Genomic DNA, 57671 nt, shown 5'->3' on the forward strand with positions numbered 1-57671 from the left:
GCACTTTGTTCTTCAAATGCTCGCGCAAGATCTCAACCTTTTTCTCGGGACTGATTCGCTGCCGTTTGCCTTCCATTTCGCTCCTTCCTAACCACCTTATTCAGCTAGGCCCGATTGTCAAGTTCCATCTGAAGCAGGACACCGCGGCTGAGACTGATACAAGAGTAAGCCTTGATCTTGAGGGTGTGGATATTGTGTATGTGATCACGAAGATATCTGAGCAGCTCGGCGGCAGATACGACATTGTGTGCAGCAATGAAGTGAAGGGCTATGTCACTGTTAAAGTAAATAATATCTCCTGGCGCGATGCATTATCAGCAGTCCTGCAAAATACCGGCTACGGATACAAACAATATGGGCATGTGTTGTTCGTCGACACACAAGAAAAAATTACTGAAGACGAGGAGGGTGGCGCGAAGCATATAGTCCTATATAATGTCTGGCCAAACGATGTCAACGAGATGTGTCGGCAGATCGAACCGTTACTCTCTTCTAAGGGGCACGTTTTCCCTGATGAACGGACCGGGCAGGTGGTGGTCATTGATCATGCCGCAAAACAAAAGCAGGTCAAATTTTTAATCGCTAAGCTCAAGAAGCCCGAGCGGCAGATACTTATCCAGGTTAGGATCATCAGCACAACAAATGTCATCAACGAGGCGATCGAACAGCGCTGGAACCTGCCGCTGTTGCGCCTGCCGGTTATCGGCATTGTATATCAGCAAGAGCCGGCCATTCAAGGTTACGCTCATGTCACGGCGGGCGTCATCCCTTATTTTGACAGCTTGCTGGATATGCAGATCCTGTCCGAACATACGCGAGGATATGAAAGCGTCACAGGAAGGCTATTGATCCTGGAAAACAGCGAAGGCACGCTCGCGACCGGTCAGAAATTCAGTGTCCTGATACGGGACCAAGCCGGTAATGCGGTCAGCCAATTCTACTCCGCGGGGTTCAAGGTTTCGGCAAGGATCAACGCGCTTGAAGGTATAACGGACGGCCTTCCTTTGATGTTGAAAATAAAACTTAAGATCGAGATGAGCAGCTTTGACCGAGCATCGGTGCTTGCCGGCAGGCCGATCATTCCGAGTTATGAGTCAGAACTTGAAACTTACGTGAGGGACGGCGAGACCGCGGTCATATGCAGGCGGATCGAAGGGCTGTTAGGCCAGCATGAAAAAGAACCGGGCTGTCTGCTGATCGCCAGGTTTCCCTTTATAAACCGTCTTTTCAGACCCTGGACACGTGTTGGCGACCTGACCCACCAGTACATTCTGATAACACCAAGGATCGTGAATTGATCATACAAGGTACTTCTCCCGTTATACGGGATACTCGGTTTTGCATCCAAATCACAGATTTGGGCAAAAACGGTATCGATGCTCCCTCGATAAACTCGGGATTAATCGAAAGATAAATTACTCATTACTGTTCGAGTGTAGTCGAGCGAAGTCGAGAACTACCTTACAAGGAATTTCTCGATGCGCGACACTTACTCGAAGAGTATTATTTTACGATAAACCGCTTTCGGAAAAGCTTGCGATTTGCATTGAACGAACAGTGAAATCGTGTCAGCGAATCGATCATAAATAATATCGGCAGGCGCTTGAAATACAATCGCGCCCGGTCCATCATGTGTTCGTCTTTTTTACCTTTGTATAATCGGAAAACTTTTTCGGCAAAACGCGGACCATATTCAAATAACCCGGTAAAATCACCGGCCGGATCGCCAAGAACACGGTCGCTGAAATCAATAATATTGATGCGCTTTTTCTGGTTGTCCCACAGGATATGGATATAGGTCAGATCGCGGTGGATCAGTACTTTCCGTTTATTTTTTTCATATATTTCAAGGGCCGATCTCAGTTCATTGAGAAAGCGCTTTATGATCTGCTTGTCATTTTTTGTCAGATCGCGCGAGGGGAAAAGTAAAGTTTTAACATTACGCACAAACCGGTCATAATATAACCGTACGTTTTCGCTCCGGATGCGACAGCGTTTGATCATATTTTGTGGTGTACTATGCAGGGTAGAGATGAATTCTGCCAATTGTTTGGCAATGGTTTGCCGGTCCTGGTCGGACAGTTTTTGAAATCGTGCGTTGGTCAATTCTTTCCCGGCAAGCATTTCATAGCCGGCAAATGATCTGTCTCTGGATACATAAGTGTATATAGGAATGCCAACATGCACTCTTTTTTTAAGATAATTCAGCAATGCAATTTCATTGCCAAGCTCGCGCAGGTAATAGCCATCCCGCGATCTTATATTGGGAAAGCGAAAAACGATATTATTTTTGCCGTGATCTCTCTCAAGGATCACTACGTGGTGGTCCCAGCCATGGGTAATAAAGCGGTATCTTTTCCACCGCAATCGCGGAAACTCGTTGTTTATTTTGTTAAGAAAGCGTTTACTATCCATGAGCGTAAATCGAGTTTTTGAGCTGCTGAATTTTTTTACTCACCTTTAATTTTATCGTTTATTGCTGCTTTCAGAATCTTGAAATTCTCTGCAATGTAATATTTCCGCTGGTCGCGTTCCAGGATCGAGCCCAGCTTGACCGTATAATCTTTTTTTGTAAATCCTTCGATTAGCTTTAGTGACTCCGATAGAGTAGATGGTTCATCGGGCAAGGCGATGCCCTTTTTGACAAGAAATTCAATGTCGAAGACATCCCGTATCTCTTTTCTGGTCATAAAACATTCGATCTTATTTAGCATCATATCCTTCAGCGAAAGTGCGGTTAAAAGCACCTGAATAGTGGTATGCTTGCTGTAGGCGATCACTTTTTCAGTTTCGATCTTCCGACGGATTTCTTTTCTGATCTCGATCTTGAGACTGCGGGGATATATCTTTGATCTTAACTCAAAAAGCAGCGTGTGATATTTATTGGCCGCATCGCTCAGCGCGTAAAAGGCGCTGAGCGAAGTCCTTATACCCTTGAAGAGCTTGGCAATATCAAGCGGTTTCTTGACTATCCAGAAGTCCAGATCAACCGAATGGCGGTTCAAGCCATGGCAAAGCCGCAGCATAGTACCGCCACAGAAGACAAGGGATCTAAGATAGCCCAGACTATTGAGCTTATCCAGCACTTCGATCTCGAACTGCTCTTGTTTGATTAGATCCTGCATAAACTCTTTACGATTTTTTGGGTACGATTCGGGTAGATCCGGATAATCTTTCTGATCGCCCCGGAGTCGAGTTTGGCAAGGTCGAGCGCGTCGATGTCAATCTTGTATTTTCCGAATGAATAAAGATATAGGGCATCAACCAATGCTTTTTCTTTTGAGCTGATAAAGACATCGCTATTGCTAAGGCGGGAAAACCCAAAATAATACTGTTTTTTCAGCTTATAGTAATTGAAAACCGTTCCTTTTATGTCGTAGATCACCGTTCTTTTTTGTGCCACGCATTCGATGACATTTCTTTGCACCTGGGTGGTCACGCCGTAATAACTCAGCGCGGTCACCAGGGAGACATGCGAAGGCACCTGAATAATGTTGGCAAGCCGCATAAACTGCTCCAGCGTGTACGCGCGCCAGTTCGAAGCCAATACATAGACATCTTTCTTTATGCGCAGGAAAACATCCGCGCTTGCGTAGCGAGATGCCATGACCCGCGCCGATTCCGGTTTGATGTCAAAAACACGGGCGAGGTCCGCGACCGTGAAATACAATCCGGATCCCAGTTCTTCAAATAGTCGAGCATTTCTTCTGAGCATAGTTAATTATCACTTTTGTTAATTATATATATTTAATAAATTTTGTCAATAAGTCATTTCGAATCTTGACAATCGGCAAGGCGGTATTATAATATTGTATGTATAAAAGGAAGGAAAGATGGAGATGAAAAAAATCTCTTTGATAGCACCTGTATTATGCCTGGTGCTACTTTCCTGCCATCATGTATCCCTTCGATGCGAGCCGGATGTGGTGGTAACTAATATTGATTATACATCTGACCCGTGTTCTGTGCCGTATGGAGATGCGCATCAGAAATTTGCTGATAACTACTACGGTACTGACTTGTCCTTTGATCTAAAAAACGCCCTGGTCGACCGGATGGCGGAGATCGCGGATTCCCTGGGTGAGGATGGTGATGTTCTGAAGGAGTGCGTTATCGCTGCGTACGGTGATTCGTGGGATAGCCAGCCCATGCGAATCCCATGCTATGCGGAAAAATGCGTTTATGATAGCAGTGAAGTCTGGGCGATCGTCTTTAACCGTGAAAACGACTACAACTCCAATATCGTTCATTTTGACCTTTTTTTCATATCGCTAGATACAAAGGCAGTTTTGTATACGGATGGATGTTATTGAATGCCTTTAAAACGATATCATACAAATCCAGACTGTCTTGTTTTATATGGTTTTTACATGGCAAACGGGATAATCCCGAAAAAAAAGGATGAATTATGAAGATAGCAAGAATAAATATATCACTTACACTTGTATTTCTTTTTTCTTTAGTAAGGAGTATAAATTCACAAGGACTGACAGTAACATCAGCCGAAAATCGACCAGGGGTGAGTTATCCTGATGGTTACGTGAATTCGATACGACTTAAACTCCATTTGCCATCCATGCCACGAGTCGGGGAAGTTTTCGAAGCGGAATTCACGGTTTTTTGTATTAATGATTTAGAAAATATCAAATTTGGACCAAATTATACAGTTACTTTTTCTAGTAATGCAGCTACGATAACAACTGGGAAAGAACATAATTTCTCTGGTTTTATGAAAAAGGGTGATTTTAAACAATTTAAAGTAAAAATGAAAATTAATAAAGCTGTGCCTACGGTTAGTATAGGTAGTGCTATTACTTCCAAAAAATGGCCAGCTCGAGAACTCGTATTAGTTATTTTTCTGATTGATTCACTAACTGGTCGGTATGGGACAAAGGAAGAGTATGAGAGGAAGTTGCCAGTTGAATACCGTTATGATTTTATTGACGGATCATTTATTGGTGCATACGACCAGACTCGTGTGTCATTGGAAGAGAACAGACAAATCATTAAAATGATGAAGCTGTTAGAGCCTGCATTGAGTGATTCAGAAGCCCTGCTTCTTCATTCAGATATGTATCGGATTGGAATTCCCAAAGGTGCAGCAATATGGGATGAAGTGAATAAACGGTGGATTGAAAAAGGAATATTTGAATATTATCTGAAAGATGGGTGGTACAAAGCGTTGCAACAGGGAATGCTCGAACAATGGCGGGAGGATGAAAAAAGAAAGATCGAAAACGAAGGAAAGGAAGGCAGTATTAATTTTTTTCATAGCGGTGATAGTAATAATGAAACAAAACTGACCTGCCCTGCTTCTAATAAATACATGGTAATAGGATTATTCAATATTATGGAGTTAAGCCGTAAGGCTTTTATTAAACTCTCACGAGTTAATTCCCAGCCTTTTGTCTTCCCGGATTCGTCCTTTTTGGTAAGTGCCTTCGCACCATTCGGCGACCGCCAACCCGTGTTCTTATCTTAAGAGTATCACTTTTTCGGTCTGTTGATAATCTCCCGCCTCTTGGTGCACGAAATAGATCCCGGCGGGAAGCCGACGGCCATGGGCGTCATCGCCGGACCAACATAGATTTGATTCATGATACATGATGCATGATTCAAAATTATTAGTTAAATCGTTAACAATTCGGCCTGAGATATCGTAAATCTTTAACGAGAAGTTTTTTATCCCGTAGCCTGCATCGTGCATCATAGATCTGATTTCTGTCTTTTCACTGAACGGATTTGGATGAACCTGTAAATTGTTACTTTCGGCGTTTGGATATAGTATTACCTTTTCATTTAATCCAACAAGAGGCGCTTTATATTTGTATTTTATAGTACAGTATTGCCAGAAGATGGATGTGGGATCATTACTCTGTCCCGTTACATAAATATAAACTGTATCATCCGTGCCGTGACTGCAGGCAACATCATAAGCCCGGTCATAATCTCCTACGCCCTGGTCATAATATATTGTCCAGATCGTATCACCATCTTTGGTGTAAGCTGTGGTTAGATAATCGTCATAATAAGGAGGTGTACTGCTACCCATGCCGGATATATAAATATTACCGTAATTATCCACTGCTACGCCATAGGCTTCGTCATAACCACCGTCATCATAAGCTCGAGCCCAACATTCATTCCCATTAATGTCGTATTTTATAGTGACATAATCAACCGCAGCCGAGTTCCAGTTCCCCTCGCCGGTAATAATGATATTATTCCATTGGTCAATCGCCATATCCCGAGGGACATCAGAGGCGCCTTGATAATCATGCCAGCGTATCCATTGCTCGTTTCCCAATGAGTCATATTTGATCGTCAAAAAATCCCAGCCGGTTCCACTGCCAAAGCCAATACCTGTTACATAGATATTCTGTAGATTATCAGTTCTGATCACCATTGCCTCATCCTGAGAGCTGGTATCATACCGACGGACCCAGAGTGTATCTCCATCAGGGTTGTATTTAATTGTTGCATAATCTTCGTCAGAAGAACCTCCTCCAATGAGATGGTCACTATATCCCGTCACTAATATATTTCCCGTTGCATCAAGAGCGATGCTGACAGCAACATCAGAATCAATGCTATCTGTGCAGCAATATTCCCGCACCCAAAGTTCATTGCCACCAGGAGAATATTTGATCGTTGCATAGTCAAGACCTGTTACAGTATTTTTTGCAAAACCGGCAACATAAACATTTCCTAATTCATCAGCGATCACTGCTTGTCCTCTGTCAGAACCAGCATTGAATGTGCCGGTATGTCTTCTTACCCACAGTTCAGTACCATTGGTGTTATATTTTATCGTGGCAATATCCTGAGAAGTAGTGAACCCTCCGTTACTTTCTCCTGTTACATAAACATTACCCGCAGAATCTACGTATAAAGCGAACGGCTCATCATTATTGTTTCCTGGACCGTTATAGACCTTTTTCCATATCTGATTCCCTTGAGCATTATACTTAAAAGTTACATAGTCTCTTGAGGTGGAAGAGGATTCAATACTCCAGCCGGTTATATAAATGTTGCCGGCGGCATCCACACCGACACATTTGGCACCAGCGCTGCCATTTGCAGGGCCATATCTCTTTACCCATTCGGTCTGGACTTGAGCAAACGATATGACAAAGAGACAAACCTCTAAATATATTAAACCTCTAATCATTTTTTCCTCCTTTTAATATAGTATATTATATTCTAAATTGTTGACAAATCTGTTGACAGAATTTCAGAGCTGTTCAGGAAAGTAACCGGCGGTATTCCAACTCGATTTCCTGTGACGGTGTTAATTCCAATTCTTCTCTGAGCAATGTCTTCAGCTTCTTGTATTGCGAGACAACTGCATTTTTATTCTTTAATGCGCTAAAACATTTTATCAACAGCAGATGTATGTTTTCAAGGAACGGATTGATGCTCAAGATCTTCTGAGATATGTCGATAGCCCCGGCATAATCCTTGTGCTCGAAATTTTTCAAGGCGATCGCTGACAATGCTCTTAAATGGCCTTCTTGATGGTATCTCCTTAGTTCTTCGATCCAATCTTCATAGAATTCTTCAAGAAACGGCGCCCGGTAGCGATTTATCGCTTTCGTATACTGTGAGATCGACTCTTCACTTTTTCCCTGAGATTCCAAGACTTTTGCTTCTTTTATTCTTTCATCAAATTCCACCGCATCGATCCAGATCTTGAATTCCTGGTTTAAAAAATATTTTTGATCCTTAAAGATAATAACTTTCAAAGGCGGTATTCCCGACATCTCGGCTATGGTTGCACGAATGTGATATAAGGCTGAACGGAGGTTCATTGATGCGCTTCGGGGACCGAGTTTAGGCCAAAACTTATCGAATAATTCGTCTTTGGTGAATTTTTTGGACTGGTTTATCAGGAAAAAAATAAATATTGCCTGCAGTGATCTTGTTCGCCAGTTTTTTTCCTGAACAGCGTTCCCTTTGTGAAATAGATCGAATTTTCCAAAGAGCAAGGCGGCTAAGTCGGCCTCCCTTGCTTCTGAGGGCAGTTTGATAAGTTCTTCTTGCGGCTGTTTTAACTGATCGTAGAGTTTTTTTACATAATCCATGGGTCCAACCTGCTTCTCCAAAGCAAATGATAAAAGATGTGAGCTTTCCGACTGATCTACAATAAATCTATCATACTTTTTTTCACACGCTAAGATCAGGACGCTGCTAAAATTTTCTTTGAATTTCTTAATATTTTTCGATCTTAAAAAGCAGTCGGCAAGATAAAAATATGCCTGTATTGTTTCATACTGAGCTTTGAATTTAATGTAAATCTTCAGGGCTTCATTAATGGCACGGATCGCAGAACGGATCCTTTTCGTATCCCTTGCAACAAGTCCTTTTGAGACCAGGAAGTTGGCATAGGCGATGTCTTTTTCTCGTGTCGGGATGCTTACGGATAGTTCACTCAGACACTCTTCTGCTTTAAGATAATTTTTTATCGAGCGGTAATCGTCGGCAAGGGCGGTCAAGATCTCGAAACACAGATTATCTTGCGCCATTTTTTGGCATAATTCCAGGGCTTCACGGCGGAGTTCAATTGCTCTGCTTTTTTTATTTAATTGAGATAACAATTCTGCTTGGATCAATTTGACGCTGAGCAGTTCTTTCTCATCATTGAAGTCATGTGCCAGTTTATACGCTTCCTGTAAATAACTCTCGGCCTTTTTGTAATCGCCCATCTCCACCATAATGCTCGCCACATTTCGATAGGATGTACATACACCCTGTATTTTACGATACTGATAGATTTTTATCGCCTTGCCGTACAGTTCAAGCGCCTTCGAGAAATCTCCAATGAGGTCATAGAGTGAACCCAGGTTATTCATTAATGTCATTTCAAGTCTCAGGTCGTCGGTTCCTGCGACCAGCCTTAATGCCTGATTAAAGCTGGTTATTCCATTTTCGTAGTTACCTGTATATTCGTAGAAGATACCTGTGAGATTGAGGATCCTGGTTTTTAACTTATTCAAATGAGAACCGGAGATCAATTTGTATGCAGATCTCGCGGCTCGCAAACCCAGACTGTGTTTGCCTCGATTTAAACTGATCAAACACCTGCCATAGAGCGATGTTGCCAATCCTTTTTTGTCCTTTTTGCGTCTAAAAAATCTACCAGCCTTAAGGTAAATAGCATCAGCCACGTCCAAACGACCTTGCCACCGCGCTATCTCGCCTTTAATAAAAAGCAGGTTGGGTTGTTTTTCGATCAGCGTATCGGGCAGCATTGAAAGCCAATTTTTCACAGTATCATATTTGCCTTTTTCGATTACATCCTCGCCGATTTTCTCTACAATCTGCGCTACCTTGCGGTATTCATTAATATCTTTATAGTGTCTGATCGCAGACTCGTAATTTCCGGTTTTCAAGAAATAATCACCAGCGCGTAAATGCATTGCATTGATTTGATGCTCATCAGTTTCTTTTTTGCATTTTTGGCTAAGAAAATCTTTGAAAAGCGGGTGATATTGATAACTGCTTTCTTGAAAATACGATAGAAAAATATGCTCGTTTTTTAAAAAGGATAGCATTTCATCCGAGTTCTCTATATCCAAAGTATGATCACATATTTCCGGATTCAGGTATTCCAGGATTGAAGTTTTAATTAAGAATTTTTGGATGTCTTGCGACTGGTTCTCAAAAACCTCTCCGGCAAAGTAGTTGAAGATCTCTTCGCCGGATGCGATATAGCCATTCAGGGTATCTTTCGCTTTATCTTCGCCAGAAGTACTGATTTTCTGCAAAATCAACTGAATTGCGGTTATCCAACCCTCAGAATGCTCTTCAATGCGCCCAATCTCGGGATCAGAAATCTTTAGTGCATAAACCTCTTTCAAGAGGTCCTGGATTTCTTTAAGATCGAATTGCAGTTGGTCTTTTTCGAGTTTAAATAGTTCCTGCTTGGCAAAATAATACGGCAGGTTCAAAGGCGGGGTAGAACGGGATGAAATGATCAAATGCAGATTTGCGGGCAGATGGCGCAATAAATAATCCAGGGCATTGCTAATTTCTCGGTTCTGCTGCAAATGCTGATAGTCGTCAAGGATAAGATAAAACTCATGCTCTCCCTTTATTCCTATTCCCTTTAGGGAGAGGGTAGAGCGGGAGGAATGTTCCCCAAATTCATTAATGAATGTGCCCACTAAGATCTCGATGTTTCTGGTCTGGAGAATGATGCTTTTTGTCCTCTGTCCAAAATCCCGAAAATACCTCTGAATGCCGCTGACCAGATAATTAAAGAATACCGCAATGTCATTATCCGATGCATCCAGGCTATAAAACACAAATGGTTTATCGAATTTAGCGCAACACAGGGCTAAGAGCGTGGTCTTGCCATAACCGGCATCCGCACAGATGAGAATGAGTTTTTTGTCTAAATTCCCATTGAGTAAATGTAAAAGCCGGTCGCGGTGCAGAATCTTCCCTTTTATCTGCGGCGGCTGGAGTTTGGTCTGAAGAATCATATCTTCCATAGACATGGTCTCTCAATTGAATCTTAACTAAAAATCAAGCAAAATCAAGGAATTTAAGATGCTTTAACAGGGCTTGGCGTGCGGATTACCGCCTACGGTCCATGGGTATTATTATCACTGCGCTGTCGTTTGCGTCTCGCTTCCTAAAACGATGTATTTATATAGGAAAATAAAAACGAGGAAATCGAATAAGCTATATACCTATAGTTTATTCCAGACATCCTTATCCAGACTCCGGTACTGTATCGCCTCGGCGATGTGCTGGATCTTGATACTGGAACTGGACTCCAGGTCCGCGATGGTCCGGCCGACTTTGAGGATCTTGTCGTAAGCCCGGGCCGAAAGCCCGAATTTTTCGATCGCGGTCTTTAAAAGATTCTGGGATTCGTCGTCGATCGGGCAGTATTTCCGGATCGCTTTTGCTTCCATATGGGCGTTGCAGTAGATCTTCCTGCCTTTTTCTTTTTCCGAAAACCTCTCGAGCTGAGTTTCCCGCGCCTTGTTCACGCGGGCGCGGATCGTTTCGGACGGCTCGCCCGGCGTGGCGGTCTTCAATTCGTCGTATTTCAAACCCGGAACTTCGATGTGAATATCAATGCGGTCAAGCAGGGGACCTGAGATCCTGGCGCGGTAGTGCTGGATCTGGTAAGGCGTGCACCGGCATTCATGATAGGGATCGGTAAAATATCCGCAGGGGCAGGGGTTCATGGCTGCAGCCAGCATAAATCGTGCAGGATATGTCAGGGTTATTTTTGCCCTGCCAATGGTGACTGAACCATCCTCAAGAGGCTGCCGTAAAACTTCAAGAACATTTTTATGGAATTCAGGCAATTCATCCAGGAACAAGACGCCATTGTGCGCCAATGATACTTCCCCTGGTTTTGGAACATGCCCGCCGCCGATTATGCCCGCGTCTGAAATTGTATGATGAGGCGAGCGGAATGGACGTGTGCCAACCAGCGGGTCGCCCGTCTGTAATGTTCCCGCGACTGAATGAATCTTTGTCGTTTCCAAAGCTTCATCAAGGGTCATCCTGGGGAGTATTGTAACAAGCCGCCTTGCGAGCATTGTTTTGCCAGTGCCGGGAGGCCCGATCATAAGGATATTGTGACCGCCGGCCGCGGCGATCTCCAGCGCCCGCTTGGCGTGGTACTGACCTTTGACCTCGGCAAAGTCGATCGAATACTGCGACGCGGCATTAAATATTTCGTTGCGGTCAACCTGGGTCGGGTTAACCGCGATCTCGCCGTTTAAAAAAGCGACGACCTCGATCAAATTTTCAAAAGCGAAAACATCAATGCCTTCGACGATCGCCGCTTCTTTGCCGTTCTGTTTGGGAACAATTACGCCGGAAAGCTTGTTTTGCTTGGCGGCAAGCGCGATCGAGATCGCGCCTTTTATCGGACGCAGTGAACCATCCAGCGAAAGCTCGCCCAGGATAGCGTATTTCTTCATGGACGTTTCGCGGATCGTCGCTGACGCGGCTAAAATACCGATTGCGATCGGCAGGTCAAAACTTGAACCTTCTTTCTTAATGTCAGCTGGCGCCAGATTGACGGTTATTTTCTTGGTTGGAAACCTGAAACCCGCATTCTTTATCGCCGCGAAAACCCGATCCTTTGATTCCTTGACCGCGTTATCGGGCAGACCGACCGTGGTGAAGGCGGGCAGGCCGCCGGACAGGTCAACTTCCACATCCACGAGATATCCCTCGATCCCGTACGTCGCACAAGATAGGATTTTTGATAACATGGGGGTAAATATAATCAGAACGCTATCGATGTCAATATCATTGTGATCGATCACCTCGGTAGGTATTAAAAAATGAAGTTATGAGGATGAGAGGTTATGAGGATATGATTATATGAGGATATGAAGATAGGAAGTTATGAGGTTATGATATCTTATAAACTAAAAAGACGAAAAAGACAAAATAGACCATTGAAACAATGATGTATTAACCCTTGACACTGCGTAGTATGTTATTAAAATAAAGAAGCAGGATGTGTGCATATTAAAACAGGATGGCAAAAAATGAAGACCTTTGTTTTTGCGCTTCTAATCGTAAGCATAAGTTTAGGTCATGCTCAAACAGAAACAACAGCAGATACGGTGATAAATAGCGGCTGGGTGATAGCGTATGGGCGTTTACTGAATAAACCGTATAAATTAACAATGCTAAATGACACAACATATGTTAATGGTATAGAAATGGAGCCTCCGCATGATTATTACCCTCTTCAGCCAAGAACACAACCAATGGGTTTAATAAATACAGATACCGGAGAAATAGTCATTCCCAAAATGCACGCTTTTCATTTAAAGCTTAGGGATTTATGTGAAAAATGGAAAAAGAATTATAATAATGACAGCATAGTAAAAAAAATGTTGTCTGCGTATATCGATACACAGCATCTGGTTAGGATAAAAGAATATGTTTTTTATGGCAGCGGCGTAAAAATAACGTATGATTATAAGTGGAAGGATCTCTACCTAAATCTTGAAAGCGACGAAAGGCAATTAGATACTTTGTACATGGGAATCTATGCGGATCTTCCCATAGATATAAAGTCCGATTATGAGCAATACCAGGCAAAGCATGCATCCGATTTTGAGCAATTCAAAGCAAAGTATGCAATGGAAAAGGAAAATCGTGATAAGAGAAAACAAACTCAGCGTAAACTTATGTTTAATATGATAAAGGGTATTTTAAATCAAAGGGGACTATTTTTTGTTGATAACTGGGATATGATGACGATGTCAGCTGAAGTCGCGGACAGCGTTGTATTAGCCATAAGAAAAATAATTAATACACAAATACCTGATTCTCTGAAAGTAATTGAGATCCAGCGTTTTGTACATATGCCGGATGAAGGTGCAATGGAAATCCTAAATAACAGCGATTCGTGGAAAGAGGATAATGATAAATAATCAATGGAAGATGGCAAGGTGCATTGTATTATATCAATTTCTTTGTTATGATATGATATATTCATGGAGAAATCATGTCTATCTATAAATCATGGGAAGAATATTTTAACCGATTGCTGCGCGACATAGCCGCAAAATACCAAGGTAAGGTAAACGAACCGAAAAAAGTGAGATTGGACGAGATTTTTCATTATTCCGACTATTCGGGTACAATCAATGCTCATTATGTTATTATAGTGATCAATCAGTTCGTATCTTTAGACCAGGGCATCACGCAAATATCAGGCAGCGATGATATTGAATATCTTCATTTGAAAATCAAAACGAATAGCAGATTAAATTTTCAATTGACTAAAGAAGATCTATCCACCAAAGTGGCTAAATTCATGCATCTTGAAAGTGAATTCAAGACCGGTAATACAAAATTTGATACCAAGTTTTTAGTTAAAATAAGATCAGAAGAAGATAAAACAATAATTTCAGATTCTCGTCTGCAGGAACTAGTGTATAAATTGGAACCGTTTGTTCTCCTTGAGTTAAAGGACGGCATTCTACATTGGGCGCAAACGATCATAAGGGGAGAACAGCTTAGATTTAGTGAGGTCGACAAATATCTGGGATATTTATTAACACTTGCCGATATGTTTACACAACATCTGCGGGGGAATAGTGATTAGAGAATATAAGAATAGTGGACCGGTGGAAGACGGGAAGTGGAGTAACCATAATAACTGAAGAAGTAAGAAGTAGGAAGTGAAAGGAATAAAAGAAGAAGATGAAGATTAAAGGAAATTTGGATGAAGACGAGAAAGTATGTTGTATTTTATCGGGGGATGTGGAAGGGACGATAAAGGCGATGGAAGTAGTTGTTGATATAAACTAGTCGTTTGTTTTTTTGTTGATATTCTCCATCAATTTTGATATTAACTGTTTTACGAGCGATCCAAGCCGTAAAGATAATCTATGCAGTCGTTCTCTCTCAATGCCTTTATGGGTAAATTTACCTCGAGCCCTTATGATTTCACGGATACTTATCTCACTGTCATTATCCGGAATCTTATATTTTTCTAAAGTTCTTATAATATTATTTGCATTACTCTCAGTCTTCAAGGCACCAATTCGACTACATATTGTTGTGATACTATCTGGTGCGATTTGTTTATCATTGCAAATACGCCTGGCATTTTCTATTATTTCATCGATAAGTGTAGGATCATATGGGACTGAAAATTCTTCGGTAAGGCTTTCTAATGCTATGAAGAGTAAAATAAATCGTAAACCTTCTTTTTCTTGAAAATGGGATATACGATATAAAGATAAAGCATTTTCAATTTTGTTATACAATTCGATGTTGTCATATTTTTTAACTGTATCTTTTAATGCTTCCTCTATTTTATATTTGATATCCGGGTCATAAAATTGACCGCCTGCTATTCTAACTAATGGAATAAGCCTTTTTTCATATATTAAATCCCCGTGTTTATTTTTGTCATACGGATAGATGTAGTAGGATATTTCATCGAAAGCGTGATTACATCTTATGGTCAAAAAATTCAAAAATCTTCTGAAGTTTTCAAGGCTGTTATAAAAGAAACCATCATCATCATCGGTTTGATCTTCAAGTATATACGCAAAAATTCCTTGAGCTAAATCGCCAGAAATACCCTTGCTTAATGGAATTATTGTGATATTTTTCCAAGTCAGCTCTTCCATCGGTCTAAAATCAAAAATCCTATAAATTTCACCAGGAAAGTATATTGGAAAAATGGAGGTTGCGTATAAACATATGGCTTGATTTTTCATATTTATTCCATGTTTTATCTGCTAGATAATATAACAATATAATCCTAAGTCAATACTTCCGTTATTTCAAACGGCACCTTTAATATTTCCCCTGCTGTTTGTCCCGTTAGAGAAAATTGCCTATCTAAATCGGTGGTTGTTTTCCAACAAAGCAGACAGAGGTTCAATATTACCATTGCGCATTCATGTTAGATCGTAGAGTTCTCTAACGGGATTTGTTGTCTATGACACCAGGATGTTGTGCCCGCCGGCCGTTCAACTTGGGGAGGATGATGCCGTCCAGGCCGTTCTCCCGGCTGGCCAAGTCCACCTCAACCTCGACGAGATAGCCGTCGATGCCGAACGTCGCGCAGGAAAGGACTTTGGCTAAATGGATTTACAGACCGAGCAAGATTACAACACCGGTCGCGATGGCCAAGATCGCCATTATCAAATACAGACCTGCAATGTTCACATGGAATAATGAGAACAGACCGGTCAGAATAAGCCAGATGCTCAGCAAGATCATGCCCACGCTTTTTGTTAGTTTAATATTACTCATTGTGTTACCTCCTTTTGTTGTTTTCAATTGAAAATCAACTCTTTTTAATTATTCGGTATCATTAACAAAATCAGGAAATTATAATTCTATTTTATGATTTGTCAATCCCCAAGGCAACGTTTCGGCATGATCTTTATAGCTCAAACAAGTTGTAAAAGAAACGAATTGAATCGATATTAATCCGATAAATAGGTGCCACGTTGCTGATTACCCGGGGTTGGTGGGGTAGATTGACGCCCTGATTCGACAGTCGGCAATTTTCTCTCCATTATCCAAATTTACTTGTAACTTCAAACGGAATTCTGAAACATTTACTGCCTGTTTGTCCCGTTAGAGAAAATCACTGGTTTCAATCGGTGGTTGTTTTCGAACCAATAGATAGTGATTTAATACCAAAGCCGCGCATTGCCGTGAAAGGGCAGAGTTCTCTAACGGGATTTGTTGTCTATAACGCCAGGATGTTGTGGCATGATATATAAGGGGTTGGTTAGTGACAGTGAAGAGAAGGTCGAAAATAAGAAGCTGGTGATCGTGTAATCCCGTCCACATTGACTTCAGTAATAAATTATATATAATTTTCAGGAGGATATTATGACCAAAAGAATGCTTATGTCCCTTGTATTGAAGATTTTAGCTGTGATGGCTATAATGTACGGTATTACACTTGTTCCATTAATATTTTTTGCATTAACAGTTCAATTTTCTCCACTGCATGTTGATGCCATGAGTTGGTATGCATGGCATTGGTATTTAGTAATGGCAATAGCACAACCGCTTGTTTTCTTCGTATTGGCATTTATATTATTACGATGGTGCGATTTCTTCGCCAGGAAATTAATAACTGATGATAGCTTAATCACAAGTGCCATAGGAGATGAGTGGGAAAAACAATTCTTTACGCTTGCATTACGCATAATAGGTGTTGTATGCGTGGTATATGGAATCCCGCTATTAGTAGAGAATGCATGTCAACTTAAATTTATGTCATGGTGGGGTAATCCCTTTGAATGGGCAAAAATAGTAAGTGGTTTTGTTTTGATCTTCACTGGCATATATTTATTATCAGGTGGTAAACGAGTTGTCGCATATGCTTTTAGGGTGCCACATCATAAAGATGAATCCTCAAACAATGGTAATACCAATCAATAACAACTAAGATTCTTATTGAGCCGTATAAAAATATCTATTTTTTATACAGGCATTTAATAATTGACTAGTCGACAAATGATCCAAGGATTGATTCATTGAGTAATATCCTTATTTTTAACCAACCTCACTTGTAACTTCAAACGGAATTCTGATATATTTACTGCCTATTTGTCCCGTTAGAGAAAATCACTGGTTTCAATCGGTGGTTGTTTTCGAATTAACAGACAGTGATCTAATGCCAGCGTCGCGCATTGCCGCGAATGGGCAGAGTTCTCTAACGGGATTTGTTGTCGATAACACCAGGATGATAGCGCCTACCTGTAAAAAATACGCGCACCCTGAAGGGTGCGGCTACATTTTCAGGAAATCACGACTGGATTCCCGATTGCTCGGGAATGACACCCCTCACCCTTACCCTCTCCCACAAGGGGCGAGGGAATGAAATATTGGAACATAAGATTGCTTCATCGCTTGACTGAGGATAAAATAATCATATACTATTGCGAAGAGTGGAGATGATAGAAACGGGAAATTGGGGATGATTGGGTTGATGTGTCGCTATACATCACATTCAGTCAGGTTCTGACAGGGGCATTAAGCCAATAGGAGGTTAAAGTGTTTGATAGAAAAATGTACTTGCTGGTAGGCTTCATCCTGGTGAGTTTGATCTATGCTCTGCCAGTGGAACAGAGTACCGCAGAAGCAGTAGCGAATTCCAGATTGGTTCATGATGGTCGGCAGGAAGATCATTCGATCGCCTCCCTCACTGTCATCAAGGACGATGAGACCGCTTCTGCACTGGCCTATGTATTTGAACTGGACCCGACTGGTTACGTGATAGTGGGAGCGGATAATCAGCTCCCGCCGGTCATTGCATATTCCTATACGAATCTCTGCCGGGATGACCGGTATGACAGGAACATCCTTTTCGACATTGTAAAGAGAGATATCATCGCCCGGCTCGCCAACGCCGGCAGCATTCCGAAGGGGATCAAGACCAAGTACGAAAAACAATGGCATGAGTATATCACGAGGGATTTTGTCACTCTGGCACCGGCTCTGTTTGAACAATGGCCTCCTGCCGGTTCGACGCCCACCGGAGGATGGCTCATGGAAAACTGGAGCCAGGGTGCTCCGTACAATTCCTACTGTCCCATGGATAATAATGCCGGGCAGAGGAGTGTCGCGGGATGTCCCGCAGTAGCCATGGCAGCCATCGTGAACTTTCAGGAGAAGATAAACGGAACGCGATTCGATGATAGTGATGACTACTACCACAACTTCTATGAGCAATACTGGATCGACGATGATCATGTGGCTCATGATTTCCCATCCTGGCCGGAGTTGGACGTGTACCTGGATACGCTGGAAAACCACTACGCCCAGTCGATCCCACCTACTTCATCTGACAAGGCGGCTCTGGTGTTCGCCAGCGGGGTTGCATGTCATCAGGTATATTCGGCCTCGATTTCCGGTACCTACGGCATCACCCAAGCAGCAATCGCATATCAAAGATTCAACTTTGTTGAATCTGAACTCCTGTATGATTCATCTGCATACCTGTTCGAGAGATTGTCTCAGAATATGATGGACGCCATGCCGGCACATATGGGCATAGTGGATGAGGGGCCGACCTACGGCCACAATATAGTTGTTGATGGTTACAATACCGATTCTTTCTACCACTTCAATTTTGGCTGGAGTGGCAGCTACAATGGATGGTATCAGTTCCCGCTGACCGGTATGCCATACGGCATGAACATCATAGAAGGGATCATTCTCGATATCGGTGACAGTAGTCAGTACCGGGTAAAAGACGCAGATGACCTACAATCGGGCGGAATATTCCTGACCATGGCATGCTCAGGCAATCCGGTCAGATCAGATCTTGGCATCCGCATTACTCTGCGGCAAACTTGCCATGTGAATCTGGCGATTTACAGCATAACCGGCAGGCTTGTTGCAATACTGGCTGACCGGGAATTCAGCCGCGGCTCGCATAGACTCAACTGGAATGCGGATGGATTAGCCTCAGGTGTATACATAGTCAGTGCAATGAGCCCTCAGGGAAGGGTTTCGGAGAAGATCATAGTACTGAAGTGATTCCCTGTAGACCATGAGGAGCAGTATTGGCATCGACGAGCTCATACGAAAGATACTATTTACGCGCACCCTGAAGGGTGCGGCTACAATTGTGACAATCAAGACTGGATTCCCGCTTGCGCGGGAATGACATATTGGAACATGAGATTGCTTCGCACAGAGATCACTCGCAATGACACCCCTCACCCTTACCCTCTCTCCCATAGGGACTCCAGCATCAAACTTTCTATAATGTTGCCTCAAGGGGCGAGGGAAACAAGTGTGACTACATTTTCAGGAAATCAAGACTGGATTCCCGCTTGCGCGGGAATGACATATTAGAACATGAGATTGCTTCACCCTGCCACGCAGGGTTCGCAATGACAAATTAACTTAACAGATAGTAAGCGTATCAGATTATCAGACAATCAGGTAGTGGATATCAGGTTATCAGGAGACCAGATTAACAAGAAAAGCAAAAAAGGATATTACTTAATTGCAATGATTTTCTTGTTAAGGCGTTTATCCGTGGATTCCAGCGATACAATATAAACGCCGCTTGGTGCTTTTTTGCCTTGATCGTCGGTCCGATCCCAATAAATCTTGAATTGTCCGGTGCCTTTGATCTTAAAAAGATTCTTCACAACCCTGCCCGCGGCATCATATATAGCTATTTTTGTATTGCCATACCCATATGTGCTGATATCCATCCAGACGCGATCGGAAAATTGCGTCGGGTAGACATTAAGTTCGCTAATTTGTGCCAACGGTTGTGCCTTTTGCTCATCGACCGCAACCAGTGGCAGGATCGTGAAATTCATATGAGTCACGGCTATTGCCGTATCCGAACTTGTGGTTGCAGTGTAGCGGATATAGCAGTTGGTCGAGGTCGGAGAACCTGCCGGAATGAGCCATTGATACCGGCCATTGTTAGGTACGCTCGCCACTATCTGGGTCCAGGGACCCGCAGAGCCATTGGTCGAAAGTTCAAGCCTGACCGACGCGGTATTGCCCGCGGGAACACCGCAGGTCCAGTTGATGAAATGCACCGAGTTCCGATAAAGCTTCTCGCCGCCCCTGGGAAACACGGGAAAAATAAACAGGCTTTCCGGAACCGAGCTTTCCTTATAGAAGCGCAGCCGGTTTACCGGGTTCATGCCGGTGCCTTCTCTGCTGACCAGGGCAATGTCGGGGTAGCCGTTATGATCTGCATCCGCTGCCACGCGGAAAGCCGCCATGTAGCCGGGATAGGTCGTTTTGAAGGTTGTATCGAGGGTCCAGTTCCCGCTGCCGTTTCCCAGCCAGACCGAGACAACGCTGTCGCCGAACGCGCTCAAATCCATAAAACCGTCAATGTTCATATCGCAGAGCTGGGTATTGTAGTAAGGCCCGGATGTCGGCAGGGTCCCGGAGAAATTAGCCCAGGTATTGCCGCCCAGCCATTGCCACACTTCCACGCCGCCGCTGGCATTGCGAAAGGCAAAATCCTGGTCGCCGTCATTGTCAACGTCGCCAATAGAAGGACCGCGCCTGCCCGAAGTGCCGCCGGGCGGCAGGTTTCCGTCGGCCAGGGTAAATCCTCCGCTGCCGTTGCCCAGATAAACGCTGCCGTACTGGTGACCGGCGCAGTAGTCTGCGTAACCGTCGGCGTTGACGTCACAAAACAAAAAATCCATCGAGGAATTGCCGCCCAGGAATCCGAAACACTGATGCCAGGTTCCGTCAAGGTGATTGATGAAAATATGGTTGCCGTCATCGGCACCGAACGCGTTGCCGCCCAGATCAAGGTCGCCATCGTTATCAATATCGGCGAAATCCGTGCAAAACATCCCCCATGCGTTAGGATCGCCGATCGAAATGCCGTCGTCCCACGGCGTCCAGTTCTGGCCCGTGCCGTCGCCCAGCGCGGCTTCGATCACTGAATCGCCGAAATCAACGCCGGAATAGTTGTGGTGCATGCCGTAACCAATATCCATGAAGCCGTCGTTATTAATGTCGCCGATCGCGATGCCGCCGTAGCCGAATTCACCGTTCTGGTAAACGCTCCATGAACCCAGGCCATTGCCGAACCAGACCATGACCCCGTGCTCCTGGGTGTTGACATAGGGACTGCCATGGTCGCCGATCGACAGGATGTCGATATTACCGTCAGCGTTGATGTCCGCCATTTCAAGTTCGGTCCTGCCTGCTTCCATCTGAGGGGTACTGAGGCCCTGCGATGATTCCACGTAGCTCAGCGCATGAACCGTCAGCGGTATAAAACAGAGAAACAATATATTGACTAGTTTTGTGTTGTTCTTCATATAAACCTCCATTTTTATCAAAAGTTGTACATTTATTAATTATTACTACTATATTATATGAAATAATCACGCAAAAACAAGGGGAGAGGTTGAGATCAAATCCGTATACCGTAGGCTGTAATCCGTAATCGGCATACGACAGCGCAGTGATGCAGTGTAGCAAAAAAGGGAGTCAACTCGTAAGAGTTTTATATAAAAGCCTCACGGCTTAACTCCCCGGCTTAAATCCACCTCTTAAGGTTGTTCTCCCGCTTATGGAGCGCGGGATGCTCATTGTTGTAGTCACATCAAAGATGTGAACAAAATTGGCATCGACAAGCTCATACGAAAGATACTATTTACGCGCACCCTGAAGGGTGCGGCTACATTTTCAGGAAATCAAGACTGGATTCCCGATTGCTCGGGAATGACAGAAAAAACATGAGATTGCTTCGTCCCGCTGTGCGGGGCTCGCAATGACGACGGGGGTTGAAACGACAATAAGGCACAAAAGCGTTCCTCGAACCATATTTCCAAAAATGTCAAGTAGTAGTAGACATATTTAGCCCAATTTTGTCTACCAATCCCAGCTGCTTTTTTCAGTTGGTCAGTATTTCCCCTACTGTTTGTCCCGTTAGAGAAAATCACCGATTTCAATTAGTGGTTGTTTTCGAATAAAACAGATAGAGGTTCAATATTGCCCTCGCGCATTCCCGCAATGGGGAGAGTTCCGGTGCTCTAACGGGATTTGTCGTCCATAACACCAGGATATTGTACATATTGACTTCACCCAAAAACCTCATATAATAGACAAACGATAAAGTAAGATATGGATGGTAGTATCAAAATGAATTGTAAGATTTGGAAGGAGGCTAATATGAAGAATATGATGTATGGTTTTATAAGGGTCGCCGGTTCATTCTTTTTAATGCTGATCATCTTCTGCATTATTATATCCTGTAAAACTAAAAATAAAGATGCCGGAGCAGATAAGAACAAATCGGTTCCTGGTAGTGTTAGTGCAGTCGTAGATGCCAGCAACCAGTTCGCCTTTGAACTTTATCGAAAATTCAATGAAAGATCAAAGGACGAAAATATATTTTATTCACCATTCAGCATCACAGTCGCTTTAACCATGGCTTATGAGGGTGCGAGAGGACAGACCGCAAAAGAAATGCAAAAAGTCCTTCATATCCCCGAAACCGCTGATTTAAGAAGAATAATTTTTGCAAAAATAATAAATGAGATAAATAAGAAGGACAGAAAATACAAACTTTCCACAGCTAACGCTTTATGGGCGCAGATGGATTACAAGTTCCTTGCTGAATATTTATATACTATTGATAAATATTACGGCGGGAAGGCAGCTAATCTTGATTTCGAAAGGCATTGCGAAGAATCCCGCGATACGATCAATTCTTGGGTTGAAGACCAGACTAATGGTAAGATCAAAGACCTAATTCCACCGGGAAAAATTGACGCTTCTACCAAGCTGGTTTTAACCAATGCTATCTATTTCAAAGGAACGTGGGTTATGCAATTCGATAAAAAACGCACAAGGGAAGGGGATTTTGAAACAAGTCCAGTTCAAAAGGTAATGGTTCCCATGATGCGTCTTACCGGCGGAAATACAGAATTAAAATATGCCGAAACAGAAGATGTACAGATACTGGAAATGCCATATGAAGGCAAAGACCTATCGATGGTGATAATTCTTCCCAGAGGAAAAAGATTGGATGAAATAGAAAAATCCATCACTTTAAAAAAATGGTCAGAATGGCGGAGCATGCTCAGGGAAAAAAGCGTGGATGTTTACATCCCGAAGTTCAAATTTGATGCGAAGTATTATATGAACGAGTTTTTGAAAAAAATGGGTATGCGGTCGTCATTTGGCGAACATGCTGACTTTTCGGGAATGGACGGTACACAAATGCTTTATATTGAAAATGTGATCCATCAGGCATTCGTTGAAGTAAACGAAGAGGGGACTGAAGCCGCAGCCGCAACTGAGGTGACCATGGATTATATAAGTGATGAAATATTTGAAGAATTCAATGCCAACCATCCTTTTATCTTTGCCATACAAGAGCGGAATACGGGAAATATACTATTCTTAGGAAGAGTCAGCGATCCCAGTAAATCCCTTTAAAGATTAAGGACAATACAATTCTCCAGCAGGATTTGTTGTCTATAACACCAGGATGTTGTGCACGTTCGCAAAATCATTCGCACCCTTAAGGGTGCGGCTACATTGTTTTCGTTAGCAAAAAGGGTTGGTTTTCACCAACCCCTTTTTGTGTGCTGTTTTTGTGTGGAGCATTTGCCAAAACTGAAATGAAGATACGGAAAAAGCATCTTGCCTTTGTTAATTATTCGGACTAATAATCCTTTTAGGCACTTTTGGCTTCAAACCAGCGTTTGGTTGACCCTTTCATTTTTCTGGCGGGTCACACTTTCTGAAAAACCTTGCTGAGGTATATTCTCTTGCGGTTCTCCAGCGATTTATATACTCTTGTTCCTTTTACTGCCGCGAATTCGCGCATCATCTTGTGCATGAACTTTGGCGCCAGGTATTTTATTGTGTTTAGTTTTCCGTCGTGATCAAGTTTAAGTGCGCGGAGAACCGATGAGGTGATATCCCATTCCCTTATCGCGCGGAGCCCGGAATCCCGGAAATGCCGGTTAGTTCTATCTGAGCAGCGTTTCCAGAGTATGTCGGTCCAGGAAAAGAAACCGCCCGGCCTCAAGACCCGTACTGCTTCACGGATAAAATCGTTCATGGATTGATAACAATGTGAAGATTCAACGTTGATAACGGCATCAAATGATCGGTCGGGAAATGGTATTTTCATGGCATCGCCGACCCGGAACGAAAGATTGGGTTGCGAATATATACGGTTGCACAGATCTACTGCGTTCTTGGAAAAATCTATACCGACAATGGATTTTGGCTTAAGATACCGGGCCAAATAAAAACAACCGCCACCCCGGCCCGATCCGACCTCCAGAACATCTTTGTTCATTATGTTTGCGGGAGCGGCCACGTGATGATAGAGTTGAATGCAATACCGATCAGCCTCGTCACTGGTAAGCAAAGCCAATTTTTCCTCACCGTTCAAATGGGCATAGCCATAATTCATAAATGTCCATTCACGTTGGGTATACCGGGCAGTAAGATGTTGATACCAGCAGTTTATTAAACGGCTTCTTATTCCTGGGGTAAGAAATAAAATGGATTCAATGAATTGATTTAGCATTGCAAACGGCGATTTCCATCCATTAAAGGGCATATTAACCATAATTTTGAAAAAGTCAAGGAAATTATTAGAGAACTCTGAAGAAATATTCATCGCTCTCATGATTGAATAAAAATTTTGGGGTCACCTATGAAAAAATTGCTGTGCACAAATTTATCCAGTATTCTTCACGATTTCAAATGGAACCTTCAGCATTTCCCTGCTGTTTGTCCCATTAGAGAAAATCACCGACTTCAATCGGTGGTTGGTTCCTAACAAAGCAGACAGAGGTTCAATAATACTGTTGCGCATTCCTATGTAATAGTAGAGTTCTCTAACGGGATTTGTTGTCTATAACACCAGGATGATAGCGCCTACCTGCATAAGATACGCGCACTCTGAAGGGTGCGGCTGCATTTTAAAAAACCAAAACCGGATTCCCGATTGCTCGGGAATGACCCCGATTGGAAATGCTATTGCTGACGGGGCGGACAGAAAACAGATGAGATTGCTTCCCCTCGTTCCTCGGGACACCAGCATTTTAATTTTCCTAATGTAGCGCACAAAGATCGCTCGCAATGACAAAAAAGGGACTGCGAAATCTAATGGTGATATATTTCTTTAAATAGATGGCAGCCTTAAACCAAATAGACTAAAAAAACCAAATAGACCAAAAAGACTATTTCCGTTTTTTTATTTCTTCCACCACTTCCGGCGGTACCGGGAAGCCCAGGGAGCGGGCTTTAAGCACATCCTCGAGCGCCTTCTCAGACATCCCCAGCTGGTATTCGGCCATGCCGCGGTAGTAATAGGCGGTGGTGTACATTGTATCCAGTTCCAAGGCTTTGTTATAATCTGCCAGCGCCAGCCCGAACTCCGCCGCGTTCAAATAGATATTGCCGCGGTTGTGGTATGCCGCGGCCTTTTTGGGATCCAGGATCAGCGCGCGGTCGTAATCAGCTATCGCCCGGTCATACTGCCCGGTCCTGCCATACGCCACGCCCCGGTTATAATAGGCATCGCTGTATCTATCGTTTAACTTAATACTCCGGGAATAGTCATCGATCGCGTCAAAATACCTTTTTTGCACAAACCGCAGGTCACCGCGGTTCATGTACGCCATGGGTAATTTAGGGTTTATCTTCAATGCCTGATTATAGTCGGCTAGAGCTTTTCCCAGATCGCCGGAGTTGAAATAAATAATGCCGCGGTCATTGTACACCTGTGCATATGTTGGGTCGAGCTCGAGCGCGCGGTTGTAGTCAGCCAGCGCTTCATCGAACTTATGAGTTTTTTGATACAAAAAGCCGCGCTGCTCGTGGAAGTAAGCAATGTTTGGTTCGATGGCGATCGCACGGTTAAAATCTGCCAGTGCTTTGCTGTAATAATCGGTCCTGTCCAAACCCGGGACGGTCGAGTCAGCTATTTGAAAATATGCTAAGCCGCGGTTATTCAATGCCACAGGGTTATCAGGGAATTGCGTGAGCACATTATTCCAAAGCGTAATGCTGTCTTTCCAGGCATAGCAGCGGTTGAAACTCAGGACCGCAAGCGCGACAATGACCCCGGCCAGGATAAAAGATACCGCATTCAGCCAGAACAGCCGATAATTCCGCTTTAGATAATTATACAGCCATAAAAATCCCAGAACAAGCAGGAAAAGAACTCCCAGCGATGGCGCATACATGTACCGTTCTGCCGCGATGGCAAAACCAACCAGAGGCACGAGCTGGATGACCGGGAAAACAGTGATGATAAAGAACAGGCTGGCGAATACGGCTCTTTTAGTTGTTTTCCGCACATACAGGAGCCACAGTATTACGCCAAACCCGATGACCGCAAGCGGCGCCAGGAGATAATCAAGGGGCAGGGACAGGATCCGATTGATGTTATTTGGGTAAGGGTAGAATGCAGATAGGTTAAAGGGCGCAAAGAGCTTGCTTAGATAAAATATTATATTGCGGCATGCCACAAAGATATTTGCGGGTACTTTCAACTGCGCGCTGTGAAGCGTCTGTTGCGCCAGAATGTTGATTACGAGAAAGAGGATGGAGATACAGAACAGCGGGATCTTTTCCAATAGTATTTTTATGGTCAGCCGGCGTTGGTGAAGATAATCAAACAGTACCAAAACGAGCGGTAGCGTCATTGCCATGGGCTTTGCGAAGATCGATAAAACAAACAGGAAAATAGTTAACAGATAATATGTAAGTTTACGACGGTTTAGAAAAATTATATAAATGATCAAGGCGCTTAAGAAAAACATCGAATAGAGCATATCCTTACGTTCGGTCGCCCATGCGACAGATTCCACGTGGAGAGGGTGGAGAGCGAACAAGATAGATACAATAAAAGCTGTCGTCAGGTTTTGAGAGAGAAGATAAAATAGATAAAATACGAGCAGGGTATTGAATAGATGTAAAACAAGATTAGTAGTGTGAGAGACTCGCGGGTTGAACATTTGACCTGAACACCGATACTCCAGCGCGAATGAAAGCATGGTCAGGGGGATATACGTGCCGACATACGATGAAGATAAAATCGTCGCAATGTTTGACCATGACAATGTCTGAATATCGGAGTTTTCTAGGATCAGAGTGGAATCATCCCAGTTGGTATACCCGTTGTTAAGTGACGGCAAGAAAGTGAGGAAGGTGATAACAACAAGGACTACCATCAGAATAATGATGAGATTTTTTCTGGATCTGGTTTCCATGCGCATAAATATGGTATTCAGACTGGATTCCGTGTCAACAGTTAAGGATACCCCTCACCCTTACCCTCTCCCCATAAAGGGATATCAGTTATTATTGAAAGTTGATGTTTTGATGTTGCCACAAGGGGAGAGGAATTTTAAGAGTTGGGAAGAGCTTAGTCTTCGCCCGTCACTCCTGCGAACGCAGGAGTCCAGATGAAAAGAACTGAATTCCGTGTTAAACACGGAATGACAAATACGGACTGGGTTCCCGCTGGAGTTTACCCCGTACTTGATACGGGGCGGGAATGACATAGAAAAAGTAGGGCAAGGTCATGATCCCGCAATACGGGGCTTGCCTCCAGAACCAATGGTTCTTACGGAACCATTGGTTAGTTTTGCTTAAAACATCATAATCCGCAAACCTGAAGGTTTGTCCCACATTTTTAAATAGTTAGACACGCCAATTCATGCTTGTATTCTGTGACATAATGTATAAAATATGACCATAATCGAAGGGAGTATCGGCATGCGGCCAAAACTGAAGTTTTTAGATGATGAACTGATAAAGAAAATAATCTCTGAAGCCCGCGTAATTTTGTGCCAACTGGGCATGACTATCCATAACAAGACAGTGCTTGACCTGCTGGCTGAAAATGGGGCAGAGGTCAAGGGAGAAGATTATCATGTTAAATTCACCAATGATTTGATCGACCGGTCGCTTAAAACAGTTCCGCGTTCGTTCAAACTGTACGATGTTACGGGAAATCAAACCCATGACTTCTCAGGCTATAATGTCTATTTCACGCCCGGTTCAGCCGCGCTCAATATCCTGGACCAATCAGGCAGGATTAGGCGGCCTGTGACCGCGGATTATGTCATGTACGCAAAGCTGGTGAGCCGCCTGAAAAATATCGCGTCCCAGGCGACCGCGTTCATTCCTTCGGACGTGCACGAAAAAATATCTGACAGTTATAGGTTATTTTTAAGTCTGCTTTACTGCGAAAAGCCCGTGGTCACGGGCGCATTCACGATCGATTCGTTCAATGTGATGAAAGACATGCAGATCGCAGTGCGCGGCAGTGAAAAGTCGCTCGCGGAAAAACCCTTAACAGTATTTTCCTGCTGTCCGTCCGCGCCTTTGAAATGGAGCGACGCGACGAGCCAGAACCTTTTGGACTGCGCGCGCTACGGCATCCCCGTGGAGATAATTTCCATGCCATTGGCCGGTTTCATGGCGCCCGTGACCCTGGTGGGAACATTGATCCAGCACACGGCGGAAACCATTAGCGGGATCGTTTTGAGCCAGCTTGCTAACCCCGGCACGCCGGTCCTTTATGGCGGATCGCCGGCGATCTTTGACGTGCGGTACGAGACCACGCCCATGGGCGCGATCGAGACCCAGATGATCGATTGCGCGTATAACGAGATCGGAAAATATCTTGGATTACCCACGCAGGCCTATATCTCGCTGAGTGACGCCAAACTTTTAGACGCGCAGGCCGGTCTGGAATCGGCAATGGGCGCGACCCTGGCGGCGCTTGCCGGAATAAATAACATATCGGGTCCGGGCATGCTGGATTTTGAATCCTGCCAGAGCCTGGAAAAACTGGTGGTCGACAACGAAATCTGCGGCATGGTATTGCGCATGACCCGGGGCATTGAACCAAGAGACGATGATTTCCCGGCGATGGGGCTTTTCCAGGAGTTGTTAAAGAATAAGCACCTGCTGATCTCCAAGCACACGCGCACGCACCTTAAACAAGAGCATTATATGCCGGGCAACGTTATTGACCGGGCGAACCGGCCGCGGTGGCAGGAAACCGGGGCCAAAACGATCGATCAGAGAGCGCTTGCCGAGGTCAAAAAACTGATAAGCGAATACGAGCCATCGAAACTTGAAGATAAGGTGAAAGAGGAACTGGGAAAGTTGATAAAAAATGAGGCAATTAGATACGGGATGGAGAAATTACCGGAGAGGTCATGCGATTGCTGATAATAAGGGATCCCTCGATGCGCTTTGCAGCGCATAAACCTCGGGACGCTCAAATTTTCAACCAAATTATACATAGGATTTGGGAAAATTTGGCGGAAGCGAAAAAATATGGGATGGGAAAGCTGCCCCTCTCCCTTACCCTCCCCCTCGAGGGGGGAGGATAGAGGTGGGGGTGAAAGGAGGATATGCCGAATGAATATTGTTAAGCAGATAGAAACGGCTTTGGTGCAAGGCGATGATACAGGCGTGGGAAAGCTCACGCAGGACGCGGTAAAGCAGGGGATCGCGGCCAAAGATATATTGAATAAGGGACTAATTTCCGGTATGGAGATCGTGGGCGCGAAGTTCAAGGAACATGAGATATTTCTGCCTGAAGTGCTGTTATCAGCGCAGGCCATGAATGCCGGCATGGATATCATCAAGCCATTGCTAGAAAAGAGCGGTGCACCCGGTTTGGGCAGGGTCGTACTGGGCACGGTCCAGGGTGATATCCATGATATCGGCAAGAACCTGGTGGGCATCATGCTTAAAGGCGCGGGGTTTGAGGTCATCGACCTGGGCAGTGATGTGTCGCCGGATAAGTTCGTGGCAACTGCACAAAAGGAGAAGGCCCAGGTGATCGGCATGTCTTCTCTATTAACCACCACCATGCCCGTTATGAAAGAAGTAGTGGATCTGGTCAAAGAAAAAAAATTGAAAGTTAAAACCATTATCGGAGGCGCGCCCGTGACTCAGGAATACGCGAAAGAGATCGGCGCGGATTCGTATGGGTATGATGCCGTGAGTGCGGTGGAACGGGTGAAGGCGTTAATAATGCAACGTAGAGCCAAATGAAATCCCTCGATGCGCTATACGCGCATAAACCTCGGGACGCTCAAATTTTCAGCCAAATCACACTGAAGATTTGGAAAATTTGGCGGATGCCGTGAGCGCGGTGGAACGGGTGAAAGCAATGATGAAGAGATGAAGGGAAGAGGGGAAGATAAGGATGAAGAGCATAGGAGTTAACTCGTAAGAGTTTTATAAAAGCCTGACGGCTTAACTCCAGGAAAATTATGAAAAAATTCTCTAAAAGATTAAAAGAAAAACGCATAATTATCGCTGACGGCGCAATGGGAACTATGCTCATTGATCGCGGTCTTAAAGCCGGCGAATGCCCTGAACTTTTTAATGAGACAAACCCGGAGATGATCTCAGAAATAAACCGCAAGTACCTTGACGCAGGCGCCGAGATCCTGGAAACATGCACTTTCGGTGCAAATCCCTTGAAACTCGCCCGGCACAAGCTCGAGCACCGTTTTAAGGAGATCAATAAAGCCGCGGTGGCTATAACCAGAGCAGTGGCTGGCAGCAAAGCCTATGTCGCCGCCTGTATCGGACCATCGGGCAGGATCATGAAGCCTTTTGGCGATACAGAACCGGCAGCCGTGCAAAGCAGTTATGAAAGGCAGATGCAGGTGCTTATTCATGCCGGGATCGATATCATATGGGTTGAAACCATGACCGACCTGAGGGAAGCGGTGATCGCGGTCCAGGCCGCGAAAAAAGAAGCGCCGCATATCCCCGTTTTCGCAGCCATGACCTTTGATAAAACCCGGCGCGGGTATTTTACGATCATGGGTAACAACATAGAGCAAGTGGTAAAGGAACTCGAGGCCGTGGGCGCCGACGCGGTCGGGTCAAATTGCGGCAACGGCATCGGGAACATGATAGAAATAGCAACGCAATTCGCCAGGTCGGCGCGTGTGCCTATATCCATCCGGCCGAATGCAGGCCTGCCCGTGCTCAAGGCAAATAAGCCGGTTTATCCCGAGAGTCCCGGCTTTTTCGCTGAAAAAGCACAAGCTCTGGTCAGCGCTGGCGTCCGGATCATCGGTGGCTGCTGTGGGACAACGCCTTTACATATAGCTGTAATCAGAAACAAAATGGATTCTACACTCTAAATACAAGATTCCAAATACTGAACAATAGATAGGTTCTTAATTTAGAATTCTATGAAATTCTCCTCACCCTTACCCTCTCCCCCTTTAAAAGGGGGAGAGGAAACAGGTGAGGGGGTTTTGATTGTGTGTGTTCAGCTATTGTGTTGTCAGTATGTCAGATCACGGGAAAAGGCATCAAGACATCAGGACATCAGGAAAACAGGTTCCTAATACCATGACAATCTTGTAAGAAATCCTCTAATAAATGGTGTCCCTGTGGGATAATCTGATCTTCTGATACGCTGAATTCCTGCTTGACAATTGGTCAATAATATGTATAATATAGATAATAATAAGTGATTTCTGGCTACAAATCATAGGCGAAACAGCTGCTTAAAAAAAGGAGGTAGCATGGAAGGATCGCCAGTTAAATTTACAGTTGATTATCCCGAGAAACTTTCTCGTGGAATATTGATTCTGAGGACCTTGTTCGGCGGTATCTATGTCGGGATACCTCATGGTTTTTGTTTGTTCTTCTATAGCATAGCGGCCTCGGTCGTGATGTTTATCGCCTGGTGGGCCATCCTTTTCACCGGGAAGTACCCGAAAGGAATGTTCGATTTTGTTCTGGGGCTATATCGCTGGGGTTTGCGCGTCAATGTCTATATGTCGAATATGACCGACAAATACCCGCCTTTTAGCGGCAAAGAATAAACCAAAAAAATCAATCAGAAAAAATACCCCGCTGGATATGTTTACACCGGCGGGGTATTCTTTTCTTAGAGAAAAAAGAGTTTACAAATGTTACGAAAGGCAACCAATGAATCGAATATTTTATGATTAATTCGCTTAATTCGCTATCATTCGTTTTATTCGCTATTTATTTCTGGATCGTCTTCAGCAAATTTTCGATTTTTTTAAGCTTTATTTTACTCTTCAACCGCGTGTATATCTCCTTTGCCTGGTTTAAATATTCAAGCGCCTGTTTTTCTTTCTTGCATGCAATGAGCGCTTCGGCGAGCGCCAGCTGGCTGTCAGCGATGTCCGGGATATACCCGATCTCGCTGGCGATGCTGATCGCCCGTTTGATGTTCATCAGACCTTCCACTATATCTTTATCCTGACCGGTCATTACCTGCGTCTTGCCAAGGATCCGCAAGCCATGGATCTCGTGCTCCTTGGTTTTTGATTCGGTCGCGAGCCTAAAAGCTTCCTGCGCCGCGATCAGGGCTTCAGGGCTGCCTTTAAGCGAAAGGATGAGCGCGTATTGCAGCTTGAGATCGGTGACCAGGGCTTTGTTTCCGAGTTTGAGGACATTTTCCTTAATGCCATCGATGATCGCCAGGGCTTGATCGACGTCGTCGGCAAGGAGCAGGTCGGTCGATATATGCTCTTTTACCGTATAGATCAGCAGGTCGTCATGCGTGGCTTCGGCCATCGCCAGCACTTTTTTATGAAGTTCGCGCGCCTGGTCGATTTCATTCATTGCCATCATCAAGGGACTGAATGAGAGCATGTTGTTTATCTGTCCCCGCAGATCATTGACTCTTTCCAGGATATCCTGCGCTTTGTGGTAGTATTCCAGGGCTTTATCCCAGTCCCCGGTCTGGTTGTAGATTATACCGATATTGCCGTACGCGATCGCGGCGCCGCGTTCATCGCCGATCTCATTCCTCAGCGCGAGATTTTTTTCATGGCTGGCAAGCCCGCTTTTAATATCGCCGAGAAGATTATAATAAATGCCCAGATTATTGTGCGCGATCGCCTGCAGTTTCTTGCTGCCGATGCGCGCCGCAATATCAATGGATTTCTCTAGATGATCGATCGCCGTGGGGATGTTGCCCATGGACCGCGAGACCACGCCCATAAGCACGTACAGCGATGCAAGGTCGTTCTTGCTGTCGACGGACAGATAGGTCTGTTCCGCTTCCTTGAGCAGTTTCATTGATGAATTGCTGTCACCTTTGCGCCACACGATCTGTCCTTTCATGCGGAGACCGTGGCCGATAGATTTGGTGTCGTTGATCCGTTGAGCAATGGCGATCGCGCTATCGATCAGCTCCGCAGCCTGAGCCAGGTCCGCTTTCCTTTCCAGTAACAGATCAGCAAGATAAAAGGACAGGTGCAGATAATTGATGTTGTTCTGGTCGCGGTACCCGGACAGCGCCTGTTTCATCATGGCTAGACCATCATCCAGCTTTCCCATATCCGCTATCAGCTTGCCTTTCATGCCGGTAAGATGGGCTATGGTTTCAGGGTCTTTGGCCCATTCCAGGGCTTCGTTCACGTGTTTATACGCGTCGTCGATCCTGCCCGTGAGATGTTCCAGTTCGCACATTTTTTCAAGGATCGCAACTTTGTCGGCATTGTTTTCAGCGATCGCCAATCCCTGGCTGTAATACTTGAAAGCTTCATCACTGGCAAAAATGGCAGCGGCTTCATTGCCGGCTTTCACCGAATACTCAAGAGCTTTCGGCAGATCCTGGCAGTTCAAGAAATGATACGCCAGGGTCGCGTTGTATCCTTCAATATCATCTTTACCATTAAACTGCGTCTCGACCGTATCCGCAATGACTTTATGATAGATCGCCCGCTCGCTCTTCAGCAGGCTGTGATAAGTGACTTCTTGAAAGATCGGATGCCGGAACGAATAATAGATCATATTTTTATGGTTGACCTTGATCAAAAATTCACCGTTTTCCAGTTCTTCGACATGCCGGTAGATTTCCTTTTCCTTGATAACCTCTTCTAATAGCCTTAAGGGAAAGAACCGGCCGATGATCGATGCGGTTTTGATGATGTGTTTGGCTTCCTTGCTCAGCGCGTCAAGCCTTGATGTGACAGCCGACTCTATAGAACCCGGGACCTGGATCCTGCTTTTGTCACGGCCATGAACCTCAGGTCCATCCGATCTGCCCGCAGGTGTTTTTGTGCCGGTTTCGAGCATATTCCGGACGATCTCCTCGATAAAAAATGGATTACCGCCGCTTTTCTCAATGATCTGCTTTTTTAGATCTTCTGAGATCGTTGTTCCCGCAAGGTTACCGACGAGCCGCGCGCTGTCTTCAGGACCAAGGTTGTTGAGCGTTATCTCGGTCGTGTGATCAGCAAGCTCGTTTTTTAGCGTCTCAAAGATCTTCTTGAGATTTTCCGGCTCGCCGCTGCGGTAGCTGAGGTAGAAAGAAACACTTCCTTTCTTTACCATCGACAGCAGGAAACTGATGAGCTCATTGGATGTCAGGTCTGACCATTGCAGATCGTCGAATATAAAGATCACTCTTTTTTTCTCGGCAAGCTTCTCGACGAGAGTTGCCACGGCCAGGAATATCTGCAGCTGCAGTGAATGGCTGTCCAGGTGGATGATCTTTTCCTGGTCGTCCTTGCAGAGTTCGATATTGAGCAGTTTGTAAAGGTATGGCGCTATATCGGGGGCATCCGCACCCAGGAGGTCGTTGATCTTCGCGATGATCTTGTCCTTTGACGCCTCGGTTATTTTCATCTCATCACTGAGAAAATAACGGGTGAAACAATCATAGAATGATTTGAGGGGGATCGAGCTTTCATAGGATACACCGCGGTCTTCAAGCAACACGATATCCGGGGCCGTGATCGACAGGTATTTCCTGAATTCATACAAAAGCCGGGATTTGCCGACGCCGATCTCGCCTTTGATAAGAAAGTTTCGCGGTTTGTTTTTGATCAGTTCCGTATATCCTTCCTTGAGTTTGTTTAACTCCTTGTCCCGGCCGATCAGATCCGAATGTACCGTGCTGGATCCGAATTCGGAACCCCATTTTCGACCGATGACCTCGTAGGGATTAATACTTTCCGCCTTGCCCTTCAACTGGACCGGCTCAGAACTCATGTAATCGAAGGCGTGACGGGTCCGGCGGAAGGTCTCGGGACCGACGACGATCGTTCCCGGCGTAGCGATATCCTTGAGCCTCTGGGCGACATTGACCGTGTCGCCCATGACCGTATAATCCATCTGGAGGTCGGACCCGACTTTGCCGGCGATAACCTCGCCCGAGTTGATCCCGGTATGGATCTCCAGTTTCTTGAATGTTTTGCCGGTCTGGGTTTCCAGACGTGCGTTGATCTCGTTGATAGCGGTCTGCAGATCGAGACCGGCCAGTACCGCCCGTTCCGGGTCGTCCTCGTGCGTGACCGGCGCGCCGAAGATCGCCATGATGCAGTCGCCGATAAATTTATCGATGATGCCTTCGTAGCGGTAGACCATCATGGACAGCTTGCGGAAACACTCGTTCATTAGCGCGGTGAGCTCCTCGGGATCCAGCTTTTCCGACATCGTCGTGAACCCCGAGATGTCGGCGAAGATGACCGTGACATTACGACGCTCCTTTTCAATGGTGTCCTTCACGCCCAGGATCTTTTTTACCAGCGCGTCGGGGATGTCTTTTTTGATGATGTTCATGCGGTCGACCGCGGCGGTCGCTTTCAGGTTGAAACCGCACTCGCCGCAGAATTTATTCTGCGCGGGATTTTCAACGCCGCATTGGGGACACTTCACGGTTAATGATAGTTAAAAAAGCACCAAAATCAAGATAATTAGATTCTTCCCCTTCGTTTCTCTCCGGGTCAGAAGGATAGATGGAAGGGTCATTCTGAGGGTTTCGCAAGGAACCCGAAGAATCTCACTTTTATCAAAAGGCGTCTTCGATGAGCTCGTACTCGATCTTGCCCCGGGACGACTCGGATATCGCCAGGACGTCAAAATGGAAATCGCAGTCGGTGTTCATGACCGAAACATGGCGCAGACGCAGCCAGTACGTCGCCGCATTGCGGATCCGCCGCTGTTTTTTCCGGATTACCGACTCCTGGGGCAGGCCATATTCCATGGACCGCCGGAATTTCACCTCGACGAACCTGAAGGATTTGTCCTTTCTCAGAACAAGGTCGATCTCGCCGTAGCGGCAGCGGAAATTGCGGGCGACCACGATGTAGCTTTTGTCCGTGAAGAACTTGCGGGCGAGTAGTTCCCCGCGGTCACCGATTTTCTTACGGTTTAATCCGATCATCTTGTCAAAGAACGTATAAATTCTAAATAAGTTCCGTCATTGCGAGTGATTCCTGTGCGAAGCAATCTAAGTTTTTCTTTTCGGTTCATCGAGATTGCTTCGTCGTCCCTGCGGGACTCCTCGCAATGACAAAAAAGGAAGCAGGGTTCATCGTGTGTTTTGTAATCTTATTTTTATTTTTCACTTGGTATTTGAGATTTGTTTGGGATTTGGCACTTGGAATTTGGAATTTTTAAAGTAATTTAAACGTCATCCGATGGATCGGGCAGGGGCCGTGTTTTTGAATGCACGAACGGTGCAGCCTGGTCGGATATCCTTTGTGCTGGTCAAAATGGTACTGGGGGTATTTTTCATGGTACTTACGCATAATGGCGTCCCGGTGGACTTTGGCCAGGATCGAAGCGGCCGCGATCGATATGCTCAGGGTGTCACCTTTAATCAGGGACATCTGCTCGTACCCCGCGGGCAGATCCGGGATCTTGACCGCATCGATGAGCACGACCTCCGGTACCGGCGACAGACTGATGACCGCCTGGTACATGGCTTTTTTCGTGGCATTTAGAATGTTGATGCGATCGATGGTTTCGTGGTCAACTATGCCGAACGCGTACGAAACTGCCGAGTGGATAATGACTTTGAACAGCTTTTCACGCTGTACAGCGGTCAGTTTTTTGGAATCGTCGATTTCTGGATCTTCGAAATTTCTGGGAAGTATTACAGCTGCGGCTACGACCGGTCCGGCAAGCGGTCCTCGTCCTGCCTCATCGCAGCCGGCAATGTAATTATGCTTTATCCATAGGCTTTTGTCCGGGAGCGCCAGCACCTGGTTTCTCCTTGCCTTTCTCCTTTTCCTTCTCTTGAATTTTTTCTTTGCCCTTTTGTTCGGGCTTCTCAGCTGGCTTCTCAGGCGGTTTTTCTGTCGGCTTTCCACTGGCAACCGTTTCCGCAGCCTCGGTCTTTACCTCTGTTGTCTCCGCGCCAGTTGTTTCCGCAGTTTTCATCTTTCTGGCCTTTTTCTGACGCAGGTACGTCAATTTCGCACGCCGCACCTTGCCGGCTTTCTTTAGTTCAATTTTCTGGATCATCGGTGAGTGAAAGGGGAAAATGCGCTCGATACCGATACCCGCCGATACTTTTCTAACGGTAAATGTCTTACTGATACCGCTTCCTTTAGTGGCGATCACCACGCCTTGGAACGGCGCGATCCTTGTTTTGTCGCCTTCAACGATCTTGATATATACCCGGATCAGGTCACCCGGTCTAAACGTTGCGGTCTTAGCTGTCTTTGTCATTGAGGACCTCCAATAAAATTCCCAGATCATTCTTTGTGTACTTTTTAACGGGGATCAGGTCCGGACGTCTTGCCAGCGTCAGCCGTAATGATTCTTTTTGGCGCCATTCAGCTGTCGCTTTGTGATTCCCGTTTCTTAAGACTTGCGGAACCTCAAATTTTCTGAAAACGCAAGGCCGTGTATAGATCGGCGCTTCCAACAGCCCATTGTGCAGGGAGTCGGTTTCAGCCGAATCTTTATTGCCCAGCACGCCTGGAAGCAGGCGCGTGACCGCCTCGATAACGGTCAGGGCCGCGGTTTCACCGCCGGCCAGGATATAATCACCGATCGACATGTGGGTCAGATCGAACATTTCGTCAATGCGGGCATCGATACCTTTGTACCGGCCGCAGATCAAAATATAATTTTCATTTTTTGTTGCCAGCTTTTTCACCATATCCTGGTTAAGCAAATTCCCTTTCGGCGTAAAATCAATAAGGATCGGCGGGTTGGTGACAGCCTTCAGCTTTTTTTGCGCGTCGGCAATGGCCCTGGCCAGTGGCTCGGGCTGCAGCACCATGCCGGCGCCGCCGCCGAACATGTAGTCATCGACATAGCCGCCATCCGCAAAATCACGGGGATTCGTGAAGGCAACGCCGACCAACCCTTTCTCCCGGGCGATCCTCAGAATACCGCAATTTAACGCGCCGTTAAAATATTCAGGGAATAGTGTTATGATATTAAAGTTCATGGGATAAAAATAGCGCTGACGCGGGATCTATATTCTGCCCACTTTACCTCCCCCCGGGGGGAGGTAAAGTGAAGAATTATGAAAAAGGCACGAAACGTTCATTCGCATGCGCATGGTTTCATCTGTTTTCGATTGGGTTCTATCCGTCGTTGCGAGGTGTTACTCGATGATTTCCAGCACCGCGCGCTTGCCCTGCTTCATGGCGGCCGCGGTGATTATCGTTCTGATCGCTTTCGCAGTTCTGCCTTCTTTGCCAATGACCTTGCCTAGATCGCCTTCACCGACTCGCAGCTCATATATGATGCTCTTCTCGCCAGCGACCTCTTTGATGTCCACTTTATCTGGATTGTCGACCAGGCCCTTAACGATGTATTCAATTAGTTCCTTCATCAGAACCTCCTTTACCTTCTTCCTTATCTGGTTCTAGCTCTTTCTCTTTTTCAATTTCCTTGTTGCTGTCTTTAGCGATTATTTTAGCCACCCTGACAGTAGGTTGAGCGCCTTTTGAGATCCAGTACTCAATGCGATCCCGGTCGATCTTTACTTCTTTGGTCCGGGGATCGTAATGGCCAACGTTCTCGATGTATTTGCCGTCTCTTGCCTTCTTCGAGTCGATAACAACTATGCGGTAGACCGGTATTTTTCGTCTGCCTATTCTTGTGAGTCGAATTTTTACCATGTCCTATTATAGTAAAACGGCGCGGATTGTCAATAGTTGAGAGCGCTCAGAAAAAAATTCGCGCTCTCATGATTACAGCGATTACGGAACGATCTCAGCGATATTTAGTCGATGTTTCATCGCGGTGATCTATTTTTTTATCACTGTAATCATGGGGATTTGTTAAAATCCACTAGAAGCCACTGGCAAGCTCGAAAAACCTCTCTTGCCGGCGGAGGAGAATGTTCTCCTTTCAGTATTACCAATGTATCGCGGATGTCATTGGCGCGGAACAGGTCGTGGAGGTATCGGTTCTGCTCGAGATTCCAGTCTTTTTTCCGGGATATCAGGTATATAGCTTTACCGCTTTTGCCCAATGCCTGCCATTGGGCCATGGATAAGGTTCCCGCATGGCCGCACGCCGAAACCAGCCCCTGGAAGACATCCGGGTGTATGAACAGCGCCAGCATTGCCTGAACACCCTGGCCTGAGAAACCATAAACATACACGCGGGACGCGTCGACCGGGTATTTCGTGAGCAGTTTCTCCGTTGTCTTCATGATATCCGCATCGTTAAGGTTTGCGCTCCGATGATTTTTGCTCGCGTGACAGGTGGCCAATACCAGGTTCAAGCTGTCGGCAACAAAGGTCAGGGAATCAAGGTCTGCTCTGCCGGCGCCGGTGCAGCTCAGGATGATCAGCGCGGGGGAGAGGACGGGTTGGATCCCGGAAGTCGAATCTGGAACCGGGGATGGAGGCAAATAAAACCAATCCGAATCAGCGTCGCAGACAGCTTGACCACCGGCGCTTATTATCGCGATCAAGATAAGTGTCATTTTTTATTCTTCATACGGACGGACCATGATGCGGTGATGCATTTATTCTCTACTTTTTTGCTTCCAGAACCTTCTGCGACGCAGTTTTAGAAAGATCCATAAGCCAATGATTACGATCAATACGGGCCAGTCGCGGTAGAAAGAAAAAAATGTGATCCCGTAGTTGGACGCCCATATCCACGCACCGGTAAAGATCATCAAAAACGCAAAAAACAGACCGCAGCCCATGTTACCCCCTTCATTGAGGATCGAAGATAGGAAGGTATGAAGTTAAGAGGTTATGACAATAAAAAATAAAAATATCAAATCTTCCGATCTTCATAGCTTCATAACTTCTATTTTTTTTGTATCGCCACGTCGCCGTATTCATTCCTGATAAAAATTTTTCCGCCTGGTTTGTTGATAGTACCCTTCAAGTAACCGTTTTTCTCCACCGCATCTTTAAGCTCAAACTCGCAGTCAATCTCGCCTTCGCGAGTCTCCACTTCGATTTCCGCTTCTGTGTCTTTACTTATCGTAATGGAAACATCACCAGTTTTTTCTTTAATTTCGATCTTGTCGATCATGCTATATTCAAGTTCAACATCACCAGAAACTATGTCCGCTTTCAAGCTGCCTGACAGGTCCTTGCCGCAAATATCGGCTGATACCGTGGCGATTTCGATAATACCGTTCACATGGGCAATATTGAGGTCTCCGGAAACGCCTTTTATGCCAAGGTTGATGGCTTTGGGAACTGTGATTTCAAGGTTTCCGCTGAGTGCTTTGATCTGGAGCGTATCCGGGCTTTCGTTTACGCCCACAAAACCATCTTTCTCAATCGTTATGATATCAGTGTCTTTTCCTGAGATGTCAATATCACCACTGACACCCTTGAGTTCCAACTTCTGTTTTTTTGAAAATTTCAAGGTTTCTTCAGCTGATGCGTGGCCAAACGCACCATGAATGGCGGAAGTGACCATCTCAGGAATGGAATCCATGGTATGCCAGAAACTGAACGCATGAGGAGGGCCATGTCGCTTTCTTGATTCACCGCCGTTAAGCGCTTCCAACAGACGGGCTGCTTCCTCGGCATTTATCTTACCCTCTTCAAGCAGTTTCAGGATCCGCAGACGTTCACTCAATGTACACCTCCACGTATTCATTCTTTTCCTCGTCCGTGACCTGCGCCAGGACAAACCTGCCGCCTTCGGCGATCTCGCTGACCACTTTGTCGATGATCTCAGGATCAAAATCATCCAGCTTCATTTCTTTGCCGCTGACATTGACCGTGAACCCGTCCGGCATTACGCCTTTGAAGATCGTGCCCATCCTGGAGGCAAGTTTGAGCACGCCGACCGGTATATCAACTTTCACTTTGGGTTTATCACTGCCTTTGTTATAGACCCGGACCCGGAAGAACCGCGCGCGCGCCTCGTTGTCTTTTAGCGCGCCGAGCAGGCGGTCGGCCTCGTCGGGCGTGATCTTGCCCTGGGCTACCATTTCTAAAATCTTTTTTCTTTCATCGGACATGATATACTCCTTTCAAATAATTAAGGCAATTGAGGGCGTGACCATTATTTCTTTATGAAATATCTTATTACGCCTACAATACCGAGGGCGATCAGGATCGCAGGCCAGTCGCGGTACCAGGTGATATGGATGATGCCAAGGTTGGAGAGCCAGATTACAGCACCAATCACGATCAAAAGAATGCCGTTGAAAACAGAATGGAACCAGAATTTCATTTTTTTCTCCTTTGTTTCAGAATGCCGACTGCTTCATCCACGGATATTTTTCCATTAGATAGCGCTTCGATCGGATCATCCGCGTCAACCAGGGGAGAGAGCTTCAAACTTTTCAGCAGATCGTCGATCTTTGATTTTATCGTGGGGTAGGAAGTATCCAGCGCTTTCTCCATATCAGTGATCCTGCCCTGGGTGCGAAGAAAGACCATGAGAAATTCGTAGTCGTCCTCATTCAACTGGCAAAAAGGACATAGTGAGATGTCTTTACTCACTCTCAGATCACATTTCGGGCACTTCAATTCGCTAATAACCATCTCTTGCCCGCAAGATGGACACTCCTTAATTTTTTTAACCATATATGTCATTATAATCAATTTTTTTAATTTGTCAAGGGGTGAAATTGACTAAAGTCAATTTTCGATGTCCTCGCTTTTGTAATATAAAAATGATTATGATGAAGCGAGACGCAGACGATAGCGTAGTGATAAACACAATGATAACAGTGATAAAAGAAAAAGTATTGAAAAATCATGGTTTTTTGTTTATTATTTTGAATTTAGGATTTGTTTAGGATTTAGTAATTAGAATTTAGTGCTTGATCTTTAAGGATATATCTTTTCCAGCATCCTCGGGAACGGTATTGTCTCTCTTACATGCGCAATGCCGCAGATCCAGGCGATCGTGCGTTCCAGGCCCAGCCCAAAACCGCCATGGGGGTAGGTGCCGAAAAGCCGCAGATCCAGATACCATTTGTAAGCCTGCTCAGGGAGCTTGTGTTCCTTTATTCTCTTGACCAGCGCCGCATGATCGTCCTCGCGCTGGCCGCCGCCGATGATCTCGCCGTAACCTTCGGACGCGATCATGTCAACGCTTAAAGATAAGGAGTCGTCCCCGGGATCGCGCTTCATATAGAAAGCCTTGCAGTGCGCCGGGTAATGATGGACCAGGATCGGACGGTCAAAGCTTTCGCCCAATAAAGTCTCCTGGGGCGCGCCAAAATCATCGCCGTCCTTGAATGTTTTATCCTTTTTGTGGATCATTTCCACGGCTTCCTTATATGTGATCCTCGGGAATGGTTTTTTTATTGTCTCCAGTTTGCCAAGGTCGCGTTCCAGGATCTTCAACTCCTCTTTTCTCTTTTCCAGGACTCGTTCAACGACATATGAAACCATATTTTCTTCAGTATCCATGATGTCGTTGAGACCAGCAAAGGCGATCTCGGGTTCCAGCATCCAGAACTCGGTCAGATGGCGTCGGGTCTTTGATTTTTCCGCGCGGAATGTCGGTCCGAAGCAATAAACCTTACCCAGTGACGCCGCGGTCGCTTCGTTGTACAACTGGCCGCTCTGGGTGAGATACACGGTTTCGTCGTAATACTCGACCGGGAACAGCGTGGTCGTGCCCTCAACCGCAGCAGGTGTGAGGATCGGCGTGTCGGCATTGATGAACCCCTGGTTGTCAAGGAAATCCCTCAAGCCCTTTATTACCTCGTGCCGGATCCGCAGGATCGCGTTCTGCTTTTTGGAACGGATCCATAAGTGCCGTAACGGCAACAGGAACTCAATGGAATGTTCTTTGGGCGTGATCGGATAATCTTTGGCATATTGGATGATCCTGATGTCCTTTGCAATGATCTCGTAGCCACCTGGCGCCCGCTTGTCAGCGCGCACCGTGCCCGTGATGACCAGGGATGACTCCTGGGTTAGTTTGTCGGCGATCTCGAAGATCTCGGGTTTTGCGTCATCCTGGCTGATGACCGACTGGATGATGCCGGTGCCGTCACGGATGAGCAGAAAGCAGACCTTGCCCGATGAGCGCACGTTGTAAAGCCAGCCTTTTATCTCGACTTCCTTGCCTTCGTACTTGCCGATCTCCTCGATATATGCCTGCATGGAGAGAATATATTCTATTTTATAGCAAAGTCAAGCAGAAAGCACTATTGACGCCATATACTATTGACATGGTTATTATTTTTGACAGGGGGAATTGGGGTCAGCCCTCGAAATTAGAAATCATCTGCTGAATAGATAGATGCGCAAGCCTGAAGGCTTGCCCTACAGTAAAGAGATTGCCGTTGTAGGGCAGGGTCATGATCCCGCAAAGCGGGGCTTTAGCCTTGCCAATATATTATTAGCTATTATGCAATCAGGTGTGCGACCCTTTGACAAATAAGAATAAATGAATATAATCAGATATGAAAGTATCAATTTTGGTCCCCGCGTATAATGAAGTTGAGAACATCCCATACCTGGTCGAGGAATTAGACAAATTCATGAAAAACCATAAGGATTATGAAGTTATCGTCATTGACGACGGTTCCAGAGACAGCACTTTTGATGCCGTGAACAAGCATAAAAGAGACTATTTAAAGGTTGTCCGGCACAAGCGGAACCTGGGTAAGACCCAGGCGGTTTTGACCGGCGCAGCCGCGGCGGCGGGCGAGATCCTTGTGATCTTTGATGCTGACCTGCAGTTCGACCTTTATGACATACCAAAACTTGTGGAATTGATCGATAACGGTGCGGACGTGGCGACCGGTTGGAAACAAGGCGTTTACGAGAAAAAATTCGTTTCCAATGTTTACAACTGGTGCGGCCGTAGACTATTCAGGCTCAAAGTCCACGACATGAACGCGATCAAAGCGTTCAAGAAAGATGTTCTGCAGGCGATCCCGTTGCGCAAGGAGTGGCACCGGTATATTGTGCCCCTTGCCCATGAGTACGGATTCAAGATCGAGGAAATAAAAGTAACATTAAGACTGCGTAAATACGGTACTCCCAAGTATCAGCAGAAATCAAGGATCGTCGTCGGCCTGTTCGATCTGCTGGCCGTGAAATTCCACGCGACGTTCATGCAGAAGCCGCTTCTTTATTTCGGCACGATCGGCATGATCTCCTTTTTGCTGGGCGTCGTGGCGGGGATCGTTGCGATCGTGCTCAGGATATTCGGCCACGGGTTCAGGCCGCTACTGTACCTCGTCGTTTTGCTCGTGGTGTCGGGCATATTGTTCTTTTCCCTTGGTTTGATCGGAGAATCGATCCGTTCGGTCCTTGACCGCCTGGAAAAGAACGATGCAGAGAAGCATCGATGATCCCATTTCTTAAACTTCTGTAATGAAAAATGGGACGTATACTTCAACGCCGTGATGTAACCGAGACATGAAATGGGTGTGGACGGTCCTGCGGATAGTCATCGGTCTGGCGCTGATCGCGTTTTTGCTGTGGAAGTGCAACCTTGGTCGGATCCTCCAGTACGTGCGCAATATGGATATAAGGTATTTGGCGCTGGCGCTGTTGGTTTATCTGGTTTTTATAATCATATCAGCCTGGCGCTGGCAGCTCCTGCTTGAGCATAAGAAGATCTCCATGCCTTTCTTCAGGACTCTATCAGTTTATTTCATATCCATATTTTTCAGCAATGTATTCCCGACAACCATTGGCGGTGACGTGATGCGCATCGTATACGGACCGTCAACCAGCCGGACCGAATCGCTGGGTACGGTAATTGTCGACCGCATCCTTGGGTTCATCGGACTGTTTCTATTCGCTCTTGTTTGGGTGCTGTATGTAATGATATTCCAAGGTCGGGTTGAATTTCTGTCCTTTACGGTGATCGGTCTGGCTGTGCTGCTGCTTCTGACCTATTTTCTTTTTTCGGAAAAAGTGTACGCATTTTTCACGCCGTGGCTGCAAAAAATAAGGATCTTTCGGCTGGGCGAACGCCTGAGCAATCTCCACCGGATGATGACCGGCTATGGCGGCGCGTGGGGGCTTCTTGCCTTCTGCGTGCTCCAGTCCATGGTGATCCAGGCGCTCCTGGCGATCGCGCCGATGTTCGTTCTCCGCAGTCTGGGAAATTTTCAGACCGGCATCCTGCCTTTTTTCATCTACGTGCCGATCATCAACATCATTTCCATGATCCCGGTTTCTTTGAACGCGCTGGGCGTGCGGGAGAACGCTTACGTGATCTTCTTTTCCAGGGTGGGGCTTGACAGCGCGGTTTCGTTCACGATGTCGCTGGTGTCGTTCTTCATGTTCTTTATCCTGACGTTGATCGGCGGCATCTGTTTTTTATTCTATCGGAATAAGAAAAAGACCTGATGGGGGTGCCATGAGAGTGTGCATGATAGGGACGGGCTACGTGGGCTTGGTGACCGGCGCTTGTTTCGCGGATATCGGCCATAACGTCATATGCGTCGACAACGATGCCCGGAAGATCGAGGTTTTGAAAAAAGGCGGGATACCGATCTATGAACCGGGACTCGAAGAACTGGTAAAAAAGAATGTTAAAGCCGGCCGGTTGAAATTTTCAAACTCGATCGCCGAAGGCGTCAACGAATCGGAGATCTTGTTCATTGCGGTCGGCACGCCGCCCAAGGAAAACGGCGAACCGGATCTTTCCAGCGTGGAGCAGGTCGCGATGGAGATCGGTGCCGCCATGAAGGATTACCGCGTGATCGTTGAAAAAAGCACGGTCCCGGTCCAAACCGGGAAATGGGTGCGGACAGTAGTGGAGCGGTTCAGCAAAAACGCGAAGGAATTCGATGTGGCGTCCAACCCCGAGTTCTTGAGAGAGGGTTCAGCGATAAGTGATTTCTCAAACCCCGACCGTATCGTGCTGGGCGTGGAAAGCGAACGGGCAAAGGAAAAACTGCTCGAACTTTACAAACCGATAAACGCGCCCAAGATCGTCACCGATATCGCGAGCGCCGAGCTCATCAAGCACGCATCGAACTCGTTTCTTTCCACGAAAATCTCATTTATCAACGCCGTGTCGGTGATTTGCGAGCGTTCCGGCGCGGATGTCCTTAAGGTCGCCGAGGGCATGGGCCTGGACAAGAGGATCGGCCGGGATTTCCTGAACGCGGGGCTCGGGTTCGGCGGTTTCTGCTTTCCCAAAGATCTAAAAGCGTTCATCGGGATCTCGTCCAGACTGGGATACGACTTCCGGCTGCTCAAAGAAGTAGAGAACGTCAACGAGGAGCAAATGCTCAGGGCGGTTAAGCGGCTGGAGGACATGCTGTGGAACCTGAAGGATAAGAAGATCGGCGTGCTGGGACTGGCGTTCAAGCCGAACACTGATGACATGCGCTTCGCACCGTCGATCACGATCATCGGCGAACTGCAAAAACAGGGCGCCATGGTCAAGGGTTATGACCCGGTGTCGATGGAGCGGGCGAAGGAGATCATGCCGGATATCGAATATTGCCGGAATGCGTACGAGGTCGCCCAGGGTGTTGACGCGATAATCCTGGTGACCGAGTGGGACGAATTCCGATCGGACAAGCTCGACATGAAAAAAGTATTGGTTTCCATGCGGCAGCCGGTCCTGCTGGACGGCAGGAACCTGTATGATCCACTGGCCATGAAAAAACTTGGGTTCCTCTACGCGGGGATCGGGCGATGAGGGTGGTCATAACGGGCGGCGCCGGATTTATCGGATCGCACCTGACCGATCATTACCTGGCGCACGGCCACGAGGTCATCACAGTGGACAACTTGATCACGGGCCGTAAGGAGAATATCGCTCACCACGCGCGCGCGGCGCGGTTCGAATTCATCCGTCACGATATCAGCCGGCCATTTAACATCAAGGGACGGGTAGATCTAATACTCCAGTTCGCCTCGCCGGCCAGCCCGTTCGATTATCTTAAATACCCGATCGAAACGATGAAGACCGCTTCGTTCGGCACCTACAACATGCTCGAACTGGCGCGGCAAAAAAAGGCCAAGTTCCTGCTGGCTTCCACCAGCGAGGTCTATGGCGATCCTGAGGTTCACCCGCAGCGCGAGGAATACTGGGGCAACGTGAATTCAGTCGGACCACGGGCAGTTTACGACGAAGGCAAGAGGTTCGCGGAGGCGATGACAGTCGCGTACCACTCCAGGTACGGCCTCAGAGTGAACATCGTGCGTATCTTCAACACCTACGGCGAGCGGATGCGAGAAGGCGACGGCCGGGTCATCCCGGCGTTCATCTGTGCGGCCCTGCGCGGCCAGCCTATGCCTATTTTTGGTACGGGCAAGCAGACGCGGAGCTTCTGTTACGTAAACGACCTGGTCGACGGGATCGCGCGCCTTGCCCGTTGCGGTTATTTCATGCCGGTCAATCTCGGAAACCCTGGTGAATACACCATGCTCGAACTTGCCCGCATGGTCAAGAGACTGACGAAGAGCAAAAGTATGCTGAAGTTTCATCCCCTGCCTCAGGACGACCCGAGGAAGCGGAAACCGAATATCTCAAGGGCGCGGAAACTGCTGGGCTGGCAGCCCATGGTGGGACTGGAAAAAGGTTTGAAAAAGACCATCAAGTGGTTTGGGGATGAAATATGATCGAGTGGCTGAGACAACACGGACTGAGGATCGCTTTTATACTGGCACTCGGAGTGTGCTTTTATATTCTACTCCGGGGGCTGATCCCCCGTCTGGTCAAACGCACGGTGGTCCTGTCCATGAAGGACAAGCCGGGTGTCGAAGCGGAGAAAAGGATCCGTACGATCGGTCGCGTGCTGAACAACACACTGGGCGTCATCATCATACTGATCGTGCTATTCACGATCGGCGCCGAGACCGGTATAAACATCGGACCAGCGCTTGCCAGCCTGGGGATCATCGGCATTGCCGTCGGTTTCGGCGCGCAGAGCTTGATCAAAGACCTGATCAACGGATTTTTCATCCTGCTGGAAAACCAGTACGGCGTTGGCGATGTCGTTAAAATAGTGGATATCGCGGGTCAGGTCGAGGAGATCAATCTGCGCCGGACTGTCCTGCGAGACATGGACGGTATTGTCCATATTGTCCCTAACGGGACCATTAATGTTGTCAGCAACTTTACCAAAGAGTTTTCTCGGGTCAACATGAATATCACCGTTGCTTACAAGGAGGATATTGATGCCGTGATCGCGGTCGTGAACCGGGTGTGTACGGAACTCGCCGCGGATCCCCAGTGGGGCGCGAAGATCATCAAGACGCCCCAGGTACTGCGTGTCGATTCCCTGGGTGCTTCCGGAGTAGAAATAAAGATCTGGGGTGAGACCCTGCCGATCCTGCAATGGCAGGTCATGGGCGAGCTTCGGAAAAGAATAAAGAAGGAATTCGACCGGAAAGGAATTGAGATCCCGTACCCGCACATGAAAGTCCATTTGGAAAACCCGCCAAAGGATTAAAGCTCTCAATCCCTGTTCTTTCATCACCGTAATCTTGTTCTTTTCTCATCACTGTAATCTATGCTTCTGTGCATCACTGCGTTGAAGTATACGTCCCATTTTTCATTAAAGAAGTTACAGAAAATGGGGCGTTGAAGTACACGTCTTACATTGTGATATCGTGAAAATGACATACTGGTTATCCCGTTCAGGGACCATTTATCATTATAGAATTCAAAAAAAATGGGGCAATCGAGCAGTATGTTGGCTATTGACGGGAATAAATTCTCAATTATAATGTATAATAAATAGCGGACAGCTAATAGCATATGGCTAATAGCAAAAAATACACCACCAAAGGAGGTTTCATGAAGAAATTATTTTTCATTCTGATCAGCGCGGCACTTATCATCGCGGGATGTGCGCAGAAGACCGAGCCCCTTACGGGTGAACCGGGTGGCAAGCTCGTGATCGGCACCACCGAGTTCCCCGAAGAACTCTCGCCTTTGTCGCCCTCAGTTTTCAGTTCCAATGATATTCTGGACCTTTTATATATGCACCTTCACCGCATTGATCCTGAGACCGGTAAAATGAAACCGGAACTCGCTTCGTCCTGGGAATTTTCCGAGGACCTGTCTTCGATCACCTATTACCTGCGCACTGACGTCAAGTGGTGGGATGGCGAACCCGTAACGGCCGAGGACGTTCTGTATACCTACGAAAGAATGACTGATCCTGATTTCGGCTACTCCGATATCGCCCGGATAAGGTTCATAAAAAAAGCTGAACTAATTGGCACCCATGCGATCCGTTTCACTTTCGACCGCGTGTACGCCGACCTGCTGACCGATTCCGATATCATGCCTGTGCCCAAACACGTGTATGAAAAACTCAAGGCCGATTTCGGAAAAAAGCCGATCGGCAATGGTCCGTACAAAGTCAAGGAGTTCAACGCCGGCAGTTCGTTGATCATGGTCGCGAACGAGGGGTACTACCGGGGCAAGCCGCCGCTTGATGAGATCGACCTGATCAATTTCACAAACCCGGATTCCATGATCGCGGCATTTTCGCAGGGCAGCCTGGACTTGATACTTGATATCGCGCCGACCGCGGCTAAGTCCCTGAGTGCCAACAAGAACGTGACCGTGGATTCCCGGCCCGGCAACAGTTACACGTACGTCGGCTGGAATCTCAACAACGAAGACCTGAAGGACAAGGATGTGAGAAAGGCGATCAGCATGGCGATAAACCGGTCCAAGATCCTCAATGATATCTTTGCGGGTATGGGTACGCTTTCGCTGGGGCCTTTACCGCCGACATCATGGGGATACAGCGAAGACATCGCGCCCGTCGAGTACAATCCCGCGAAGGCCAAGGAGATCCTAAGGCAGAAGGGATACGGCGACAAGAACAAAAATGGATATCTGGAAAAGAACAACCAGGAGTTCACTCTCAACATCATTACCAATATCGAAAACCCGGACCGCGTGGCTATCCTGGGTAATATCGTGAACGACCTTAAAAGTTTGGGCATCAAAGTGAATGCGCGTGATCTTGACGCCGCCGCGTTCATCCAGTCCCTCGTGAGCAGGAATTTTGACGGATTTGTCATGGGTTGGAGCGTCGGTGAAAAGATCGATCCGACCGCGTACTGGTATTCAGAACCGGCCAGGGGCAAGTTCAATTTCATATCATACAAAAACCGCACGGCCGATTCGCTTATCGATGAAGGCGTAACCATGCTGAACCGCAAGAAGGCCAAGGAAACATGGGGTCAATTCCAGAAGATAGTGTACGAGGACCAACCTTACACGTTCCTGATCGTGCCCAATCGGATCTCGGCAAGTTATCTGCGGGTTAAAGGCGCGGGTGAAGGCATCCAGCTGGCGAGCGTCTATTCTTATTGGATACCCGAAGCAGAACGCAGGGTGGCGGTCGCTTATGTACCGCCGAAGAAGCCAGAGGTCGTGACGCCCGCGGTCCCTGAAAAGGCCGAGAAGCTGCCAGAGATAAAACCCAAGACGGTCCTGGCCCCGGAGAAACTGCTGGAAGCCGCCGCGAAGAAAGAAACCACAGCCGTTGCCGTGACAACCCCGCCGGTTGCGCCGCCTGTCATTCCGCCAAAAGCATCGGTTATTACCAGACCTATTCCTAAGAAACAGACATCGCCCAAGTATCCGGAATCAGCCCGTGCACTGGGTGCGACCGGACGGGTGGTCGTGAGGGTGATCGTGGGTATTGACGGCAAGGTCAAAAACGTGATTATTTTATCAAGTTTCGGCAACCCCGCGTGTGAGGAAGCAGCTCTGGCTGCCGCGAAAAAGTGGGAGTTTGAGCCGGCTACAAAAGACGGCGTGCCGTTCGAGCAGAACACGGCGATCCCGTTCGATTTCAAACCATAGAGCCGGCGTTAAAAGCATGGTCCATACAAGGGGGAAAGCCCGGTCGGTTTCCCCCTTGACAATTTATGGAATATCAATATAATCTAACATGAAGAGCAATAAAGGATGGTCGATCATGATAGGATCTATCAAGGAGGTCCATGAAACATATAACCGTGATACTCTTTCTTATATGTTGTTTATTCGGTGAATGGCAGCAAACTGAAGAAATAGTCCTACCAAAGGGCATACAAATAAACGATATCGCGATCAGCAAGGAAGGCGAGATCTGGCTGCTTTCGTCGGCTACGATATTAAAGCTTGAGCCATCGTCTAAAACACCTTTGATAATAAGCGGGATCTCGGGTGCTAGACTATTCGCGATCGGTGACGCCACGGTCTATCTGGTAAGGGACAATAACCGCCTGGCGCTATTTGACATCAATAAGGGAACCGACGAGGAATCCGAAGCCATATTCGCCGCACCGAGCAAGTTAAAGGTCGTGTCCGCGGCAGGCCAGAATTCCCTGATCGCACTGGAAGCAGGGCGCTTGACATTCTGGGAAAATGGGAAAATGGTGGGCGCGATCCCCGCGGATGCGCAAAAGTTCGCCACGGTACCGCTGGCTGATTATGCCGAATCATCAATACCGCTGTACACGCTTAAGGATAACCGTGTCTACGCGTGGACCGGCGGGGCGTTCCAGCACGCAGAAAACTACCGGAACCGGGTCGTCTATAGTTCGTCCGGCACGATCCTCGATATAACTGCGGACAAGAGCGGCAAGCTTTATATGCTTTTCGCTGATTCCATCGTCGTGCTCAACAGCGAAGGCAAGTATACCGGCAAGGTTCAGACACCGGGAATGCCATCTGAGAGCGAATTGATCGCTAATCCAGCAAACCAGAGTCTTGTACTGTTCGACAAAACCAACCGGAAACTGGTTATGTTCAACGAGACCAAAAAGGACAACGGCGACCTTATTACTTTGAACAAGAACTCGCCTAACCCGGTCGACAATTACACCGAGATCGAGTTCACGCTCGGCCGGTCGCTGAACATTACAATGACAGTTTATAATCTTATCGGCGAACCGGTCAGGGTGCTGGCCAAGGGACAGTTCGGTATGGGCACGCATCGCGTGCACTGGGATGCGTGCGACCAGAAAGGCAACCTCGTTCCCAACGGCGTTTATTTCTATCGCCTGGAATCGAATAAGGGCGTCGCGATAAAGCAGCTGGTCGTGCTAAGATAGCATACTGGTAAAGACCCGGACTGGATGGCGCGGAGAAACGGTCGGTTGGTGGGGTTGATCCGGGAATCGTTGAGCATCTTCAACGTGGCGCTAGCGCACCAGAAGCAGGATGTGGTCGAAACGCTGCTGTTAAACTTGATCTACACCGGTCAGGTCGCCACCTGCCTGCCGAAACAATCGGTCATCCAGGGCCGGTTTTTTTTCATCCGCCCGCTGTATTTTTTTGACAAGGAGCTGATCAAAAAAATCGCCCGCGCCTGCGGTATACCCGGTGATGCTAATACCTGTCCGTACAGTCAGGATAACAAGCGGGAGAAAATAAGGCTCTTTCTGCGGGATGTCCAGCGTGATTACCCGGATGTTTATCGCGGGGTATTCAACGCCCTCTTCAACCTGAATAGAAGTTATCTGCCTTAAGGTGCGAGCGTAAATGTTCGGACCGGGTCGTACTTTGGTCCTTCCGGTCTGAGTGTCGATTTGAAAAGGGTGATGCGGTCGACCATGAAAGCGTCGGTGTGTAGTTCCTGCTTAAGGATGTCATCGACCGGGCAGAATGTTTTTACCCGGCCAAAAGTCAGGTGGGGATGGAATTTTTTATCTTCGATCTTGCATCCGAACCGCGCCATGTTCCGGTCCAGGTTTTCTGCGATCGCGATCATCGAGTCGCCGCCCTGAATAACGCCGGCCCAGAGAACGCGGGGCTGCCGCGGACCGGGGAAACATCCGATTCCTGATACCTGAACCATGAATTGCGGCACCGACGCTACGGTTTCTGCGATCGCCGGGATGATTTCATCCTTCGCGGCATCAGATATTTCGCCCAGGAACTTCAAGGTAATGTGCAGGTTTTCGTACGCCACCCATTTTATCGACATTCTTTTTGCTTTTCCCGCTTCGATTATCTTGGATACTTTATCCCGGATAATGGCGGGCGTTTCGATGGCGATAAATGCTCTCATGACGCTTTGCCTTTGCTCACGAGCGCCTTCAAGGTTTGCAGGGAGCCAAGGCATGCATTTTTACGGATAAAAGCGCGGCTGCCGTGGAACTGAAAGCGTTGCACCAGACAGACATTTTTATCCGCCGCGGACACGTACACGAGCCCAACTGGTTTTGATCTGGTGCCGCCCGCAGGCCCGGCAATGCCCGTTATGCTGATCCCGATATCGGAGCCGGTTATCTGCCTGACGTGCTGCGCCATTTCCCGGGCCGTACGCGCGCTCACCGCGCCGGATGTCAGCAGGGTCCGCGATCTTACTCCGACGACGCGTTGTTTAACGGTATTAGCATAGGCGATGATCCCGCCGAGAAAATAAGCGGAACTGCCGGACCGGCTCGTGATCATACTGCCGAGCATGCCGCCGGTGCACGATTCGCAGACGCTGATCGTCAGGCCGCGGCTGGTCAGGGTATGTTGGAGATCCTTCAGAATATGCGGTACCCTGTCATTCGTTGTTCGGCGTCGCCGCTCGTATCGTTTTTCGTTCATCGCCATACGTAGTCCGTTACCGTACAACAACGCCGTGCAACGATACGGGCCGCCAGGACGTATAACGAAAAACGGTTTTTCAGGACAGTATTCATTGTTACTTGAACCTGATAAACGCCTGCAGGACGATGACCACTACCATGGTATAGACCGCAGCTCCCAGGTCGTCCAGCATGATGCCCCAGCCGCCGGGAAGTTTCTCCAACTGGCGCAGGGGCGGTGGTTTGACGATGTCGAACAGCCGGAACAGCACAAAGGTAATGGCCAGCGGTATGATCTTTAGGGGTGTGAAAAAAAGGGGGAGCAGCAGGCAGGCATATTCGTCGATGACGATCTGTCGAGGGTCCTTACCCATGGTCTTTGACAACTGGTCGGACAGAAAGATCCCTGCGGCAAAAAGCCCGATACTGATAACCAGGTAAAAGATCTTGAAAGATATAAGGCAATACCAGACGGCAACGCTGATCAGGCATGCGAAAGTCGCGGGCGCGAACGGAATGTAACCGGTGAAAAATCCGGTGGCGAATAATAGACGCAGGAAACGCAGTAATCGCAGGATCACTTCGTTCGCAGGAGGCGCAGGATTCGTGTAATTCGTATATTTATATTCGTTGGATTCGTTTCTATTTCTTGCCCTTCTTCGGGAAGCGTTCGTTCCAGTCGACGACCAGGGCGCAGACCACAAAGGTCGAGGAATAGGTTCCGAAGATCAGGCCGACGATCAGCGTGAATGCGAAATCGGCGATGACCGGTCCACCCACGAAGAACAGTAAAAATAGCGAAATGATCACGAAGGTACCGGTCAGTACGGTCCTTGAAAATGTCTCATTGACGCTGTTGTTGATCAGGTCCCGGTATGGCAAGCCGCGCATTTTTTTATAATCCTCGCGAACGCGGTCGGAGATGACGATCGTATCATTGATCGAATAACCGAGGATCGTGAGAAGCGCGCCGATCACCGGGATGGTGAATTCGCGGCCGGTCAATACCAGCGCGCCGGTCGTGATCAGGATATCGTGGAATAAGGAAATGACCGAGGCCGCGCCAAAGCGAAAGTCGAACCGGAACCATACGTAAACGCCCATCAGGAACAGGCAGAGCAGTACGGCGAATATCGTGTTGCGGGTCAATTCCTGGCTGATTTTCGGTTCCACGGTTTCTTTTGCTCTGAGTTCGGGCAGATTGTCATTGAAATCCAGCTTTAACCGGGTGATGACTTCATCGGCGAATTTTGCCGGGTCTTTTTTCTCAACGGAACGGATCACGAATTCATTGGTCCCGGCCAATTTCTGTATCGATGCCTGAGCCTGGCCGATCTTACCCAGCGAAACGCGAATGTCGCCGGTTTCCACTGTTTTTTCGAACCTTACCCATATCAGGGCACCGCCCGTGAAATCCACGCCCAGCCGCGGTCCTTTGATAAAGATCAGCAGCAGGGCGATAACAACGCAGGCAAGCGAAAAAATATACGCGTACTTTCGAAAGCCCATAAAATCGAGATTGGGATTTTTAACCAGTTCAATCATGTTATATCCTCAGTTTTGATGTTTCAAACTTCAAAGTGAAGTAATCAAGCACCGCTTTCGTCACAAAGACCGCAGTGATCAAGTTCGTGACCAACCCTATGATCAGGGTGAGGGCAAAGCCTTTTATCGGTCCGGTTCCGAAGATGTAGAGGACGATACCCGTGATGATGGTCGTCATATTGGAGTCGAATATCGCCAGCCAGGCGCGCGAAAATCCCTGGCTGATGGCGGTCCTTATCGTCTTGCCGATCTTAAGTTCTTCGCGGATCCGTTCAAAGATCAGAATATTAGCGTCCACCGACATGCCGATAGTCAAGGCAATACCGGCGATCCCGGGCATGGTTAGCGTGCCATGGAACGCTGACAAAATGCCGATAAGCAGGATGATATTGAGAGCCATCGCAAAGTCCGCGATCAACCCGGAAAGCGAGTAGTAGATCAACATGAAAAGGACAACCACGGCCGCGCCGAGAAGCGCTGCCCGTATGCCGCTGGTAATCGAGTCGCGGCCGAGCGATGGTCCGACCGAACGTTCTTCCACGATTTTGAGCGGAGCCGGCAGAGCGCCGGCCCTGAGCACGATCGCCAGGTCGCGTGCCTCATCGGCCTTGAACTGACCTGAGATCATGGCCCTGCCCTGAGGGATCCGCTCGCGGATCACCGGCGCCGACTGGACCATGTTATCAAGCACGATCGCGAGCCGTTTGTTGATGTTCTTGCCGGTGATCGTGGCAAATCTCCGGGCAGCATCGCGTTTGAACTCCATTTCTATGTACCAGCTCCCGGTATACTGCAGTTCCGAACCCTGATACGGCTGGTGACGGGCATCGCGTATCGCTTCACCGGTCATTTCCGGTTCCTTTTTGAGCACGTAGATGCGCCTGACGTCCCGGCTTTCGTATTTTTCCTTGGGGCCGAAGGCGATCTGGATGTCCGCAGGCATTGCCGTTTGGGCCCTTGTCAGCAGGGCGTTGACCGAATCTTCATCCCTGACATCGATCCCGGCGTCGCGCTCCACGCTTATGAAATACGACGACAGCGGTTCCTCAAAAGCCATCGTGTCGCCGCCTTGAAGGAACCGGTCGACGGTCTTGAACACATCGTTCGCCCTTTCGTCCTCAACCAACTTGAATTCCAGGTGGGCTATCTTTCCGATAAGGTTAACGGCTCTATCGCGGTCGACTCCGGGCAGCTGGACAAGGATCCTTGATGTCGACTGTTTTTCGATGATCGGTTCGAAAACACCGAACTGGTCGATGCGGTTCTTGATGATCTCGAGCGCTCGGTCACGCAGGTCAGAGGGATTTTCACTGGATACGGTCGTATCAACCTCGAGGATAAGGTGCATGCCGCCTTTGAGGTCGAGACCAAGGTGGATCGCCCGTTTCATGAGCGCATTTTCTTCATTTTTAGAAAGTCCTTGTGCCGTGTATACTCTGATCGTAGGGTAGAGCGTGTAGATCCCGACCGCGAGCAATACCAGCACAATTATCATTCTAAGACCGATATTCTTCATCTTGCTCCTTTGATGATGGAAACCATTTCAGCGGTTGCCTGTCTCATGCCGACGAAAACTGCGCGCGCGATGATCGCAAATCCGATGGAATATCCGCTGATCTCCGGGAACCGCAGCAGCGGCAGGATATTGCGGTAATCAATGCCGTGGCCGGCGTGGATCGTGAATCCTTCCCGGCGCGCGGCTTTTGCGGCGCGCGCTATCTGGATGAGCGCGTTCCGGTAATTTTTCAGTTTGGAATATTCATTGGTATTGATCTCAATATATTGTGCGCCGACGCGCACTGCTTCTTTGATCTGCTCGATATCGGAGTCAATAAAAATACCGACCCTGATACGCTGGTCCTTGAGACGGGATATGATCGGCCTGAGGTCTTCTTTGCTCTGCAGCAGGTTCAAGCCGCCTTGAGTAGTGACTTCGTCTGATGATTCAGGCACCAGGGTGACGCGGTGAGGTTTGACCGAAAGCGCGATCTTCGCCATTTCCGGCGTTGCCGCCATTTCCAGATTTAACTCGGTTTTGATGATATCCCTGAGGAGCCTGAGATCCCGTTCCTTGATATGCCTGCGGTCGGCCCTGAGATGGATCGTGATACCGTCAGCGCCGGCCAGCTCGGCTTCGACCGCGGCGTAGACCGGGTCTGGAAAGTCTTCCCGGCGCGCTTCCCGCAAGGTCGCGATGTGATCGACATTGACGGATAATTCCATGGGCTATTATAACCAGAAAAACCATGGTGTCAACCTTGCTTATAATGAAGGCTTCGAGAGAGCGATGAATATTTTTTCAAGGCTCTCTGGATCGTCTTGACACGGGAAGCGTTTTAATTAGAATTAAATATGCCGCCATTAGGACAATTAGGGGTTATGACGATCATCATTCTGATCGGAGCATTTGCGCTGGTCATAGCGATCATAGTCGCCATCAGCAAATCAGCGAGCGCCAGT

The 57671-nt window shown here is 47.1% G+C and carries 52 protein-coding genes (1 of these 52 running past the window's edge); 21 read left to right on the top strand and 31 right to left on the bottom strand.

Annotated elements, in window-relative coordinates; translation table 11 throughout:
- On the top strand, positions 1 to 1298 hold a 1298-nt coding region (locus tag VF399_11395; protein ID HEX7320942.1), incomplete at its 5' end, for a hypothetical protein.
- A 205-nt stretch (positions 1299 to 1503) separates the two neighbouring features.
- On the opposite strand, the gene VF399_11400 is transcribed toward VF399_11395, so the two are convergent.
- The 3 genes from VF399_11400 to VF399_11410 form a co-directional block, all read right to left on the bottom strand.
- Positions 1504 to 2367, bottom strand: coding sequence for an aminoglycoside phosphotransferase family protein (locus tag VF399_11400; GenBank protein HEX7320943.1), 864 nt, complete (start codon positions 2365 to 2367; stop codon positions 1504 to 1506).
- Between the two features lie 83 nt (positions 2368 to 2450).
- Positions 2451 to 3125 carry a nucleotidyl transferase AbiEii/AbiGii toxin family protein gene (locus tag VF399_11405; protein ID HEX7320944.1) on the bottom strand — a complete coding sequence of 225 codons (675 nt, stop codon included), beginning with the start codon at positions 3123 to 3125 and terminating at the stop codon, positions 2451 to 2453.
- Positions 3113 to 3715 (bottom strand): hypothetical protein, encoded by a 603-nt coding sequence (locus VF399_11410; GenBank protein ID HEX7320945.1) that lies wholly within the window; start codon positions 3713 to 3715, stop codon positions 3113 to 3115. The genes VF399_11405 and VF399_11410 overlap by 13 nt, the downstream gene beginning before the upstream one ends.
- Before the next feature lie 118 nt (positions 3716 to 3833).
- On the opposite strand from VF399_11410, the gene VF399_11415 reads away from it, so the two are divergent.
- A complete protein-coding gene (locus VF399_11415) occupies positions 3834 to 4313 on the top strand; it encodes a hypothetical protein (GenBank protein ID HEX7320946.1) in 480 nt (159 codons plus the stop codon).
- 95 nt (positions 4314 to 4408) lie between these two features.
- Positions 4409 to 5482 carry a hypothetical protein gene (locus VF399_11420; GenBank protein HEX7320947.1) on the top strand — a complete coding sequence of 358 codons (1074 nt, stop codon included), beginning with the start codon at positions 4409 to 4411 and terminating at the stop codon, positions 5480 to 5482.
- Here VF399_11420 and VF399_11425 read toward each other — a convergent pair.
- The 3 genes from VF399_11425 to VF399_11435 all read right to left on the bottom strand — a co-directional run bounded on the left by VF399_11425 (position 5474) and on the right by VF399_11435 (position 12248).
- Positions 5474 to 7171: an SBBP repeat-containing protein gene (locus tag VF399_11425; protein ID HEX7320948.1), complete on the bottom strand. Its 1698-nt coding sequence runs from the start codon at positions 7169 to 7171 to the stop codon at positions 5474 to 5476. The genes VF399_11420 and VF399_11425 overlap by 9 nt on opposite strands.
- A gap of 73 nt (positions 7172 to 7244) precedes the next feature.
- Positions 7245 to 10502, bottom strand: coding sequence for a tetratricopeptide repeat protein (locus VF399_11430; protein HEX7320949.1), 3258 nt, complete (start codon positions 10500 to 10502; stop codon positions 7245 to 7247).
- Positions 10503 to 10697: 195 nt separating this feature from the next.
- Positions 10698 to 12248 carry a YifB family Mg chelatase-like AAA ATPase gene (locus VF399_11435; GenBank protein ID HEX7320950.1) on the bottom strand — a complete coding sequence of 517 codons (1551 nt, stop codon included), beginning with the start codon at positions 12246 to 12248 and terminating at the stop codon, positions 10698 to 10700.
- A 282-nt stretch (positions 12249 to 12530) separates the two neighbouring features.
- Here VF399_11435 and VF399_11440 point away from each other — a divergent pair, with 282 nt between their 5' ends.
- Both VF399_11440 and VF399_11445 read left to right on the top strand, forming a co-directional pair.
- A complete protein-coding gene (locus tag VF399_11440; protein HEX7320951.1) occupies positions 12531 to 13427 on the top strand; it encodes a hypothetical protein in 897 nt (298 codons plus the stop codon).
- A gap of 74 nt (positions 13428 to 13501) precedes the next feature.
- Positions 13502 to 14104 carry a hypothetical protein gene (locus VF399_11445; GenBank protein ID HEX7320952.1) on the top strand — a complete coding sequence of 201 codons (603 nt, stop codon included), beginning with the start codon at positions 13502 to 13504 and terminating at the stop codon, positions 14102 to 14104.
- Positions 14105 to 14306: 202 nt separating this feature from the next.
- On the opposite strand, the gene VF399_11450 is transcribed toward VF399_11445, so the two are convergent.
- Positions 14307 to 15230: a hypothetical protein gene (locus tag VF399_11450; protein ID HEX7320953.1), complete on the bottom strand. Its 924-nt coding sequence runs from the start codon at positions 15228 to 15230 to the stop codon at positions 14307 to 14309.
- 376 nt (positions 15231 to 15606) lie between these two features.
- A complete protein-coding gene (locus VF399_11455) occupies positions 15607 to 15771 on the bottom strand; it encodes a hypothetical protein (GenBank protein ID HEX7320954.1) in 165 nt (54 codons plus the stop codon).
- Between the two features lie 591 nt (positions 15772 to 16362).
- Here VF399_11455 and VF399_11460 point away from each other — a divergent pair.
- Positions 16363 to 16920, top strand: a complete 558-nt coding sequence (locus VF399_11460; GenBank protein ID HEX7320955.1) for a hypothetical protein — start codon at positions 16363 to 16365, stop codon at positions 16918 to 16920.
- Between the two features lie 615 nt (positions 16921 to 17535).
- Positions 17536 to 19023, top strand: coding sequence for a C10 family peptidase (locus tag VF399_11465; protein ID HEX7320956.1), 1488 nt, complete (start codon positions 17536 to 17538; stop codon positions 19021 to 19023).
- A 467-nt stretch (positions 19024 to 19490) separates the two neighbouring features.
- On the opposite strand, the gene VF399_11470 is transcribed toward VF399_11465, so the two are convergent.
- Positions 19491 to 21305 (bottom strand): FG-GAP-like repeat-containing protein, encoded by a 1815-nt coding sequence (locus VF399_11470; GenBank protein ID HEX7320957.1) that lies wholly within the window; start codon positions 21303 to 21305, stop codon positions 19491 to 19493.
- Between the two features lie 856 nt (positions 21306 to 22161).
- On the opposite strand from VF399_11470, the gene VF399_11475 reads away from it, so the two are divergent.
- Positions 22162 to 23433 (top strand): serpin family protein, encoded by a 1272-nt coding sequence (locus VF399_11475; protein HEX7320958.1) that lies wholly within the window; start codon positions 22162 to 22164, stop codon positions 23431 to 23433.
- 298 nt (positions 23434 to 23731) lie between these two features.
- Here VF399_11475 and VF399_11480 read toward each other — a convergent pair whose 3' ends face one another.
- Positions 23732 to 24424, bottom strand: a complete 693-nt coding sequence (locus tag VF399_11480; protein HEX7320959.1) for a class I SAM-dependent methyltransferase — start codon at positions 24422 to 24424, stop codon at positions 23732 to 23734.
- A gap of 775 nt (positions 24425 to 25199) precedes the next feature.
- Entirely contained in the window at positions 25200 to 27236 is a 2037-nt protein-coding gene (locus VF399_11485; GenBank protein HEX7320960.1) for a tetratricopeptide repeat protein, read from the bottom strand.
- A 481-nt stretch (positions 27237 to 27717) separates the two neighbouring features.
- Between VF399_11485 and VF399_11490 the strand changes: the two genes are divergently transcribed.
- From VF399_11490 to VF399_11505, 4 genes are all read left to right on the top strand, one after another.
- A complete protein-coding gene (locus VF399_11490) occupies positions 27718 to 29211 on the top strand; it encodes a trimethylamine methyltransferase family protein (GenBank protein HEX7320961.1) in 1494 nt (497 codons plus the stop codon).
- A 192-nt stretch (positions 29212 to 29403) separates the two neighbouring features.
- The gene (locus VF399_11495) at positions 29404 to 30045 is read left to right on the top strand and encodes a corrinoid protein (protein HEX7320962.1); all 642 of its coding nucleotides are present in this window, start codon (positions 29404 to 29406) and stop codon (positions 30043 to 30045) included.
- 221 nt (positions 30046 to 30266) lie between these two features.
- Positions 30267 to 31154 (top strand): homocysteine S-methyltransferase family protein, encoded by an 888-nt coding sequence (locus tag VF399_11500; GenBank protein ID HEX7320963.1) that lies wholly within the window; start codon positions 30267 to 30269, stop codon positions 31152 to 31154.
- 390 nt (positions 31155 to 31544) lie between these two features.
- Positions 31545 to 31847 (top strand): DUF4389 domain-containing protein, encoded by a 303-nt coding sequence (locus VF399_11505; GenBank protein ID HEX7320964.1) that lies wholly within the window; start codon positions 31545 to 31547, stop codon positions 31845 to 31847.
- Positions 31848 to 32013: 166 nt separating this feature from the next.
- On the opposite strand, the gene VF399_11510 is transcribed toward VF399_11505, so the two are convergent.
- The 14 genes from VF399_11510 to asnS form a co-directional block, all read right to left on the bottom strand.
- On the bottom strand, positions 32014 to 35664 hold the full coding sequence (locus tag VF399_11510) for an adenylate/guanylate cyclase domain-containing protein (GenBank protein HEX7320965.1): 3651 nt from the start codon (positions 35662 to 35664) through the stop codon (positions 32014 to 32016).
- 133 nt (positions 35665 to 35797) lie between these two features.
- Positions 35798 to 36172, bottom strand: coding sequence for a YraN family protein (locus tag VF399_11515; GenBank protein HEX7320966.1), 375 nt, complete (start codon positions 36170 to 36172; stop codon positions 35798 to 35800).
- Between the two features lie 232 nt (positions 36173 to 36404).
- Positions 36405 to 37067: a ribonuclease HII gene (locus tag VF399_11520; GenBank protein HEX7320967.1), complete on the bottom strand. Its 663-nt coding sequence runs from the start codon at positions 37065 to 37067 to the stop codon at positions 36405 to 36407.
- Positions 36955 to 37464, bottom strand: a complete 510-nt coding sequence (gene rplS / locus VF399_11525) for a 50S ribosomal protein L19 (GenBank protein ID HEX7320968.1) — start codon at positions 37462 to 37464, stop codon at positions 36955 to 36957. Before rplS ends, VF399_11520 begins: the two co-directional genes overlap by 113 nt.
- Positions 37448 to 38194, bottom strand: coding sequence for a tRNA (guanosine(37)-N1)-methyltransferase TrmD (gene trmD / locus VF399_11530; protein HEX7320969.1), 747 nt, complete (start codon positions 38192 to 38194; stop codon positions 37448 to 37450). Before trmD ends, rplS begins: the two co-directional genes overlap by 17 nt.
- A gap of 159 nt (positions 38195 to 38353) precedes the next feature.
- Positions 38354 to 38584 (bottom strand): KH domain-containing protein, encoded by a 231-nt coding sequence (locus tag VF399_11535; protein ID HEX7320970.1) that lies wholly within the window; start codon positions 38582 to 38584, stop codon positions 38354 to 38356.
- Positions 38568 to 38873, bottom strand: a complete 306-nt coding sequence (rpsP, locus tag VF399_11540; protein HEX7320971.1) for a 30S ribosomal protein S16 — start codon at positions 38871 to 38873, stop codon at positions 38568 to 38570. The genes VF399_11535 and rpsP overlap by 17 nt, the downstream gene beginning before the upstream one ends.
- Positions 38874 to 39022: 149 nt before the next feature.
- Complete coding sequence (locus VF399_11545) at positions 39023 to 39688, bottom strand: prolyl oligopeptidase family serine peptidase (GenBank protein HEX7320972.1); 666 nt, start codon at positions 39686 to 39688, stop codon at positions 39023 to 39025.
- Positions 39689 to 39730: 42 nt separating this feature from the next.
- Positions 39731 to 39916, bottom strand: a complete 186-nt coding sequence (locus tag VF399_11550; protein ID HEX7320973.1) for a DUF5668 domain-containing protein — start codon at positions 39914 to 39916, stop codon at positions 39731 to 39733.
- Positions 39917 to 40023: 107 nt separating this feature from the next.
- Positions 40024 to 40812 (bottom strand): DUF4097 family beta strand repeat-containing protein, encoded by a 789-nt coding sequence (locus tag VF399_11555; protein ID HEX7320974.1) that lies wholly within the window; start codon positions 40810 to 40812, stop codon positions 40024 to 40026.
- On the bottom strand, positions 40805 to 41200 hold the full coding sequence (locus VF399_11560; GenBank protein HEX7320975.1) for a hypothetical protein: 396 nt from the start codon (positions 41198 to 41200) through the stop codon (positions 40805 to 40807). The genes VF399_11555 and VF399_11560 overlap by 8 nt, the downstream gene beginning before the upstream one ends.
- 44 nt (positions 41201 to 41244) lie before the next feature.
- A complete protein-coding gene (locus tag VF399_11565) occupies positions 41245 to 41415 on the bottom strand; it encodes a DUF5668 domain-containing protein (GenBank protein ID HEX7320976.1) in 171 nt (56 codons plus the stop codon).
- A complete protein-coding gene (locus VF399_11570; GenBank protein ID HEX7320977.1) occupies positions 41412 to 41780 on the bottom strand; it encodes a DUF2089 family protein in 369 nt (122 codons plus the stop codon). The genes VF399_11565 and VF399_11570 overlap by 4 nt, the downstream gene beginning before the upstream one ends.
- 237 nt (positions 41781 to 42017) lie before the next feature.
- Positions 42018 to 43307: an asparagine--tRNA ligase gene (gene asnS / locus VF399_11575; GenBank protein ID HEX7320978.1), complete on the bottom strand. Its 1290-nt coding sequence runs from the start codon at positions 43305 to 43307 to the stop codon at positions 42018 to 42020.
- 302 nt (positions 43308 to 43609) lie between these two features.
- On the opposite strand from asnS, the gene VF399_11580 reads away from it, so the two are divergent.
- From VF399_11580 to VF399_11615, 8 genes are all read left to right on the top strand, one after another.
- Positions 43610 to 44506, top strand: a complete 897-nt coding sequence (locus tag VF399_11580) for a glycosyltransferase family 2 protein (GenBank protein HEX7320979.1) — start codon at positions 43610 to 43612, stop codon at positions 44504 to 44506.
- Positions 44507 to 44573: 67 nt separating this feature from the next.
- Positions 44574 to 45515 carry a lysylphosphatidylglycerol synthase transmembrane domain-containing protein gene (locus VF399_11585; protein HEX7320980.1) on the top strand — a complete coding sequence of 314 codons (942 nt, stop codon included), beginning with the start codon at positions 44574 to 44576 and terminating at the stop codon, positions 45513 to 45515.
- 22 nt (positions 45516 to 45537) lie between these two features.
- Positions 45538 to 46821, top strand: a complete 1284-nt coding sequence (locus VF399_11590; protein ID HEX7320981.1) for a UDP-glucose/GDP-mannose dehydrogenase family protein — start codon at positions 45538 to 45540, stop codon at positions 46819 to 46821.
- Entirely contained in the window at positions 46818 to 47747 is a 930-nt protein-coding gene (locus VF399_11595; GenBank protein HEX7320982.1) for a UDP-glucuronic acid decarboxylase family protein, read from the top strand. The genes VF399_11590 and VF399_11595 overlap by 4 nt, the downstream gene beginning before the upstream one ends.
- A complete protein-coding gene (locus VF399_11600; GenBank protein HEX7320983.1) occupies positions 47744 to 48580 on the top strand; it encodes a mechanosensitive ion channel family protein in 837 nt (278 codons plus the stop codon). Before VF399_11595 ends, VF399_11600 begins: the two co-directional genes overlap by 4 nt.
- A gap of 347 nt (positions 48581 to 48927) precedes the next feature.
- Positions 48928 to 50961 carry a TonB family protein gene (locus VF399_11605; protein HEX7320984.1) on the top strand — a complete coding sequence of 678 codons (2034 nt, stop codon included), beginning with the start codon at positions 48928 to 48930 and terminating at the stop codon, positions 50959 to 50961.
- Positions 50962 to 51101: 140 nt separating this feature from the next.
- Entirely contained in the window at positions 51102 to 52196 is a 1095-nt protein-coding gene (locus tag VF399_11610) for a T9SS type A sorting domain-containing protein (protein HEX7320985.1), read from the top strand.
- Positions 52197 to 52220: 24 nt separating this feature from the next.
- Positions 52221 to 52613: an ATP-binding protein gene (locus VF399_11615; protein HEX7320986.1), complete on the top strand. Its 393-nt coding sequence runs from the start codon at positions 52221 to 52223 to the stop codon at positions 52611 to 52613.
- Here VF399_11615 and thpR read toward each other — a convergent pair.
- From thpR to VF399_11645, 6 genes are all read right to left on the bottom strand, one after another.
- Positions 52610 to 53155, bottom strand: coding sequence for an RNA 2',3'-cyclic phosphodiesterase (thpR, locus tag VF399_11620; GenBank protein ID HEX7320987.1), 546 nt, complete (start codon positions 53153 to 53155; stop codon positions 52610 to 52612). The genes VF399_11615 and thpR overlap by 4 nt on opposite strands.
- Positions 53152 to 53685: a nicotinamide-nucleotide amidohydrolase family protein gene (locus tag VF399_11625; GenBank protein HEX7320988.1), complete on the bottom strand. Its 534-nt coding sequence runs from the start codon at positions 53683 to 53685 to the stop codon at positions 53152 to 53154. Before VF399_11625 ends, thpR begins: the two co-directional genes overlap by 4 nt.
- A 97-nt stretch (positions 53686 to 53782) precedes the next feature.
- Entirely contained in the window at positions 53783 to 54247 is a 465-nt protein-coding gene (locus tag VF399_11630) for a phosphatidylglycerophosphatase A (protein HEX7320989.1), read from the bottom strand.
- Positions 54248 to 54308: 61 nt separating this feature from the next.
- Complete coding sequence (secF, locus tag VF399_11635; protein HEX7320990.1) at positions 54309 to 55211, bottom strand: protein translocase subunit SecF; 903 nt, start codon at positions 55209 to 55211, stop codon at positions 54309 to 54311.
- Between the two features lies 1 nt (position 55212).
- On the bottom strand, positions 55213 to 56727 hold the full coding sequence (secD, locus tag VF399_11640) for a protein translocase subunit SecD (GenBank protein ID HEX7320991.1): 1515 nt from the start codon (positions 56725 to 56727) through the stop codon (positions 55213 to 55215).
- Positions 56724 to 57434 (bottom strand): pyridoxine 5'-phosphate synthase, encoded by a 711-nt coding sequence (locus VF399_11645; protein ID HEX7320992.1) that lies wholly within the window; start codon positions 57432 to 57434, stop codon positions 56724 to 56726. Before VF399_11645 ends, secD begins: the two co-directional genes overlap by 4 nt.
- 156 nt (positions 57435 to 57590) lie before the next feature.
- On the opposite strand from VF399_11645, the gene VF399_11650 reads away from it, so the two are divergent.
- Positions 57591 to 57671, top strand: partial view of a sensor domain-containing diguanylate cyclase gene (locus tag VF399_11650; protein ID HEX7320993.1) — the 5' portion only. 1092 nt of this gene lie beyond the right edge of the window; 81 of the gene's 1173 nt are visible here — the first part of the coding sequence; its start codon is at positions 57591 to 57593; the stop codon falls past the right edge of the window.

This window comes from bacterium (assembly GCA_036382775.1).
GTDB lineage: Bacteria > Hydrothermota > Tepidihabitantia > SM23-42 > JAOAFX01 > DASVHD01.

Coding starts and splice junctions, on each gene's coding strand:
- VF399_11515 (HEX7320966.1), bottom strand. CDS start 36,172: ATGATCGGATTAAACCGTAAGAAAATCGGTGACCGCGGGGAACTACTC.
- VF399_11605 (HEX7320984.1), top strand. CDS start 48,928: ATGAAGAAATTATTTTTCATTCTGATCAGCGCGGCACTTATCATCGCG.
- VF399_11460 (HEX7320955.1), top strand. CDS start 16,363: ATGACCAAAAGAATGCTTATGTCCCTTGTATTGAAGATTTTAGCTGTG.
- VF399_11495 (HEX7320962.1), top strand. CDS start 29,404: ATGAATATTGTTAAGCAGATAGAAACGGCTTTGGTGCAAGGCGATGAT.
- rpsP (HEX7320971.1), bottom strand. CDS start 38,873: ATGGTAAAAATTCGACTCACAAGAATAGGCAGACGAAAAATACCGGTC.
- VF399_11480 (HEX7320959.1), bottom strand. CDS start 24,424: ATGAATTATGGCTATGCCCATTTGAACGGTGAGGAAAAATTGGCTTTG.
- trmD (HEX7320969.1), bottom strand. CDS start 38,194: ATGAACTTTAATATCATAACACTATTCCCTGAATATTTTAACGGCGCG.
- VF399_11450 (HEX7320953.1), bottom strand. CDS start 15,230: ATGAAAAATCAAGCCATATGTTTATACGCAACCTCCATTTTTCCAATA.
- asnS (HEX7320978.1), bottom strand. CDS start 43,307: ATGCAGGCATATATCGAGGAGATCGGCAAGTACGAAGGCAAGGAAGTC.
- VF399_11470 (HEX7320957.1), bottom strand. CDS start 21,305: ATGAAGAACAACACAAAACTAGTCAATATATTGTTTCTCTGTTTTATA.
- rplS (HEX7320968.1), bottom strand. CDS start 37,464: ATGACAAAGACAGCTAAGACCGCAACGTTTAGACCGGGTGACCTGATC.
- VF399_11625 (HEX7320988.1), bottom strand. CDS start 53,685: ATGAACGAAAAACGATACGAGCGGCGACGCCGAACAACGAATGACAGG.
- VF399_11440 (HEX7320951.1), top strand. CDS start 12,531: ATGAAGACCTTTGTTTTTGCGCTTCTAATCGTAAGCATAAGTTTAGGT.
- VF399_11405 (HEX7320944.1), bottom strand. CDS start 3,125: ATGCAGGATCTAATCAAACAAGAGCAGTTCGAGATCGAAGTGCTGGAT.
- VF399_11410 (HEX7320945.1), bottom strand. CDS start 3,715: ATGCTCAGAAGAAATGCTCGACTATTTGAAGAACTGGGATCCGGATTG.
- VF399_11475 (HEX7320958.1), top strand. CDS start 22,162: ATGAAGAATATGATGTATGGTTTTATAAGGGTCGCCGGTTCATTCTTT.
- VF399_11590 (HEX7320981.1), top strand. CDS start 45,538: ATGATAGGGACGGGCTACGTGGGCTTGGTGACCGGCGCTTGTTTCGCG.
- VF399_11645 (HEX7320992.1), bottom strand. CDS start 57,434: ATGGAATTATCCGTCAATGTCGATCACATCGCGACCTTGCGGGAAGCG.
- VF399_11610 (HEX7320985.1), top strand. CDS start 51,102: ATGAAACATATAACCGTGATACTCTTTCTTATATGTTGTTTATTCGGT.
- VF399_11550 (HEX7320973.1), bottom strand. CDS start 39,916: ATGGGCTGCGGTCTGTTTTTTGCGTTTTTGATGATCTTTACCGGTGCG.
- VF399_11420 (HEX7320947.1), top strand. CDS start 4,409: ATGAAGATAGCAAGAATAAATATATCACTTACACTTGTATTTCTTTTT.
- secF (HEX7320990.1), bottom strand. CDS start 55,211: ATGATTGAACTGGTTAAAAATCCCAATCTCGATTTTATGGGCTTTCGA.
- thpR (HEX7320987.1), bottom strand. CDS start 53,155: ATGAGAGCATTTATCGCCATCGAAACGCCCGCCATTATCCGGGATAAA.
- VF399_11565 (HEX7320976.1), bottom strand. CDS start 41,415: ATGAAATTCTGGTTCCATTCTGTTTTCAACGGCATTCTTTTGATCGTG.
- VF399_11535 (HEX7320970.1), bottom strand. CDS start 38,584: ATGAAGGAACTAATTGAATACATCGTTAAGGGCCTGGTCGACAATCCA.
- VF399_11580 (HEX7320979.1), top strand. CDS start 43,610: ATGAAAGTATCAATTTTGGTCCCCGCGTATAATGAAGTTGAGAACATC.
- VF399_11560 (HEX7320975.1), bottom strand. CDS start 41,200: ATGTCCGATGAAAGAAAAAAGATTTTAGAAATGGTAGCCCAGGGCAAG.
- VF399_11600 (HEX7320983.1), top strand. CDS start 47,744: ATGATCGAGTGGCTGAGACAACACGGACTGAGGATCGCTTTTATACTG.
- VF399_11430 (HEX7320949.1), bottom strand. CDS start 10,502: ATGTCTATGGAAGATATGATTCTTCAGACCAAACTCCAGCCGCCGCAG.
- VF399_11615 (HEX7320986.1), top strand. CDS start 52,221: ATGGCGCGGAGAAACGGTCGGTTGGTGGGGTTGATCCGGGAATCGTTG.
- VF399_11455 (HEX7320954.1), bottom strand. CDS start 15,771: ATGAGTAATATTAAACTAACAAAAAGCGTGGGCATGATCTTGCTGAGC.
- VF399_11445 (HEX7320952.1), top strand. CDS start 13,502: ATGTCTATCTATAAATCATGGGAAGAATATTTTAACCGATTGCTGCGC.
- VF399_11490 (HEX7320961.1), top strand. CDS start 27,718: ATGACCATAATCGAAGGGAGTATCGGCATGCGGCCAAAACTGAAGTTT.
- VF399_11505 (HEX7320964.1), top strand. CDS start 31,545: ATGGAAGGATCGCCAGTTAAATTTACAGTTGATTATCCCGAGAAACTT.
- VF399_11545 (HEX7320972.1), bottom strand. CDS start 39,688: ATGACACTTATCTTGATCGCGATAATAAGCGCCGGTGGTCAAGCTGTC.
- VF399_11500 (HEX7320963.1), top strand. CDS start 30,267: ATGAAAAAATTCTCTAAAAGATTAAAAGAAAAACGCATAATTATCGCT.
- VF399_11570 (HEX7320977.1), bottom strand. CDS start 41,780: ATGACATATATGGTTAAAAAAATTAAGGAGTGTCCATCTTGCGGGCAA.
- VF399_11435 (HEX7320950.1), bottom strand. CDS start 12,248: ATGTTATCAAAAATCCTATCTTGTGCGACGTACGGGATCGAGGGATAT.
- VF399_11595 (HEX7320982.1), top strand. CDS start 46,818: ATGAGGGTGGTCATAACGGGCGGCGCCGGATTTATCGGATCGCACCTG.
- VF399_11425 (HEX7320948.1), bottom strand. CDS start 7,171: ATGATTAGAGGTTTAATATATTTAGAGGTTTGTCTCTTTGTCATATCG.
- VF399_11485 (HEX7320960.1), bottom strand. CDS start 27,236: ATGGAAACCAGATCCAGAAAAAATCTCATCATTATTCTGATGGTAGTC.
- VF399_11415 (HEX7320946.1), top strand. CDS start 3,834: ATGGAGATGAAAAAAATCTCTTTGATAGCACCTGTATTATGCCTGGTG.
- secD (HEX7320991.1), bottom strand. CDS start 56,727: ATGAAGAATATCGGTCTTAGAATGATAATTGTGCTGGTATTGCTCGCG.
- VF399_11585 (HEX7320980.1), top strand. CDS start 44,574: ATGAAATGGGTGTGGACGGTCCTGCGGATAGTCATCGGTCTGGCGCTG.